This is a genomic window from Steroidobacter sp., assembly GCF_036402275.1.
Classification (GTDB): Bacteria; Pseudomonadota; Gammaproteobacteria; order Steroidobacterales; family Steroidobacteraceae; genus Steroidobacter.
On sequence record NZ_DASWTF010000009.1, the window covers coordinates 115,188 to 171,410 of the forward strand.

General features: G+C 62.5%; 52 protein-coding genes and 1 tRNA gene (2 of these 53 running past the window's edge). 20 read left to right on the top strand and 33 right to left on the bottom strand.

Features of this window, described 5'->3' with window-relative positions; genetic code table 11:
- From VGD45_RS03120 to VGD45_RS03140, 5 genes are all read right to left on the bottom strand, one after another.
- A protein-coding gene (locus VGD45_RS03120) for a TonB-dependent receptor (RefSeq protein WP_331153808.1) crosses the window boundary here: on the bottom strand, positions 1-642 show its beginning. 2,253 nt of this gene lie to the left of the window's left edge; 642 of the gene's 2,895 nt are visible here — the first part of the coding sequence; the start codon lies at positions 640-642; its stop codon lies off the left edge, out of view.
- 132 nt (positions 643-774) lie between these two features.
- Positions 775-1,527, bottom strand: coding sequence for a glucose 1-dehydrogenase (locus VGD45_RS03125; protein WP_349263201.1), 753 nt, complete (start codon positions 1,525-1,527; stop codon positions 775-777).
- 2 nt (positions 1,528-1,529) lie between these two features.
- On the bottom strand, positions 1,530-2,831 hold the full coding sequence (locus tag VGD45_RS03130; RefSeq protein ID WP_331153810.1) for an MFS transporter: 1,302 nt from the start codon (positions 2,829-2,831) through the stop codon (positions 1,530-1,532).
- Between the two features lie 11 nt (positions 2,832-2,842).
- Positions 2,843-5,011: an alginate lyase family protein gene (locus VGD45_RS03135; RefSeq protein WP_331153811.1), complete on the bottom strand. Its 2,169-nt coding sequence runs from the start codon at positions 5,009-5,011 to the stop codon at positions 2,843-2,845.
- Between the two features lie 2 nt (positions 5,012-5,013).
- On the bottom strand, positions 5,014-7,269 hold the full coding sequence (locus VGD45_RS03140) for a polysaccharide lyase 6 family protein (protein ID WP_331153812.1): 2,256 nt from the start codon (positions 7,267-7,269) through the stop codon (positions 5,014-5,016).
- 137 nt (positions 7,270-7,406) lie between these two features.
- On the opposite strand from VGD45_RS03140, the gene VGD45_RS03145 reads away from it, so the two are divergent.
- Positions 7,407-8,321 carry an alpha/beta hydrolase gene (locus tag VGD45_RS03145; protein ID WP_331153813.1) on the top strand — a complete coding sequence of 305 codons (915 nt, stop codon included), beginning with the start codon at positions 7,407-7,409 and terminating at the stop codon, positions 8,319-8,321.
- 38 nt (positions 8,322-8,359) lie between these two features.
- Positions 8,360-8,743 (top strand): VOC family protein, encoded by a 384-nt coding sequence (locus VGD45_RS03150; RefSeq protein WP_331153814.1) that lies wholly within the window; start codon positions 8,360-8,362, stop codon positions 8,741-8,743.
- On the opposite strand, the gene VGD45_RS03155 is transcribed toward VGD45_RS03150, so the two are convergent.
- The 5 genes from VGD45_RS03155 to VGD45_RS03175 are packed head-to-tail and all read right to left on the bottom strand — an operon-like array spanning position 8,738 to position 14,367.
- Positions 8,738-9,157 (bottom strand): hypothetical protein, encoded by a 420-nt coding sequence (locus VGD45_RS03155; protein ID WP_331153815.1) that lies wholly within the window; start codon positions 9,155-9,157, stop codon positions 8,738-8,740. The two genes, VGD45_RS03150 and VGD45_RS03155, sit on opposite strands and share 6 nt — an antisense overlap.
- A 57-nt stretch (positions 9,158-9,214) precedes the next feature.
- Positions 9,215-9,868: a sarcosine oxidase subunit gamma gene (locus tag VGD45_RS03160; protein ID WP_331153816.1), complete on the bottom strand. Its 654-nt coding sequence runs from the start codon at positions 9,866-9,868 to the stop codon at positions 9,215-9,217.
- A 4-nt stretch (positions 9,869-9,872) separates the two neighbouring features.
- Positions 9,873-12,860 (bottom strand): sarcosine oxidase subunit alpha family protein, encoded by a 2,988-nt coding sequence (locus tag VGD45_RS03165; protein WP_331153817.1) that lies wholly within the window; start codon positions 12,858-12,860, stop codon positions 9,873-9,875.
- The gene (locus VGD45_RS03170) at positions 12,857-13,117 is read right to left on the bottom strand and encodes a sarcosine oxidase subunit delta (RefSeq protein WP_331153818.1); all 261 of its coding nucleotides are present in this window, start codon (positions 13,115-13,117) and stop codon (positions 12,857-12,859) included. The genes VGD45_RS03165 and VGD45_RS03170 overlap by 4 nt, the downstream gene beginning before the upstream one ends.
- Complete coding sequence (locus tag VGD45_RS03175) at positions 13,117-14,367, bottom strand: sarcosine oxidase subunit beta family protein (protein WP_349263202.1); 1,251 nt, start codon at positions 14,365-14,367, stop codon at positions 13,117-13,119. Before VGD45_RS03175 ends, VGD45_RS03170 begins: the two co-directional genes overlap by 1 nt.
- A gap of 119 nt (positions 14,368-14,486) precedes the next feature.
- Here VGD45_RS03175 and VGD45_RS03180 point away from each other — a divergent pair, with 119 nt between their 5' ends.
- A complete protein-coding gene (locus VGD45_RS03180; protein ID WP_331153820.1) occupies positions 14,487-15,491 on the top strand; it encodes a GlxA family transcriptional regulator in 1,005 nt (334 codons plus the stop codon).
- Here the strand turns inward: VGD45_RS03180 and VGD45_RS03185 are convergent.
- Together VGD45_RS03185 and VGD45_RS03190 are read right to left on the bottom strand one after the other, a co-directional pair.
- The gene (locus VGD45_RS03185; protein ID WP_331153821.1) at positions 15,472-15,927 is read right to left on the bottom strand and encodes a GNAT family N-acetyltransferase; all 456 of its coding nucleotides are present in this window, start codon (positions 15,925-15,927) and stop codon (positions 15,472-15,474) included. The genes VGD45_RS03180 and VGD45_RS03185 overlap by 20 nt on opposite strands.
- Entirely contained in the window at positions 15,924-16,325 is a 402-nt protein-coding gene (locus tag VGD45_RS03190) for a rhodanese-like domain-containing protein (RefSeq protein ID WP_331153822.1), read from the bottom strand. Before VGD45_RS03190 ends, VGD45_RS03185 begins: the two co-directional genes overlap by 4 nt.
- A 94-nt stretch (positions 16,326-16,419) precedes the next feature.
- On the opposite strand from VGD45_RS03190, the gene ftrA reads away from it, so the two are divergent.
- The 3 genes from ftrA to VGD45_RS03205 are packed head-to-tail and all read left to right on the top strand — an operon-like array spanning position 16,420 to position 18,850.
- The gene (gene ftrA, locus VGD45_RS03195) at positions 16,420-17,391 is read left to right on the top strand and encodes a transcriptional regulator FtrA (RefSeq protein WP_331153823.1); all 972 of its coding nucleotides are present in this window, start codon (positions 16,420-16,422) and stop codon (positions 17,389-17,391) included.
- An 11-nt stretch (positions 17,392-17,402) separates the two neighbouring features.
- On the top strand, positions 17,403-18,575 hold the full coding sequence (locus VGD45_RS03200) for an MFS transporter (protein WP_331153824.1): 1,173 nt from the start codon (positions 17,403-17,405) through the stop codon (positions 18,573-18,575).
- Positions 18,572-18,850 carry a Dabb family protein gene (locus tag VGD45_RS03205; RefSeq protein WP_331153825.1) on the top strand — a complete coding sequence of 93 codons (279 nt, stop codon included), beginning with the start codon at positions 18,572-18,574 and terminating at the stop codon, positions 18,848-18,850. Before VGD45_RS03200 ends, VGD45_RS03205 begins: the two co-directional genes overlap by 4 nt.
- A 132-nt stretch (positions 18,851-18,982) precedes the next feature.
- On the opposite strand, the gene VGD45_RS03210 is transcribed toward VGD45_RS03205, so the two are convergent.
- The 7 genes from VGD45_RS03210 to VGD45_RS03240 form a co-directional block, all read right to left on the bottom strand.
- A complete protein-coding gene (locus VGD45_RS03210) occupies positions 18,983-19,306 on the bottom strand; it encodes a hypothetical protein (RefSeq protein WP_331153826.1) in 324 nt (107 codons plus the stop codon).
- A 240-nt stretch (positions 19,307-19,546) separates the two neighbouring features.
- On the bottom strand, positions 19,547-21,415 hold the full coding sequence (locus tag VGD45_RS03215; RefSeq protein WP_331153827.1) for a M48 family metalloprotease: 1,869 nt from the start codon (positions 21,413-21,415) through the stop codon (positions 19,547-19,549).
- A 167-nt stretch (positions 21,416-21,582) separates the two neighbouring features.
- On the bottom strand, positions 21,583-24,843 hold the full coding sequence (locus tag VGD45_RS03220; protein ID WP_331153828.1) for an amidohydrolase family protein: 3,261 nt from the start codon (positions 24,841-24,843) through the stop codon (positions 21,583-21,585).
- A gap of 130 nt (positions 24,844-24,973) precedes the next feature.
- Positions 24,974-25,900, bottom strand: coding sequence for a class I SAM-dependent methyltransferase (locus VGD45_RS03225; protein WP_331153829.1), 927 nt, complete (start codon positions 25,898-25,900; stop codon positions 24,974-24,976).
- Positions 25,897-26,307 carry a VOC family protein gene (locus VGD45_RS03230; protein WP_331153830.1) on the bottom strand — a complete coding sequence of 137 codons (411 nt, stop codon included), beginning with the start codon at positions 26,305-26,307 and terminating at the stop codon, positions 25,897-25,899. Before VGD45_RS03230 ends, VGD45_RS03225 begins: the two co-directional genes overlap by 4 nt.
- 128 nt (positions 26,308-26,435) lie before the next feature.
- Positions 26,436-27,755, bottom strand: coding sequence for a sugar MFS transporter (locus VGD45_RS03235; protein ID WP_331153831.1), 1,320 nt, complete (start codon positions 27,753-27,755; stop codon positions 26,436-26,438).
- Positions 27,756-27,863: 108 nt separating this feature from the next.
- On the bottom strand, positions 27,864-28,796 hold the full coding sequence (locus VGD45_RS03240; RefSeq protein WP_331153832.1) for a LysR substrate-binding domain-containing protein: 933 nt from the start codon (positions 28,794-28,796) through the stop codon (positions 27,864-27,866).
- A gap of 96 nt (positions 28,797-28,892) precedes the next feature.
- On the opposite strand from VGD45_RS03240, the gene VGD45_RS03245 reads away from it, so the two are divergent.
- Both VGD45_RS03245 and VGD45_RS03250 read left to right on the top strand, forming a co-directional pair.
- Complete coding sequence (locus VGD45_RS03245; protein WP_331153833.1) at positions 28,893-29,978, top strand: hypothetical protein; 1,086 nt, start codon at positions 28,893-28,895, stop codon at positions 29,976-29,978.
- Positions 29,936-30,895, top strand: coding sequence for a hypothetical protein (locus tag VGD45_RS03250; protein WP_331153834.1), 960 nt, complete (start codon positions 29,936-29,938; stop codon positions 30,893-30,895). Before VGD45_RS03245 ends, VGD45_RS03250 begins: the two co-directional genes overlap by 43 nt.
- Here VGD45_RS03250 and VGD45_RS03255 read toward each other — a convergent pair.
- On the bottom strand, positions 30,883-31,491 hold the full coding sequence (locus tag VGD45_RS03255) for a TetR/AcrR family transcriptional regulator (protein WP_331153835.1): 609 nt from the start codon (positions 31,489-31,491) through the stop codon (positions 30,883-30,885). The two genes, VGD45_RS03250 and VGD45_RS03255, sit on opposite strands and share 13 nt — an antisense overlap.
- Positions 31,492-31,615: 124 nt before the next feature.
- On the opposite strand from VGD45_RS03255, the gene VGD45_RS03260 reads away from it, so the two are divergent.
- The 4 genes from VGD45_RS03260 to VGD45_RS03275 all read left to right on the top strand — a co-directional run bounded on the left by VGD45_RS03260 (position 31,616) and on the right by VGD45_RS03275 (position 37,566).
- On the top strand, positions 31,616-32,797 hold the full coding sequence (locus tag VGD45_RS03260; RefSeq protein ID WP_331153836.1) for an efflux RND transporter periplasmic adaptor subunit: 1,182 nt from the start codon (positions 31,616-31,618) through the stop codon (positions 32,795-32,797).
- A 24-nt stretch (positions 32,798-32,821) separates the two neighbouring features.
- The gene (locus VGD45_RS03265) at positions 32,822-35,983 is read left to right on the top strand and encodes an efflux RND transporter permease subunit (protein ID WP_331153837.1); all 3,162 of its coding nucleotides are present in this window, start codon (positions 32,822-32,824) and stop codon (positions 35,981-35,983) included.
- Entirely contained in the window at positions 35,980-37,377 is a 1,398-nt protein-coding gene (gene adeC / locus VGD45_RS03270) for an AdeC/AdeK/OprM family multidrug efflux complex outer membrane factor (protein WP_331153838.1), read from the top strand. The genes VGD45_RS03265 and adeC overlap by 4 nt, the downstream gene beginning before the upstream one ends.
- 113 nt (positions 37,378-37,490) lie before the next feature.
- Positions 37,491-37,566 (top strand) — tRNA-Thr (locus VGD45_RS03275).
- A 56-nt stretch (positions 37,567-37,622) separates the two neighbouring features.
- Here the strand turns inward: VGD45_RS03275 and VGD45_RS03280 are convergent.
- The 3 genes from VGD45_RS03280 to VGD45_RS03290 all read right to left on the bottom strand — a co-directional run bounded on the left by VGD45_RS03280 (position 37,623) and on the right by VGD45_RS03290 (position 42,167).
- Positions 37,623-38,258 carry an NYN domain-containing protein gene (locus VGD45_RS03280; RefSeq protein ID WP_331153839.1) on the bottom strand — a complete coding sequence of 212 codons (636 nt, stop codon included), beginning with the start codon at positions 38,256-38,258 and terminating at the stop codon, positions 37,623-37,625.
- 541 nt (positions 38,259-38,799) lie between these two features.
- On the bottom strand, positions 38,800-39,297 hold the full coding sequence (locus VGD45_RS03285; RefSeq protein WP_331153840.1) for a nuclear transport factor 2 family protein: 498 nt from the start codon (positions 39,295-39,297) through the stop codon (positions 38,800-38,802).
- An 86-nt stretch (positions 39,298-39,383) separates the two neighbouring features.
- Complete coding sequence (locus tag VGD45_RS03290) at positions 39,384-42,167, bottom strand: S8 family serine peptidase (RefSeq protein WP_331153841.1); 2,784 nt, start codon at positions 42,165-42,167, stop codon at positions 39,384-39,386.
- Positions 42,168-42,385: 218 nt separating this feature from the next.
- Between VGD45_RS03290 and VGD45_RS03295 the strand changes: the two genes are divergently transcribed.
- A complete protein-coding gene (locus VGD45_RS03295; protein ID WP_331153842.1) occupies positions 42,386-42,802 on the top strand; it encodes a hypothetical protein in 417 nt (138 codons plus the stop codon).
- Here VGD45_RS03295 and VGD45_RS03300 read toward each other — a convergent pair.
- The 3 genes from VGD45_RS03300 to VGD45_RS03310 all read right to left on the bottom strand — a co-directional run bounded on the left by VGD45_RS03300 (position 42,757) and on the right by VGD45_RS03310 (position 46,768).
- Complete coding sequence (locus VGD45_RS03300; RefSeq protein ID WP_331153843.1) at positions 42,757-43,824, bottom strand: MBL fold metallo-hydrolase; 1,068 nt, start codon at positions 43,822-43,824, stop codon at positions 42,757-42,759. The two genes, VGD45_RS03295 and VGD45_RS03300, sit on opposite strands and share 46 nt — an antisense overlap.
- Before the next feature lie 59 nt (positions 43,825-43,883).
- Positions 43,884-46,172: a TonB-dependent siderophore receptor gene (locus tag VGD45_RS03305; RefSeq protein WP_331153844.1), complete on the bottom strand. Its 2,289-nt coding sequence runs from the start codon at positions 46,170-46,172 to the stop codon at positions 43,884-43,886.
- Positions 46,173-46,378: 206 nt separating this feature from the next.
- On the bottom strand, positions 46,379-46,768 hold the full coding sequence (locus VGD45_RS03310; RefSeq protein WP_331153845.1) for a hypothetical protein: 390 nt from the start codon (positions 46,766-46,768) through the stop codon (positions 46,379-46,381).
- Between the two features lie 193 nt (positions 46,769-46,961).
- Between VGD45_RS03310 and VGD45_RS03315 the strand changes: the two genes are divergently transcribed.
- The 3 genes from VGD45_RS03315 to VGD45_RS03325 all read left to right on the top strand — a co-directional run bounded on the left by VGD45_RS03315 (position 46,962) and on the right by VGD45_RS03325 (position 48,479).
- A complete protein-coding gene (locus VGD45_RS03315; protein ID WP_331153846.1) occupies positions 46,962-47,315 on the top strand; it encodes a hypothetical protein in 354 nt (117 codons plus the stop codon).
- A gap of 57 nt (positions 47,316-47,372) precedes the next feature.
- A complete protein-coding gene (locus VGD45_RS03320; RefSeq protein ID WP_331153847.1) occupies positions 47,373-47,837 on the top strand; it encodes an SRPBCC family protein in 465 nt (154 codons plus the stop codon).
- 129 nt (positions 47,838-47,966) lie between these two features.
- Positions 47,967-48,479, top strand: coding sequence for a DUF4142 domain-containing protein (locus VGD45_RS03325; protein ID WP_331153848.1), 513 nt, complete (start codon positions 47,967-47,969; stop codon positions 48,477-48,479).
- Positions 48,480-48,543: 64 nt separating this feature from the next.
- On the opposite strand, the gene VGD45_RS03330 is transcribed toward VGD45_RS03325, so the two are convergent.
- The 3 genes from VGD45_RS03330 to VGD45_RS03340 are packed head-to-tail and all read right to left on the bottom strand — an operon-like array spanning position 48,544 to position 50,004.
- Positions 48,544-48,786 (bottom strand): hypothetical protein, encoded by a 243-nt coding sequence (locus VGD45_RS03330; RefSeq protein WP_331153849.1) that lies wholly within the window; start codon positions 48,784-48,786, stop codon positions 48,544-48,546.
- Between the two features lie 52 nt (positions 48,787-48,838).
- Positions 48,839-49,588 (bottom strand): OBAP family protein, encoded by a 750-nt coding sequence (locus VGD45_RS03335; RefSeq protein ID WP_331153850.1) that lies wholly within the window; start codon positions 49,586-49,588, stop codon positions 48,839-48,841.
- Positions 49,585-50,004 carry a low affinity iron permease family protein gene (locus VGD45_RS03340; protein ID WP_331153851.1) on the bottom strand — a complete coding sequence of 140 codons (420 nt, stop codon included), beginning with the start codon at positions 50,002-50,004 and terminating at the stop codon, positions 49,585-49,587. Before VGD45_RS03340 ends, VGD45_RS03335 begins: the two co-directional genes overlap by 4 nt.
- Before the next feature lie 281 nt (positions 50,005-50,285).
- Between VGD45_RS03340 and VGD45_RS03345 the strand changes: the two genes are divergently transcribed.
- Positions 50,286-50,597 carry a DUF2934 domain-containing protein gene (locus VGD45_RS03345; RefSeq protein ID WP_331153852.1) on the top strand — a complete coding sequence of 104 codons (312 nt, stop codon included), beginning with the start codon at positions 50,286-50,288 and terminating at the stop codon, positions 50,595-50,597.
- A gap of 42 nt (positions 50,598-50,639) precedes the next feature.
- Here the strand turns inward: VGD45_RS03345 and VGD45_RS03350 are convergent, their stop codons facing one another.
- From VGD45_RS03350 to VGD45_RS03360, 3 genes are all read right to left on the bottom strand, one after another.
- The gene (locus tag VGD45_RS03350) at positions 50,640-51,233 is read right to left on the bottom strand and encodes a DUF4142 domain-containing protein (protein WP_331153853.1); all 594 of its coding nucleotides are present in this window, start codon (positions 51,231-51,233) and stop codon (positions 50,640-50,642) included.
- 26 nt (positions 51,234-51,259) lie between these two features.
- On the bottom strand, positions 51,260-52,717 hold the full coding sequence (locus VGD45_RS03355; RefSeq protein WP_331153854.1) for a hypothetical protein: 1,458 nt from the start codon (positions 52,715-52,717) through the stop codon (positions 51,260-51,262).
- Between the two features lie 138 nt (positions 52,718-52,855).
- Entirely contained in the window at positions 52,856-53,086 is a 231-nt protein-coding gene (locus tag VGD45_RS03360; protein WP_331153855.1) for a hypothetical protein, read from the bottom strand.
- A gap of 285 nt (positions 53,087-53,371) precedes the next feature.
- Between VGD45_RS03360 and VGD45_RS03365 the strand changes: the two genes are divergently transcribed.
- From VGD45_RS03365 to VGD45_RS03375, 3 genes are read left to right on the top strand one after another with little or no spacing between them, the layout of a single operon-like run.
- Complete coding sequence (locus tag VGD45_RS03365) at positions 53,372-54,496, top strand: sensor histidine kinase (RefSeq protein ID WP_331153856.1); 1,125 nt, start codon at positions 53,372-53,374, stop codon at positions 54,494-54,496.
- A gap of 14 nt (positions 54,497-54,510) precedes the next feature.
- The gene (locus VGD45_RS03370; protein ID WP_331153857.1) at positions 54,511-54,918 is read left to right on the top strand and encodes a response regulator; all 408 of its coding nucleotides are present in this window, start codon (positions 54,511-54,513) and stop codon (positions 54,916-54,918) included.
- Between the two features lie 14 nt (positions 54,919-54,932).
- Positions 54,933-55,706 carry a Crp/Fnr family transcriptional regulator gene (locus VGD45_RS03375; RefSeq protein WP_331153858.1) on the top strand — a complete coding sequence of 258 codons (774 nt, stop codon included), beginning with the start codon at positions 54,933-54,935 and terminating at the stop codon, positions 55,704-55,706.
- Here VGD45_RS03375 and VGD45_RS03380 read toward each other — a convergent pair.
- Positions 55,666-56,223, bottom strand: partial view of a TIGR04290 family methyltransferase gene (locus VGD45_RS03380; RefSeq protein WP_331153859.1) — the 3' portion only. 234 nt of this gene lie beyond the right edge of the window; only the last 558 of its 792 coding nucleotides appear in the window; the start codon falls outside the window, past its right edge; the stop codon is at positions 55,666-55,668. The two genes, VGD45_RS03375 and VGD45_RS03380, sit on opposite strands and share 41 nt — an antisense overlap.

Below are 56,223 nucleotides of genomic sequence, written 5' to 3' on the forward strand. Positions count from 1 at the left end.
GATGTAATTGAGCGTGCCGCGCCAGCCGAGATCGTTGCCATCTTCCAGGCGATCGTCGTAGCCCTGATAGATGCCGCGCACTTCGCCCTGCAAGCGTTGCCGTCCGAACGTCAGCGGCCGCACTGTCTGCATATCGATGATGCCGGCGACGCCGCCTTCCACGAAGTTGGCCTGCTGCGATTTATAAATTGCCACGGTGTTGATCAGCTCGGAAGGAAACATGCTGAAGTTCACCGAGCGATCGCCGCTACCGTTGGTCGCTTCGCGGCCGTTGAACGTCGTCGCGCCGAGGAATGGACCCAGGCCGCGCACGGCAATTTCAGATGCGCCGCCCTTCTCACGATGAGTCGCCGCGCCGGCGATGGTCTCGATGGCTTCGCCGATTGAGAGCGCGGGCAGATCGCCGATGTCATCGGCCGAAAGCACGTCGGAGACGACAGGTGCTTCGCGCTTGGATTCGATGGAGGACTGAATGGAAGCGCGGATGCCGGTGACGACCACTTCTTCCAGTTCGGAAGCGGACGCGGTGCTCTGATCTTCCGCGGCAAGGCCGGAGTGCGCGAGAAGCGGGCTGGCCGCCATCAGCAGCCAATAACGAACCTTCGAGCCAACGACGCGCGCGCTGCGCTGACGCTTATTCATAGCATCCCCCCGGACCTTGTTGAGTTTGTCGCCGGCGTCGTCCGCGACGCCGGCATGTCGTTATATATACCAGTCTTCAGACCACATGTTAATACCATTGTGGTCTGTTTTATCCGGTAAACTGGTATGACACTACGAGAAGAACAGGCCGCCGTTCACATCCATGTTCACGCCGGTGAGGAACGAAGCGTCGTTGGAAGCCAGGAAAGCCACAGCCGCCGCGACTTCGTCGGGATTGCCTTCGCGCCGGAGCGGGGTGTTGCCGGCCACGGCTTTGCGGCCTTCGGGCTTGGAGAAAGTGTCGTGAAACGAAGTGCCGATCAGGCCCGGGCACAAGGCATTCACTCGAATGCCCTGCGGCCCGAGCTCCTTGGCCAGCGCGCGCGTGAAAGTCATCAATGCGCCTTTAGAAGATGCATAGGCACTGGCGCCAGGACCGCCGCCGTCGCGGCCTGCCTGTGAGGAAAAGTTGATGATCGAGGCGCCGCTCGCCATGAACGGACGGGCCGCCTTGGTCACCAGGAATGCCGATTTGAAGTTCAGGTTCATGACCTGGTCGAGGAACGCCTCGTCCATGTCCTCGAGCGGCTTGCGGGCGACCATGCCGCCAGCCAGGTTCACCAGGACGTCGATGCGATCACCGAACGTCTCGCGAGCGGCGGCGATCAGGCCAGCCACAGCAGCTGAGCGCGTCACATCGGCCCGATGCAGGATCGCGGTTCCGCCCTTCGACAGAATCTCGTCCACCGTGCGTCGCGCGCTCGCCTCGTCATTGTTGTAGTTCACGACCACCTTGGCGCCTTCACTGGCCAGCCGCAGCGACACGGACCGGCCGATATCGCGACCACCGCCCGTCACGATGGCCAGCTTGTCCTTCAACCTCATACTCATGCCCTATCCTCTCCAATCACGGTGTTTGAAATGGAACGCCTGGTGTCGACGCGCTCGATCACGCCGCCGCACAGCCAGAGACAAAGAAGTGACATCGGCACTAGCGCCGTTGCCAATGCGAATATCGGTGCATAGGAATTGACGGTCATCACGGGCACCAGCCACGTGGTGACGAGCGTGCCGGCGACCGCCGCCGTGCCGCCGATTCCCGCCAGCGAACCGACGGCGCCGCCGCCGAAGAAATCGCTAGGCAATGTTTGGATGTTGTTGATCGCGACCTGGAAGCCGAACAGGATCACGGCGATTAGCAGCACCGCGTACATCGGATCCGACGCGCTCATGGTCAGCAGCAGTGGCGGCATCATGATGATCCCGCCCGCCGAGATGACGGTCTTACGCGTCGAGTTGATGGACCAGCCGCGACGGATCAGCACGCCCGCGATCCAACCGCCGATCAAGCTGCCGAGCATCGCGCCGACGAACGGCACCCACGCGAACGCGCCGATCTGTTTCACGTCGAAGCCGAAGGTCTCCGCGAGATAGATCGGCAGCCAGGAAACGAATAGCCACCAGATAGGATCGAGGAAGAACCGGCTCAGGATCACGGCCCAGCTCTGACGATGGCGCAGCAGTTCGCCCCAGCTTGGGCTGGCCGATGTCACATCGCCTCCGTGGGCGCGATCATCGCCGATGATGTGACGGCGCTCCGCTTCGGAGAGCCAGGGATGTTCTTTGGGATCGGCGCGGTAGAACCACATCCATGGCAACAACCAGAGAATGCCGAGCAGGCCAATCAGCAGGAACGTGGTGCGCCACCCGAACTGCGCATACAACATCGCTACCAGCGGCGCGGACACGATTGCACCGAGCGCCGCTCCGGAATTGAAGATTCCTTGCGCCAGCGCGCGCTCACGTGTCGGGAACCAAGTCGCGCTCGCTTTAGTTGCGCCGGGCCAGTTGCCCGCCTCGCTGATGCCGAGCGTGAATCTCAGCACCGTCAGCAAACCGCTGGAGCGCACGAACATGTGTAGGGCGATGGATGCGGACCAGACGATAATCGACACCGCGAAGCCCAGGCGCGTGCCGATCACGTCGAACACGCGACCGAACAACGATTGCCCGATGGCGTACGCAATCATGAACACGGTGACGAACAGTGCGTAGTCCGTTTTGTCCGCGCCGATGTCTTCCGACACCGCCGGCCACATCACTGCGAGCGCGTTGCGGTCGATATAGTTGATCACCGTCGCGAGCGCGATCAGACCGATGACGAACCAGCGAATGCCCGAAAGTTTCATGCTCGTCCTCGTCACAGATCGAAGCGACCGACATGACCCTGCCAGGTCAGGGCTCGGCCGGCGATGTTCACGCTGTGAGTGGCGTTGCCATCGGCCGCGTCGGCGATGGCGAGGATGACGCTCTTACCGTTCTCCAGCTCGATGTGCACGACTTCGGAGTCCGCCGTGCGCGTGTGGCGCAAAGCTCGTACGCCGCTCTGACTTCCAACCGTCATTTCATTTGCGCCATCGTGTCGGCCGTGCGGCTCGAGCAGGCTGACAAAGGTGACGTTAGTTGCATTGGCCACACGTTGAATCAGCACGGGCTCGCGGCGAAGGTTGAAGCTCGGGTCATTGGCTCCACTCTCGGCGAAGATCATCTCCGCTCCGGACGGTGGCACCGTGCGGTAGGTGTAGAAGCGACCGTCGTTCAGCCATGTGACGTAATTCTTTTCGCTGCTCGGCGCACCGACCGCATCGACCCACAGGTGCTGATATCCATGATCGCGCCCGAGTACTGGGCGCGCAGCGACGTTGGACTTGACTGTCATCGCCACGTCGATCAGGTGACCGCTGTAGTGAAGCGGCAGATCGAACTGCGCGGGCGTTTCGCTCTTCGCTCGCAGGACGTCGATGACGAGTGGGGATTCGTAGCCCGGGATCGTCAGTTGCGCGAGGGTGCGGCGGAAAGTGACGCCGGGATAGGCACGCGACATCTCGGCCGTGCTCAGCTGCGTGGCGCCCTGTCCGGCGAAGAACAATTGCTTGGGCGCGTTCTGCTCGGCCGTCTTGAGGTTGCAATCGAAGTGACTGCGCTCATTCACCACGAGCGTGTTGTGCGCGATGGTTTGCTTGGCCCAGCTTTCGTTCTCGCGCAGGTAACGGCCGCCCTCCTTGGCCTGAATGTTTAGAAATCGCGCCGAGCCATAGTCGGTGACGATGGCGTTGCCGCTGTCATAAAGAAGCCAGTTGAGCTTGTCGAAGTGACCATGGCCCATTCCTTGGGCCGTGTTCTTCATCACCAGCGTTTGGGACGGCGCGCGCAGGATGGCCAGCGCGCCCTGATCGCCCTGCGGCCCGTCGCGCAACAGTTGTGACGCGAACGCGAATGGCTTGGCCTTGCCGGCCGCAATGTCTCGCGCGACTGCGAATCCTTCCGGAGCCAACACCACGCGGCCCTGCCATTGCGCAATGGAGAGCAGTGCTGGGTCGCCGGTCACTTGATACGCGGTGGCGACAGCTTGATAGAGCTCGTCGGTCTTCAGGCTCTTGTCCGGCATCGCGTCGTTGAGCGGAAAGAAATAGCCGTCGTAGGTCAGCTGGACGGTCGTTCTGATTGCCTTGAGCACGATGCCGTCGCGGTACTCGAAGATCTTGCGCTCGGGCTGATTGTTTTGAATGGCTTGCGCGAAGATCACGAACGGCAACAAGGCGTAGCGCTGGTAGTACGGGCCTTCGGTGTAGTAGCCGTCGGGAGAAAACAGCAGATCGAGCTGTTTCAAGAAACCGGCTTTGCCGCTCCTGTCGAGACCGAGCAGCGCTTTGTCGACCAGCTCGCGTTCGCGCAGCACGTAACCGGTCATGCCGACGGCGGCGTTTGCCCAGGTCGCGTGGTTGTGAATGCGGTTGAATACTTCCGGCGAGTCGTCGGACAGGAACTTCGCCATGACTCTGAAGACCTTCTCGTCGATGACCTGGCGATCCTGGGCAGACACTACGTCGCGAACGGCGTCGTAACCTTGAGCTGCGTGCACGAGCCACACGCTGTCGTTGAGGCTTTGCCAGAACAGGCGGCCGGCAGTTTGGTTGGCGGCTGCTGGATGTGGACCGAGCTTGGGACAGAGGTCCACATACGCGAGCAGCAGGCGCCGCACGAAGTCGGCGTACTTTTGTTCGCCGGTGATGCGGTAGAGCAGGCCGGCTTGGTAGATCGACTTGTAGTTGCGCTTGTGTTGTTCGTGCGTGTAGCCGCCGCCTGGATCTTTCGGCGTCGGCACGTCGATGCCAGCCTGGATCGCGGCTTCCACTTCGTTGCGCGCTCGCTCCAGCTCCTGTTGGAACAAGGGATACTGCTGAGATTGCGCGCCGATCTGCGATGCGCTCGATGCGGAGATTAGTACTGGGCCAGTGGCGCGCTCCGCGCCTTGTGCGTTGGCGAGGGTGAGCGAGATCAGCGTGCCGAGGATGATTCTTGAACGCACGTTCACTTCGCTGCTCCCATCACGTTTCCTTCTAATGCGACGCGCGGCGGACCTTTAGCGTACAACTCGCGTACGACTGGGGCGGCGGTATTGTCGAAGGTGTTGTCGACGATGGCGGTCTGCGGAAAGCCCACGCCATGAGTGACTTCGATGCCGCCACTGTCGCTGAATCGATTTCCGTCAATGCGCGTGAACAATACGCCCGAGAGGCGTAGCGACATGGCGGAGTCCTTGCCACTGTTCATCACGGTGGAGTTCGTCATCGTGAAGCGTGGCCCGAAGGTGCTTTCGTCGCGCCCGCCGCGGAATACGTCGGCGACACGGCCGACGTTGTTGAAGCTGGCGCCAGAGATTTCTATGGTTTCCAGCGCATAGAGCGGCTCGCTTTCCTCGCGCCCCTTCACGGCGAGGACTGCGCCGGAGACATTAGTAAACGTGCTGTCTCTTATCTCCAGCCGCTGCCCGAACGACCGCGCGCTCACGGCCACCACATCGAAAGCCGCCGCGCGATTCAGAGCGACGAACTCGCTGTTGAGGATTTCAATCGCGTAATGCGCCGGCACGCTCTCCGCATCCAAGTTGATGACCACATTGCCATCCTGCGCCGGCGCCGCCGCGCCCGAGACCTTGAGCCCCTGCAGGCGCAGCGCCCCTCCTCGCTTCAAAACAAATAAGGACGGCGACTTGAGCCGGATGGTCGCAGCTTCAGCTGACAGCTCGCCGCCTGCGCCAGCAATGGTCAGCGCGCGGTCGATAATCAGCGGCGCGTCCACTGCATACTCGCCGGCGGCGAGCTGAATCGTGTCGCCACTCTTTGCGGCTGCGACCGCGCTGGTGAAGGCGGCGCTGGATGTCACGCGATGCGTTTGCCCGCCGCTGAAATCGACGCCGCCCTTGGTCGGCTTCGCGTACCAGGTGACGCCAGTCTCTTCTTTGCGAACCGGCATGAGTGAGCGCGGCGCGCCGATGCTCGCGAGCGCGGGATCGGTTGGATATAGCAGGCCGTTGCTGCCGCGAGCTAGCTCAATGGATTGCCGCGCGATCCCAGCCGGCAACACAGGCTTGGCGACTTTGCTCTGCGCGTTGCCAGAGAACGCGATCCCAGAGAGATCGGTCTCCACCAGGAATGGATCCTGGTCGGTCCCACCGACAATCAGGTTCCGCTCAAAGCGACTGTCGACCGGCGACGCCGAACGCTCTGCATCCGCGCCCGCGCCCAACGTGATGCGCGCGGCATCGATGATCGTATTGTTCTCGATCCTCGCCCCGGACACCTGGTGATAACGATTGATCACCGAATTCGGCACACCATTCATCACTGCCAGCGCACTCGCGAACCCCGTACCAGACACGCCTTCCATGTAATTGCCGCGAACCGTCTGCCGCGCATTGATCACGCGAATGCCGCCGGTATGCGGCCGGCCGTTGCCGAAGAAAACATTGCCTTCGACCAGATTGTCGTTGCCGTGCCGAAGCACCAGCGAGCCCTGCGACTCGAAGAAAGTGTTGCCTCGGAAGGTATTGCCGCCGGACTTATTGGAAACGATCTCCACTTCGCCGTCGCAATGTTCGAAGTAGTTGCGCTCGACGACGCTGTGCGACGCGCTCAGCGACTGCTCGCTGGTCCCGATGCGAATAGTCTCGCCACCGTTCGACCCGAGCGGCGGTCGAAAACCGAAGTAGTTGTGATCGATCCGATGCCGATCTGCGACCGGCGCGTCGCGAATCACCGCGAGCGTGACGCCCGCGTTGGTCTTGCCGACGAACTGCGAGTGATCGACTCGATTGGATTGCCCATACATCGACACCCACAGGTCCTGCCGGCTCCGCTCCGGCGGATTGAAAGCGTCGATAACGACTTCGGTGACGCGCGAATGGCTGGCCGGCCGTTTCGAATCGCGCCGAAAAGAAATCACATCGCCGGTGGGCGTATGCCCGTCGCGAAACACCAGCCCGGACACAACCAGATACTCACCCGCAAGCCGCAGGTTCGACTTGCCGGTAATGAGCACGCGTCCCTTGGTCTGCGCGGTGAGCGTGATGGGCCGGTCAGCCGTGCCCCGCCCTTCGAACAGGATTTGGAAGTCGCGCCACTCGCCGTCGGCGAGCGCAATAACGTCGCCCGGCTGCGCCTGCTTCACCGCCGTCGCGTAAGCCGCCTGGTCCCCGACCCGGATCTCTTTGGCGGCCACTGCCCCGCAGCCGATGACGCCGGCGATGAACAGCAGTCCCAACCTGCACTCTCGAAAGCCTGTCACCGATCCCCCGGAAACCTAGTTATGCGGCCGTCACCGGCGCTGGACTGACACTGTAGTAGTCCTGTCTAAAGAAAACAAGTATACCTCTTGGCCGGCCTCTGGTATGAACCTGGCTCACGACCGACGGAGACATGCACATGCTGGATGACTCGAACCGAGCCGGCCTGATAGCCCGGCTCGCCTTGCTGATGGGCGCGGTCCTGACCACCACGCCCGGCGCTGCTTCCGACGCCCCGCCCTCCGTCGCCGAACATCGCGACCTCACCTATATGTCCCCGGGCGGTCACGACCTGCACCTCGACGTCTACACACCCGCGCCGAGCCATGGCCCAACGCCAGTGTGGATTCATGTCCACGGCGGCGCGTGGTGGAAAGGCGCCCGCCCCGAAGGCTGGAAAGGTTTCTCGGCCTATCTCGACGCCGGTTTCTCCGTCGTGACCGTGCAATATCGATTGGCCGGCATCGCCACCGCCCCGGCAGCGGTGCAAGACGTACGCTGTGTGATTTCCTGGGTTGGCAAGCACGCGGATCGCTTCGGCTTCGACACCAAGCGCATCGTAGTCACCGGCTCGTCGGCCGGCGGTCACCTCGCGCTCATGGCCGGCATGCTCACGAATGACAACGACATCGATTTACCCGAGTGCCGCGAGCCACCACCTGTCGCCGCCATCGTCGATTTCTACGGCCCCACCGACCTCGACACCTGGCCCGCGCCGAACCCAAGCGGCGGTTTCATTCAAGCGCCGCACTCTTCCATCGCCCGTTGGATCGGCGAACGCGCCGACGCCCCGGCGATGCGCAAGAGAATGTCACCTGTTTCGTATGTGCGTGCGAGCTTGCCGCCGATCTTTATCGTTCACGGCGATGCGGATCCGGTCGTGCCGCTGCAAGAGTCGCTCAACTTGAAACAAAAGCTCGACGCCGCCGGCGCGCGCAGCGCCTTGCACGTGGTGCCTGGCGGAGCGCACGGCAAATTCAACGACCAGCAAGAACGCGCCATTGAGCAGGACGTGCTCAATTTTCTGCGACATCAGGGCGTGCTCGGGGAATGACATAGAATGTCCAGCACCCAGCACGGACGGAGCAGTTCATGGCCATTCAGCTCAATCACACCATCGTGCCGGCCCGCGACGCGCGGGCGTCAGCAATTTTCCTTACCGACATTCTGGGGCTGCGCGAGCCCGTGCGCTTCGGCCCGTTCTGGACCGTCACGCTCGACAATGGCGTGACGCTCGACTACCAGGACTCGAACGAAGCCATGCCCATCGAGCACTACGCGTTCCTGGTGAGCGAGAGCGAGTTCGACAGCATTTTCGCGCGCATCAAGCAGCGCTCGCTGGAATATTGGGCCGACCCGATGCACTCGCGGCCCAAACAGATCAATCGCAACGACGGCGGCCGCGGCCTGTATTGGAACGACCCGAACGGGCACTACCTGGAAATCATCACACGCCCGTACGGCAGCGGGTCATGACACCGGTCGGCTCATGCGCAGCTTGGCGATGTGACCGCCGATCAGCGCGGCGGGCAGCGTCAACACCAGACCGACGAGCTTGAACCAGGTCGGCACGTCGCCCGCGCCGATCGCGCTGATCAGCAGGCCGAGCACGCCGAACGCCAGCGCATTGTAGTAAGGCACGCTGCGAGCCAGCCGCGCGGCAAGATAGCCGCCGAGCACGGTCGAAGCGGTGCCCAGGATCAGCCCGAAGGAAAGATAGCGCACGTCCTGAAGCAGCACTTGGTATGCGCGCCGGATCTCATCCTCCGACAGTCCCGAACCGAAGCCGGGGCCACCGAACATCTGCGTGAGCAACAGGCTGGAGACAATGTCCACGCCGAGAACCGCGAGACTGGCGAGAATGACTGCTCTGATGCTGATGCCGGGCATAGAGCAAGAGTAGGAGCAAGCGGGCGCTTTGACCAGCGCCCGTGCTCACCTCTTCTATTAAGGGCGACCGTTCACTTTGAAGCCGAACTCCGCGGCGCTCTCCGACAATGCGGTCCACAAGCTGTCCGCCAGACTGCGATAAACCGCAATCTCGAACACCGCGTTGCCGTGCGCGTCATCGTCGAGGCGCCACACCGTGGCCCCGATATGGGCGGCGACGGTCACGGCGACATCGCCGATCCTGAATGCTCGCGCGTGCAGGTCGATGGGCACCAGTTTGCATAGCGCTTCGCGAACCTTGGGACCGGACACACGCAATACCGCCTGACCGTCGCTCTGATCGGAAATCGCAGCGCATTCCCCAATGGCTTCCGCCAGCGAGGCGGCGAACACATTCGCCGCGCCTTCACTGGTCGCGAACCACGAGCCCGGCCCGGTCGCGATGAATGCAATATCGCCGGCGCATGCACGGCGCGACCCCGCCGTAAGCTCGATGCCGAACTGCTGCTTCACCTGGCGGGCGAATGCATCGGACTGACCTCGCCTCACCAGAACTGACGCAATCCCCAGTCCGTCGCGATCATGCACGACGACGCCGCGCCCCACCGAAGGAATGAGCGGCAGGTCGATGAACGGCGCGAGCGGCATCAACTCGGAGGACTCGAATTCCCGGTCCAGCAGCGGCGCCCTTTCTGTTTGTAACTTTGTCATGCGCTCAGCCCTTCAACCTTGACCCTTCGGGATCGAAGAACACCGGCGAGACGACTTCGACTTCCGTTTCGCCCCCGCGCAGCGGATCGTAAGCGCGCACGCGCTCGCCGATCCGTTGCTGACCACGCGCCAGCAGACCCAAACCGATCCAGTGACCCAGCATCGGCGAGAATGCGACCGACGTGACATAGCCTTGATCGTTGCTCAACGCCACCTTGGCGCCGAGGGAAAGGAAATGCGCGCCAGCGCACAGCCGACGGGTTCGATCGATTGGCTTCACGCCGACCAGCGTGGGCCGGTTCGGATCCACCAGGCCGGGGCGCCCCGCGAGCACGCGACCGATGAAATCTTTTTTGGTCGACATCATGCGGCCCATGCCGAGGTCCGCGGCGGTCGTCATGCCGTTGAGCTCATTGCCGGCCACGTGACCTTTTTCGATGCGCATCACGCCGAGCGCTTCTGTGCCATAGGCAACGATGTCCCATTCCTTACCGGCGTTCATGAGTGCGCGAATGACGGCCTCGCCGTAACGCGCCGGCACGGCGAGCTCGTAGGCCAGCTCGCCCGAGAAGGAAACTCGGAACAATCGAACCGGTAGGCCGCGCCAGGAAAACTCCGCGCAGGCCAGATAAGGAAACGCTTCGTTGGAAATATCGAGCGCGCCCTCCAGCAACTTCTCGAGTACGCGACGCGAGTTGGGACCGGCCACGGCGTATTGCGACCATTGCTCGGTCACCGACACGATCTGCACATCCAGGTCCGGCCAGATCACCTGCCGCGCATGCTCCAGGTGCTGCATCACCTTGCCGGCGTTCGCCGTCGTGGTCGACATGACGTAGTGACCCGGCGCGATGTGAGCGGTGGTGCCGTCGTCCATGACGAAGCCGTCTTCGCGCAACATGATCCCGTAGCGAGTCTTGCCGACCGGCAACGTCGAGAACAGATTGATATACACGCGATCCAGAAACGTGGCGGCATCCCGGCCTTGGATGTCGATCTTGCCCAGTGTCGAGACATCGCACATACCGACGCTCGATCGCACTGACTTCACTTCGCGAACGACGGTTTGCAGCCAGTCCGTCTCATCACGCTTCGCAAACCACTGCGCCCGCAGCCATTGGCCTGCCTCCACAAAGGTAGCCCCCGCGTCGGCGGCCCAGTAGTAACTGGAAGTCAGCCGAGTGGGCCTGAACTCGGCGGCGCGGTGATGCCCGACCAACGCGCCGAACGAGACCGGCGTGTACGGCGGGCGAAACACCGTCGTGCCCACTTCAGGAATCGAGCGGCCAGTGACCGATGCGAGGATGGCGAGGCCATTGATGTTGGAAGTGCGGCCTTGATCGGTGCCCATGCCCAACGTCGTGTAGCGCTTCAAGTGCTCCACGGAGCTGAACCCTTCGCGGGCCGCGAGCGCAACGTCATCACGAGTGACATCGTTTTGAAAATCGATGAAGGCCTTGCCCTTGGACGCCGCGACGTACCAGCAAGGCGTGACGCCCGTGGGCTCGTCGTCGACCTCCGGCAGCAACCAGGGCGATGTTTGAAAGCCCGTTGCCTGCACAGCTTCGGCGCCAGCCGCCGCGCCTTCCCGGAGCGCCGCGGCGAGAGAAAACGATCCACCTGCGGCGCCAGCCGCGATCGCACCTTTCAACTCGCCCGGCAGAAATAGTGACAGTCCGTCGTTCCAGCGCGGCCGACTGCCCAGGTGGGTGGATAAAGCGATGTTCGGGTTCCACCCGCCGGACATGCAAAGCACATCCGCTTTGATACGTTCGAACCCGCCGTCGTGTCTTTGAACATTCACTCCAGTCAATTCGTTGCCGCCGCGCGTGCCGATGATCTGCGCGCCAAGCAGCGTGTTGATGCCTGCTTTCTTTGCCGTCGTCAGTATCGAGGCTGGCACATGACTTCGTGTATCGACGACTGCTTGCACGGCCGCGCCAGCTTCAGCCAGGTCGAACGCGGTGCTCCAGCCGTCGTCGGAAGCAGTGAACACCACGGGCCGGCGTCCCACCAACACACCATAACGATTCAGATATGTGCGCGCGGCGGAAGCCATCATCACGCCCGGTCGATCGTTGCCACCGAAAACAATGGGCCGCTCGATCGCGCCAGTCGCGAGCACCACGCGCTTGGCGACGATCTTCCACAACCGCTGGCGCGGCTGATGCGGCTGCGGCACTCGCAAATGATCCGACACTCGCTCTACCGCGCCAAAGGTGTTGCCGTCGTAGACGCCGAACACCGTGGTCCGACGCATCACTCGCACCTCTGAAAAAGACTCCAGCTCGGCCACGGTTCGCCGCACCCATTCGACACCGCTGCCGCCGTCGATCTCGCGGCGATCGCCATTCAGACGGCCGCCCAACATGAAGTCCTCATCGCACAGGATCACGCGCGCGCCCGACCGTCCGGCCGACAATGCGGCAGCCAGTCCAGCTGCGCCACCACCGACGATCAGGACGTCACAAAAGGCATGCGCCTTCTCGTATGAATCGGGATCTTCTGCTTCGCTCGCGCGGCCCAATCCCGCTGCGCGGCGAATCAACGGCTCGTACAGCTTTTCCCAGAATGCCGCCGGCCACATGAACGTCTTGTAGTAAAAGCCGGCGACCAGGATGGGCGAAAACAACGAATTGATGGCGCCCACATCGAATGTCAGCGACGGCCAGCGATTCTGACTGCGCGCCCGCAAGCCATCGAATAATTCCGCCACCGTGGCGCGCGTGTTGGGTTCGCGCCGCGCGCCAGTGCGCAACTCGACGAGTGCATTTGGCTCGTCTGAGCCCGCGGTGAGAATGCCGCGAGGCCGGTGATATTTGAAAGATCGCCCGACCAGCTTCACGCCGTTGGCCAACAAGGCCGACGCGAGAGTATCGCCACCGTAGCCCGTGTATTTCACGCCGTCGAAGTCGAACGACAATGTCCGCTGACGGTCGATGAGACCACCGTGACTGAGCCGAGGCGATTGACTGGAGACAACTGCGCTCATGCGCTGACTGCCTCCATGCACATCTCTACGCTCGATATCTCATGCGTGCGTGTGTCGCGCGTAACACGCAACCAACTGCGACAGCCGAATCCGTGATACCACAGCTCCGTATGGCGGCCCGCTGGGTTGTCCCGCAGATACACGGCTTCGAAGAATTGCTCCGGTGCGTTCGGGTCCGGACGGCGCGAGCTCGCATCCCCGAGATAGGTGAACTCGCTCGACTCGCGCTCTCCGCAAAACGGACATTGAATACGCATCAGTGCAAATTGGGCTGCGCGCCCTGACCTTTTTCGTCGATGAGATGGCCGGTGACGAAGCGATCGAGGCGATAGTCCCGCGCCGTTTCATGCGTCTCATCGCGCGCCAGCAGATGAGCGAAGCACCAGCCCGATGCCGGCGTCGCCTTGAAGCCGCCGTAGCACCAGCCAGTGTTCAAATAAAGTCCGGGCCGCGAAGTGACATCGATGATGGGCGAGCCATCCATCGACATATCCATGACGCCGCCCCAGGAGCGCAGTACGCGCACGCGCCCCAGCGAGGGCATGATCGCCATGCCGCCTTCGCAGACATCTTCCATGACGGGCAGATTGCCGCGCTGAGCATACGAGTTGTAACCGTCGATATCGCCGCCGAAAACCAGTCCGCCCTTGTCCGACTGGCTCACGTAGAAATGACCGGCGCCGAACGTGATCACTCCGGGAATGCGAGGCTTGATGGACTCGGAAACGAACGCCTGCAGAACGTGACTTTCGATGGGCAGACGCAGGCCCGCCGCGCCGGCCAGCCTGGAGGTGTTGCCCGCGACCGCGAGGCCGACCTTCTCTGCTTTGATTTCACCCCGCGTCGTCGTCACGCCGGTGACGCGGCCTGCCTGTTGAACGAAGCCCGTCACTTCGCAGTTCTGAATGATATCGACGCCACGCTCACTCGCCGCCCGCGCGTATCCCCATACGACAGCGTCATGCCGCGCCGTGCCGCCGCGCTTTTGTAACAACCCGCCTCGAATGGGAAAGCGTCCGTTCTCGAAATCGAGAAAGGGCGCCATGCGCCGGACCGCGTTCATATCCAGCAGCTCGGCGTCGATACCGTGCATGCGCATCGCGTTGCCTCGCCGGGCGTAAGCGTCGCGCTGTGCGTCGGAATGGTAGAGATTCAGCACACCGCGCTGGCTCACCATCGCGTTGTAGTTCAGATCCTGCTCCAGCCGTTCCCACAGCTGCATGGACAACTCGTAAAACGGCAGATTGCCCGGCAACAGATAGTTGGAGCGGATGATGGTGGTGTTACGACCGGCGTTGCCCGAGCCGATCCAGCCTTTCTCGAGCACGGCGACCTTGGTGATTCCGTGCACCTTGGCCAGGTAATGCGCGGTGGCCAGTCCGTGGCCACCGCCACCCACGACGATCACGTCATAAGCGGGTTTCGGAGCTGCATCGCGCCATGCAGGGGTCCACTGGCAATGACCCTGCAGCGCCTGGCGCATCAGACTGAAGATGGAATAACGCATACAGCTCGACGACGCACCGCCCGCGATCGGTCTCATCTTAGGCGCCGGCCCCGCCGCCAATTGATCATTTGCGACATGCTCTATACAGTTAACGCCATCATGGTTTGCCCGAGCGCCGCATGCCCAGGCCCAAGGAATTGCCCGGTATCGGGCCGCCGGTGGAGTCGGTCGGCTTCCTGCTCATCCCGGGTTTCTCGCTGATCAGCTACGCCGCCGCAGTGGAGCCGTTGCGGGCCGCCAATCAGCTGGCCGGCAAAACTCTGTACCGATGGTGGAATGCCGCGCCGGCCGACAAGCCCGCGCTCGCTTCCAATGGCGCGGCGGTGCTGCCGGATTTCAAGTTCGGCGCCGAGGTCGGCTCGCTCGATTTGCTTCTCGTGTGCGCCGGCGGCAATCCGGCGACGTTCAACGATCGGCGCACCTTCGCGTGGTTGAAGAAACTCGCGAGTCGCGGTGTCACGATAGGAGGCATCTCCGGCGGGCCTGTGATCCTCGCCAAAGCCGGCCTGCTCTCCGGCCGCCGCTGCACGGTGCATTGGGAACATTTGCCGGCGCTGCACGAAGCGTATCCCGAGGTGCAGCTGACGCGTTCATTGTTTGAATTCGACGGCGACCGCGTCACCTGTTCCGGCGGCGTCGCGGGGCTCGACATGATGGCGGCGCTCATCACGCGCGATCATGGCCATGAACTAGCCGCCGCCGTCAGCGATTGGTTCCTGCACACTCACGTCCGCGAAGGCGCGCGACCGCAACGGATGGATCTGCGCTTCCGGCTCGGTGTGAGCGACTCCAAGCTGCTCAAGGCGCTCAAGGCGATGGAGGCGCATATTGAAGCGCCGCTCGATCGCGAACGGCTCGCGCATCTCGCGGGCGTGTCACTCAGGCAGCTGGAGCGCTCTTTTCATAGTGAGTTGGGTCGCGGCGTTCACGAACACTACCTGGCCGTGAGGCTCGGCCGCTCACGGCAGCTGTTGCGCGAAACGTCCTTGTCGATCCTGGAAGTGGCGTTGGCCACTGGATTCGCATCAGCGAGTCAGTTCTCTCGCGCTTTCAAGCGCAGCTTCGGTTCGACGCCCCGCGAGGCGCGTCTGCGAGACAGACGCATCATCGATCAAGATCGATGAACCAATCTTCCCAATCGGCGTCCACGTTGCCGTTGTGCTGTCGATAGAAATTTTTGGCTGCGGCGTTGTCCGGCAGCACCTGCCAGCGGATCAAGCGCGCATTCAGTGAGCGCGCGTGCTCGATCACAGCGTTCATCAGGCCGTGGCCGAAGTTGCGTCCACGAGCAGCTTCGTCGATGAACAGTTCTTTCAAGACCACGGTCGGGCGCAGATCGAACGTATAGGGAATCACGTAGATCACTGCATAACCCACCAGCGCTCCGTCGAGCTCGGCGACCCATGCAGTGAACTCCGGCGGGCGGTTCGCCGAGAAGCCGCGCTCGATCAGCGCCTCGACTGTCACGGCGAACCGGTCGTCATAGCCTTCGAAGCGCGCCAGCCCTCGCATCAGCGTCAACAGTTGCGGCGCGTCCGAAGCCAATGCAGGACGAATCATTGTTTGCCCGTCTCCAAAGTGAAGCCTTCATCCAGCCAGCCGGTGACTCCCCCGATCATCAACTTCACCGGCCGGCCGAGCCGCGCCAGTCGGATCGCGCCACGATGCGCACCGTTGCAATGGGGGCCGGCACAGTACACCACGAATATCGTCTGCGCCGGATAGTCCCGCAGCGTGCCTTCGATGATCTTCCCATGCGGCAGGCTCACAGCGCCCGGCACATGGCCCTTTTCATAGAGCGCGTGACTGCGCACGTCAAGCAGCACGAAATCCGCTTTGCCGTTGGACATAGCGTCGTGAACGTCCCAGCAATCCGTCTCGAACTCCAGCGCCGATTCGAAATGCTTCAGAGCGCGTTCGCTGGCAGCGGGAGCGACGGCGGTTACAGCGGTTGTCATGAGTGCCTCCAGGGCGCGGTTGGTGGAGCCATTGTGCGCAAACGCCCCTCACGCCCCCACTGGCGTCGACGCCATAGATCGGTAACATCGCGCCATGAACAAAAAACCTCGCTCCAGGCGTCATCTGGTCGTCGCCGTCGCCTATGACGGGCTGTGCACGTTCGAGTTCGGCTGTGTCGTCGAGCTGTTCGCATTGGACCGACCGGAACTCGGCGTCGAGTGGTACGAATTCGCGGTGTGCTCCGCCGAGCGCGGTCCGCTACGCGCCGCCGGGGGCATCGAGGTGCGGGTGCCCAACTCGCTGGCCCTGCTCGACGAGGCGGACACGATTGTGATTCCGGGTTGGCGGAATGCAGACGAGATTCCTCCACCTGCGCTGCTGAAAAAGATTCGCGCAGCGTATGAGCGGGGCGCTCGTCTTTGCACGATTTGCTCGGGCGTGTTCGTGCTCGCCGCGGCCGGAGTGCTCGAAGGCCGCACGGTCACGACGCATTGGAGGTACGCGGAACGTCTCAGCAAACGTTATCCTGGCGTGACCGTGGAACCCAACTCGCTTTACATCGATTCCGGCCAGGTGCTCACCTCGGCCGGCTCCGCTGCTGGATTGGACATGCTGCTACACCTCGTGCGAAGGGATTACGGCGCCAGGATCGCGAACCAGGTGGCGCAACGGCTGGTGATTCCGCCCCATCGTGAAGGCGGCCAGGCGCAATACCTGCCGCGCCCCATGCCTCAGGACGAGCGCAACCGGCTGTCCAAGCTGATCGACTGGGTCCGCTCGCATCCGGCGCAGGCTCACACGTTGAGAACATTGGCTCGGCGCGCCTCGATGAGCCCTCGAACGCTGCAACGACAATTTCAGGACACGGTGGGCTTCGGGCCCTACGAATGGCTCATTCGTGAGCGCGTGGCGCTGGCGAAGGATCTGCTGCAAGCGGGCCGTCATTCTCTGCCGCACGTGGCCGAAGCGGTTGGCTTCAAGTCGCAGGAAACGTTTCGACGCCACTTCCGCCGCGTCGCCGGAACCAGCCCGGCCACGTATCGCCGTCAGTTCGCGACCCGCTGATTCCTCGCCGCATGTCACGACCCAGCACGCTGCTGCTCGTACTGAGCTTCGTCGGTTTCATCGCGCTCGGCTTACCCGATGCCGTCATCGGCGTCGCGTGGCCGGCGATTCGCGATCATTTCCAACTGTCTCAGGACGCGCTGGGTCCGTTGTTCATCACCGTGACGGTCGGTTCGGTGATGGCGAGCACCGCGACCGGTGTGATCTTGCGACGGCTGAGCATCGGCGACCTGCTCGCGCTCTCGTGCGCGATCACCGCGATCAGTTTGTTCGGTTATACGATGGCGCCCTCCTGGATCGTGCTGGTGACGCTAGGTCTGCTGACCGGCTTCGGCGCGGGTTCCATCGATGCGGCGATCAATACGCACGCGGCCACGCGCTATTCAGCGCGTCTGGTGAATGTGCTCCATGCGTTCTATGGAGTTGGCGCAGCGGCCGGGCCCGCTTTGATGACGGCCGTGCTCACGACGGGTCGCGACTGGCAGCTCGGCTATCGAATCATCGTGGGCGTCGAGATCGTGCTGGCCGTCGCCTTCGTGTTGTCGCGCAGGTATTGGCCACCGCCGGTGCCCGCACATGAGGAGCATCATCGCCCCGCGCGCTTGTTGGAAACATTGCGGCTCGGCAAGGTGCAGCTGTCGCTGCTGGTGTTCTTGTTCTATACGGGATGCGAAGCGGCCACCGGCGCGTGGGTTTTCTCGCTGTTGTACGAGGCTCGGGACATCGCCACCGCTTCTGCGGGAACCGCCGTCACGCTGTACTGGGGCGGCCTGTTCGCCAGTCGCCTCGGTTATGCATTCCTGCCAGCGGATATCAGTCCGGATGCCATCATCAAGCTCTGCATCGTCACCGCGCTGGTCGGCATGCTGGCGCTCGCATCGAACATCCACCCGATCGTCGATACGGCGGCCATCGCATTGGTGGGCTTCGCGTCCGGTCCCATCTTCCCGTCGCTGATCGCAACGACGCCGGCGCGCGTCGGTCCTCAACACACCGCCAATGCCGTGGGCTTTCAGATCTCAATCGCGGCGGTCGGACTCGCCGCCTTGCCGGCGCTGTGCGGACTGATCGCGCAGAACTGGGGCTTGGAGCGGATCCCCGTCGTGCTCACGGTCTGCTGGTCCGTGTTGTTACTATTGGGCTTCCGATTGGTGACCGATGCGAAGAGTGGAGCGAGAGCATGATCAAGCACATCGTCCTGTGGCGGCTCAAGAACAAGGCCGATGCTGCCCGGGTCAAGCAGGAGCTGGAGAGCATGCGCGGCAAGATTCCCGGCCTGTTGAGCCTGGAAGTCGGTCTCAACTTCGCCGAAGGCTCGCCCGTGGACCTGGGTCTGTATAGCGAGTTCAAGGACCGCGCGGCTTTGAATGAGTACGCCGATCATCCGGTGCACGTGCCCGTGAAGCAGTTCGTCGGCGCGCGCGTGTCCGATCGATGGGTGCTCGACTACGAAGTCTGAGCGCAAAAAAGAAAGCCAGCCGATTACTCGGCTGGCTTGGGTCTGGCTCAAAAAAGACTGACTCGCCATCGAGATGGGGCCGTCGCTTGTGCCTTTGCCAGCGGCCCCATCAGGACGGCGAGCTTCAACCCCTCAGCGGTTACGGTCCCGGTCTCCCGGCTGACGGATGTCCTGCTTCTCTTCCGTGCGGCTGCCGCCACCTTGCTGCGGCGAACGCATCTGACCTTGGCCGGATTGCTGGCCGGGCTGATGACGCTGCCCGCTCTGCTGGCTTTGCTGGCCGGAGCGCGAGCCGCCGCCCTGCTGATCCTGGCGAACCTGCTGATCCTGACGCGATGGGTTCTGGCCCTGCTGCCGGCCACCCGGTGAGTTCTGTTGCTGCTGATTACGGTTGGCGTCGTCGCCCAATTGCTGATTGCGTTCCTTGTCCTGCGGATTATTACGCTCGTTCGGCATGTGTTGTCTCCTCGAGTGGCGCCGTTGACTGATCTATGAGGTCCTTCGCGAGAATCACGAGAGGAAATCTCCCTCATCGATGCCGCGCCTCACATCGCGGAGTTAAACGCCGCGACGCGGCGCGGAGTTGCATGCGTTTCTGCCGAATTACGTGAGAAGCAGTGCAAGTAAACGTAGGTTATAAACCGTAGTGCGATGCCCGGCGCCGGTGCTGACTATCCACGATTGAGATAGGAGTTGTTACGACTGCAACTCGAGCTCGGCGTCGGCGACCGCGCGAAACTTCTTCCGAAAGGCTTTGTTGTCGCCATCCAGAGAGATGATCAGGGTCTCGCCGGGATAAGCGACCTCCTGACTCAGCCGATGCGTGATCGCCTGGAGAGCGCCGCTGGATTCGAACTTCCACCAACGCGCGCGTCGCTCGAACGCCAGGATATAGAGCGGATGCTCCTGATAATGGATCGTTTGCTTGCGAGCGAGATAGACCCGCCGCAACTCGCCGAATGGTTGTAACTGACGAACCAGCGCCTCGACCTGCTGCGCGTCCAGACCATGCGGCGAGAGCTTGTCGGTGACGCGAAGCTCGCCACGTTCCTTGCGAGCCGCGTGATCTCGCTCGCCTGCGTTACGCAGATGATCGATGTGCTGGCGCGCTTCCTCGTTGCGCCCGTGCCGCTGCAAATATTCGACGATGAGCATGCACGCCGACTGCTCGGCGCCTGTATCCAGTCGCATCGCCGTTCTCAGCAGCTCGATACCGGACTCGTCGTCGTTCGCCAGCCGTATGCGCCCGAGGGCGAACTGAGTGGGCGCATGATCGGGCGCGCGCTTCGCCAATGTTTCCAATTGCTCGCGCGCCGAAGCCTCGTCGCCCAGCTCTTCCGTAAGCTCGGCGCGGCTGAATGCATCGTCGACGGATAGCTCGCTCTCCGCGCTTGCCAGCGCTGCAAGCTTGGTGCGCGACGCATTGGCGTATTGATGCCGTCCCTGCCACCAAGCCGTCACGCTCTGCCGCCATTGCGTGTCGAATTCGAAAGCGAGCGCCTCGGCCAGCGGCCCCAACAATGCATCGGCCGCGCTCGTCTTGATCGGCGCCGGCAGTTTCGGCTGAGCCTGCAGCGCGCGCAATCGATCGCTCAACGACGGATGCGTATCGTCACATCCGGTGCGGCGCTTCAATGCTGTTTCCAATGTGACTTTTGCGCGTTCGTCGAGACGATGCTCCGCGAATGCGGTACGCAGCATGGCGAACGGACGCGCATCGGGTTCGGCCTTGGTGTCCGCCTCCTGGAGGATGCGTCGCCAGTAGTGACGATTCAGGAAGCTGCCCTGCAAATGGACGCGAATCAGCGCGTCCGCTGCCGTCTTCTCGCCGGATACCGCGGCGGCCATCCGATCGGCTTCGTATTCCTGCCGCCGCGCCTGCACGAAGGACAGCGCGGCGAACGCGGGCGCGTACCATTTGAAGAACGGCACGAACAGCACCTTGCCCCAATGATCGTCCTGCTCCAACGCCTGGGTCAGTCGCGCCCAGCCCGTGCGCAGCCGATAGATCCACGCGCCGAACTTACCGTGCGCGCCGGACAGATGACCGAACTCGTGAGCCAGCACGGAGCGGAATTCATGCAGATCGAGCGCCTGCATGAGCGGCAATCCAACGATCAGATAATTGCGCGGCCAACCGAAGATGCCGAGCCGCGGATGCTGAACGACGGCTGCGTTGAAATCGTCGGTGATGAGGACTTTGTGAGCGAACGGAGCGCCGGCCTGCTTGCGCACCTCCTCGATACACGCAAACAACTCTGGCGCCACTTCCCGCCGCAACTCCATGCCTGACGGCGGTTCCAGCCTCACCGCCATTGCCCGCACGACGGCCCAGATCAGCGGCACGAGCACGATGCCCAGCTTGACCGCGATGACTGCGCCGGAGCGCCGTGTGAGCATCAGGATCAGCAACGCGAGCACTGCGAGCAGCAGGACGAGCATGCCGGCGATGTAGCCATAGCCGAGTAGCGCCATGGCGCCGAGCTTGGCGCGGTACCACTCCGGCCGCTGCTCGGATTCTTGTTCCAGCCGTTCGACCAGCGCTTCGAATTGTTCCTGGTTCACACGCCGCTACCCTTCCCGTGTGAACAGAACATAGCGTGAACGCGTAGTGCGAACAGCGACGGCTTTCATAGAAAGGGCGCGCGCACGACATATTTCCGAGCGCGGATTGCCCGATTGCCAGATTCCGTAAAACGCCGCGCCCGCCGTTCAGGCGCGGCTCGAATGTCTCAGTGGCGGTGACCGCTCCAGGCGGGACTCCAGTCGACGCCGTGGTGATCGCCGAGCTCCCAATAGAACCGCGTGCGCGGCCGGTTGTAATTGCCGATCTCGTTCATGCTCTCGGCGTCGTACAGCCGGCCGTTCACCATGGTGTAGCGGACGCTGTTGGTGTTGCGAATGTCGGCGAGCGGATCGCGATCCAGCACGATCAGATCGGCGAGCTTGCCCGGCTCGATGGAGCCGAGCTGATGATCCAATCCGTACGTATGCGCGCCGTTGATGGTCGCCGCGCGCAGTATCCGCATCGGCGACATGCCGCCTTCGGCGAGCAACTGCATTTCCCAGTGAATGGCGATGCCGGACGCCTGGCCGTGCGAACCGACGTTGATGGTGACGCCCGCATCGTCGAGCCGCTTGATCGAGCGGCCCACCGAACGGAAACCAATGTCGTACAACTCATCCGCGTAGTGGATTGATTGCATGCCACGCACGTATAGCGGTGCGTCGCCCGCTCCCTTGATGGGGTTGTACGCGTTATTGACGCCCGGGATATACGTGCGGACCTTGCTCTCCTTCCACGGCTCCTGGTTTTGATAGATGTAGTTCTCGCCGAACAACTCGCCGAACGTGACTATGAGCGTCGGCGTGCTCGACATGGCCGAGTTCTTGAAGAGCTGCAGCAGGTCGTCGTAATACGTCGCCACCGGCAGGTTGTGCTCGAGGTTGGTGTGCCCGTCGAGGATCATGCTGACGTTGTCGTAGAAATGTCCGGCGCCCTCGGCATCGACCATCAGGCCGCCTTCGGCCGCAGCCTGCAATAGCCACTGCTTCTGCTCGCGCGTGGTCAGCTTGTAGCTCTTCAGGATGTTGCCGCCGATCGCTTTCTTTCGGCGCACGATGTTGCGTGCATCCTCCAGGCTGGCGATAGGGTCGTACACGCGATCCGGCTTGCCGGAGCGGCCGTAGATCACATACCCCGTGCTCAACCAGCGCGGCCCCACCAGCTCGCCTGCGAGAGTCATCTCGGTGGCTTCGTAGCTCGTCAGCTCGCTCGAGTACGGATCGAAGTTGGTCGTTACGCCATAAGCCAACGCGGCGTAGTGCGTCGGGCGCTTCACTGGCGTAACGCCCGTCATGTAGCAACAGTCGATGTGACCGTGCGCGTCGAACATTCCTGGCATGAGCGTCTTGCCGCCGAGATCGATCACCTTCGCGCCGCGAGGCACGGCGACGCTGTCCATCGGACCGACGGCTTTGATTCGATTGCGCTCGACGATCACGGCGCCGCGCTCGATGACGGTCTCATCGGTCATCGGGATGATGCGAGCGTTGACGAATGCGATCGTGCCTTCAGGAACATCCGTCTCCGCCGTCAACGTCAGCGCACGCTGGGGCTTTTCGACCACTCCTTTATCGCGCGGCGCTGTCACGAACAGATCGCGGCCCAGCGTCCAAAGCAGCTTGGAGGAGTCGGGCGTCCACGCCATCTCGAAACCACCCGCGGTGGTCAGGCGTCGAGCGGTGTTGTTTGCTACGGCGGTGACGAGGAGCGGCTCGCCGCTCTCTTTGTACGGCATGACATAGAGCTGATTGAACTCTTTGAATGCCAGCCATTGCCCATCGGGGCTCAGCGTGAAGTCGCCCGTGTCCGCCGTCTCGGCATAGGCGTGATCGCGAGCATCCTTGCCATCGACGCCGATACTGCGTAACTGCACGACTTTGCGACCGGCGTAGTCCGGCGAACCGAAGAAATAAATTCGCTGGTCGTCGGGTGAGAACTGTGCGAGCCCAGTTCCCTCGGTTAGAAACCTCTCTTCGCTACCATCGGCGTTCACGATGTAGATGCCGACACGGTCGGCCGCGCCGCCCATCGCGCCATCGGGCTCCATGATGCGATAAGCAATGCGCTTACCATCACGCGAGAACAGCGGCTGGCGAATGACGCCGCGGCTGGTCGCGACGGTTCTCTCCTTGGCGCCGCTGGCAGCACGCACCTTGAGAGACGAGCCCTTCTCGTCATCCCACTCGATGAACGCAAGCTGTCTGCCATCGGGCGACCAGGCGGGATCGTTCTCCGATTGCGCGGACCGAGTCAGTCGCTGTGGCGCACGTTGGCCGGCCAGATCCTGCCGCCACAACTTCCCGAGCGCACGAAACACCAACTCGCCGCCGGGCGACACGGTGAGCTGCCTGAAAATGCGAACGTCGACCTCGCTCGGAGCGGCATCGAGCTTGGTGCGCAACGCCTTGTGAATGCGATGGCTCGCGGGCGCCTGAAATGGAATCTGCGTCGCGCTGCCGGACTGCGTGTCGATCTTGAGCAATTGGCCTTTGCCCCAGATGGCGATGTGCCGATTGTCTGGAAACCAGCCGAACGCGGGATAGTAATGTTCCTGCGGGATATAGTCGGCTTGCAGATCGCGATCCAGCTCTTGATAGATCGGATGCTGAGTGCCCGCGGCGACGTCGTAACGGAACAGCACCGTCTTCGCGCCGACGCGACGAATGAAGGCCACGCTCTTACCATCCGGCGATACTTCCGGCGTGGTCGCGCTGCCGAACCCGCCGATGAGATCGACGCTCTCGCCCGTCTGCAGATCGTGACGACGAATCACGAAATTGCTCAAGCCCGTGTTCAAGTACACGTAATGATCGCCAACGTCCGTGCGCTGGGTGTAGTACGCGTAGCGACCATCGGGCGACAGACGCGGCTCCTGCACATCCTTGCCGCTCTCTGGCTTCGGCACCACGACCTGTTCCGGCGCGCCATCCAGGAAAAAGCGGCGCAGCTCCGACATCTTCATCTCATAGGTGCTGGCGTTGGTCTTGGTGGCCACGATGGAGCGACCGTCGTGCGCCCACGCCGGACCGGTGATCATCGCCAATGTTTCCTTGCTGAGCTGGCGCGCGTTCGAGCCGTCGAGCGCCGAGATCCAGATGTTGTCGGCGCCGGTCTGGTCGCTGAGATACACCAGCGATTTGCCGTCCGGGCTGAACTGTGGACTGCGCTGCGTGGCGGGGCCGGAGTGAATCGCGGTGGCAGGGCCGCCCGCCGCGGGCATCACATAAATGTCGTTGAGCAGATCGAACGCGATGGTCTTGCCGTCGGGACTCACGTCCAGGCTCATCCACGTGCCTTCGGTCGCGGTGAAGGTGATATCCCGATAGGCGGCCGAATTATCCGCCGCCGAGGCTGACTGAGCGGTGAGGACCGCACCCAACACCGCCCAGACCACGGGCGTGGGTCGCCCGTTGCATCGTCCACTCATCGATGATCCCCACTGTTGTAGTAGCGGGCGATCTTATCCAACCCGGTTTCGGCCGGGCCGGCGCGTTCTCGGAGCGGCTCGGTGACCGACGGTCACCAGCCGCCCCGAGCCCGGGATCCGGTCGTCGCCGTCAAGTCGTCGAAGACTGGGGCTTGCGGAACTTGAGCGTCATGCGATCCGATTCGCCGATCGCGTCGTACTTGCTGCGATCGAAGTTCGGATCGTGCGCATCCGCGCCTTCGCTATAGGGCCGGGTGCGCTTGGTGGGCGGCAGCGTCCAGACACCGAACGGGTGATCCTTGGTGTCCTTGGGATTCGCATTGATCTCCGAGCGCTCCACCAGCTCGAAGCCGGCCTTCTGCGCCTGCTCGATCACGTAGGCCTCGGTGACATAACCGCTCGCGGCTTTCGGATCCTGCTCGCCCGGATTGGCGCGATGCTGCTCGATGGCGAGAATGCCGCCCGGCTTGAGCGCACCGTACAAGTCCTTCAGGACTTTGTCGGTGAGGCCATTGCCCATCCAACCATGGAACGAGCGTGCGCTCAGCGCGAAGTCGAACGTGTTCTCCGGCAGCGGAGCCGACTTGGGACCGAAGTTCACGAACTGCACCGTGCCATACACATCGGGCTTCGCCGCGAAGCGAGCTTCGAAATCCTTGCGTCCCTGACGCGCGGCCTCGGACAGCTCCGGATTGTTCAGATCGGCCGCGGTCGCGTAGTACTGACCGCCGGTCGCTTTTGCATACGGCGCGAGGATGTCGCTCCACCAGCCGCCGCCCGGCTGCACTTCGAGAATCGTCATTCCCGGCGCGAGCCCCCAGAACTCCAGCGCTTCCTTCGGATGACGGTATACATCACGGCTCTTGTCGTCCGCGCTGCGCCACTCGCCTTCGACGCTGGCGACCAACGGATCCGCGGCCGCGGGCTGAGTCGTCTCGGCAACGGGCGGCGTCTGCGTCGCCGGCTCTTGCTTCGAGCAAGCTGACAGCGCGGTAAGCATCGCCAGCGCAGAGATCTGCACCGCGCGACGCGAGGACCAAAGCAATGAATGCCTCATTTGTTTTCTCCTGCATTAGAGGACACGGAACTATGACACACGGCTTCGAGGTTCACACCGTTGATGTCGATGACGAACGCGCCGTAGTAGTTGGGATGATAGTGAGCGCGAATGCCGGGCGGTCCATTGTCACGCGCGCCTGCGGCGATGGCTGCTTTATAAAACGCATCCACCTCGGCGCGAGTCTTCGCGGTGAAACATAAGTGCATGCCTTGCGGCGCGACGCCTTGCCCGATCCAGAAGAAGGGCTTGTTGTCGGCACCGAAACCCGTGAAATCGCTCGGCCGCCCGCTGCGCTCCTTGGGCACGTTCATGACCACGCCAATGCCCAGCGGCGCCAGCGCCTTGAGATAAAAATCCTTGGAAGCCGTGTAATCCGGCACGGAAATGCCAAGATGGTCGATCATTGGCTGCTTGCCCCCTGTAAACCCTGGGCGCGAAGCATGGCATCGGCCCGCTGGCCGGTTCAATCCGGTCTAATCGATCGGCAGCGCGGCCGCAGCGTCCGTGCTTGCGGCAATGAGGAGCTGACGGATCAGCGCTCCGCTGGCGCAGTCAGATGCTGCTCCGGTTCGGCTGATGTGACTTTGCAGCCCCACAGCGCATAGAACAGCACATACAGCTCGCACACCGCCGTGAGCAGGAACGACGCCTGCAAGCCGAACATATCGGCCAAGCGCCCCTGCACGACTACGAGCGCGCCACCGGCGATCGCCATGATCAGCAAGCCCGAGCCTTCTTCGGTCAGCGGCCCCAGGCCGCGAATGCCGAGCGTGAAAATGGTCGGAAACATGATCGAGTGGAACAGGCCCACCGAGATCAAACTCCACATCGCCAGCTTGCCGCTCGCGAGCACCGTGATCATCATCACCACGAATGCGCCGACGCTGGCCCAGGCCAGCACGTTCTCGGCCGCGAACGAGCGCATGAGCTGGCTGCCGACGAAGCGGCCCACCATCATGCCGCCCCAGAGCAGGAACAGATAGTTCGACGCCTGCGCATGCGACATGTTGCCGATGTCGGGCGAGGACACGAAGTTGATGAACAGATTGCTGACGCCGATCTCGGCGATCAGATAAATAAAGATCGCGGGAATTCCCAGCAGCAGATTGCGATGCTTCCACAACGAATGATTCTTGCGCTCCTCCGCGTCGAGTCGGCGCGTGGCGGCATCGAGGTCCGGCAGTTTGTAACGGGCGATGACGATCGCCAGCACCACCAGGACCATGGCGACGATGAAATAAGGCAGCTGCACCGATTGCGCATCGGCTAGGCGCTGCTCCATCGTCAACGCGGCCGCGCCACCTTCTACGTTACCGGAAGCGCTGCGGCTCAGAATCAAATATCCGCCGAACAGTGGCGCGAGCGTCGTGCCCATGGAGTTGAACGCCTGCACGAGGTTCAGTCGCGACGACGCACTTTGCGGCGGACCGATGACGGCGACGTAAGGATTCGCCGCCACCTGCAGCAGAGTGATGCCGGCGGCGATGATGAAGAGCGCCGTGAGCACCACGCCATAAGAAGGAATGCGCGCGGCGGGAATCATGAGCAGCGCGCCGACCGCCATGATCAGCAGGCCCACCACCATCGAGTACTTGTACCCGATGCGTTCGATGAGCTTGGCCGCCGGAATGGACGCCACGAAGTACGCGATGAACCACACCGATTCGATCCAGGTGGTCTGCGTGTAAGTCAGATCGAACACGGAGCGCAGATGAGGCAGCAACGTGTTGTTGATGACGGTGATGAAGCCCCACATGAAGAACAGGCTGGCGAGCAGCGTGAGCGCGGACTTCTGGGTTTCGGTGATGCCGGTCACGTGGCTGGCCGGAAGAGAGGACACGGGTGACGCCATCTACTGCTCCGAGGGAGGCACAATTGTCTGAGTATAGCCCAGGTCACCGGCCGGCCAGCAACAGGCGGGGGGTCCCGTCAGAAGTCCGCGGGCAGCTCGTTTATGGAGCTAAGTGACGCGCGCCCTGCGAATGAATTCCGCGGCGGACTCGCGGGCCGCGGCCGCCTCGTCGCCGATCCAGTCGCGAAACTGGATGATCTTGCGACTGCCCTGCCGGACCACTGGCACCGTGAACCAGAACGCTCTGCCATCGGTCGCGACCAGTTCGTGCGCGGGCACCAGCCTGCCGGCGTCGATTTCATTCTTGAACAGGATGGGCGAGCCGATCGCCACTCCGTGGCCGGCGAGCGCTTGGGTGATGTCGAGATATTCGGCGACTAGAGTGGTGCGGATGCTGGCCAGCGCGGGTACTTCCTCGAAACCCAACGCTCGGTACCACAACAACCACCAATCGGCGCGACCGAGCAACGGCACCTCCATCGCGCGACGCGGATCGGCCAGCTTCGCGGCAACCGACTTCATGGCGGGCGTACACAGCGGCATGAAGATGCTTGGAAAAAGCCTCGTGGCTCGCAGCCCCGGCCAGCGACCGTGACCGTTGCGAATGGCAGCATCGAAGCGCCCCGCGGTCAGGTCCTGCGCTTCGGCCGATAAATCCAGCTCGAATTGAATGTCCGGATGCCTGGCCCGAAAGCGCCCGAGCCGTGGCGTGAGCCAACTCGTGCCAATGGTCGGCAACGTCGTGATGGACAGACGCGATTGATCGAGATCGGCCGCTTTGATGAAGCTGGCGCGGAGGGCCGCGAACGCATTCATCGCCTCGTTCGCGATCAACACGCCGGGCTCGGTGAGCTCCACCTTGTGCGGGTGACGCAGGAACAGACTCACGCCGATCTGTTTCTCCAGCTGACGCACGTGATAGCTGACGGACGCCGCGGTCGTGTCGAGCTCCTGCGCGGCCTTGGCGAAACTGCCATGACGTGCCGCCGCCTCGAAGGCGCGAATCGAAGCAAGCGAGGGAAAGCGATGATCCGCGACCATAAGTTTGACTTAGGGTATAGGCCCCATCTTCGCGTGGTCAACAGCGCTCGCGTCTTGCCAACATCCTCGCACTGACAACACGAGGATGTCCCGATCATGACCAGCAAGCGACCTTCGACATGGAATGCACCCACTCGACGCGAAGTCATGATCGGCATGGCCATGGCGGGCGTCGGAGTTGCCTGCGGGCCGGCGTTTGCGAGCACTCGCGACCTGGCCAGTCACGCTCATGACTGGGACTGGCTGATCGGCGATTGGGATGTCTGGCACCGCCGCCTCAAAGATCGGCTGGCCGGCAGCAACGAGTGGCAGGAATTCAACGGCAAGAGCGCGCTGTGGCTCACGCTGAATGGCCTCGGCACGCTGGACGACAACATCGTCGAACTGCCTGACGGTATTTATCGTGGGCTCACGCTGCGCGCGTTCGATCCAGCGACCCGACAATGGGCGATCTGGTGGCTCGATGGCCGCAATCCTTCGCGCATCGATCCGCCCGTGTATGGCAGTTTCGCTGGCGACGTCGGTACCTTCATCGGTAAGGACGTGTTCAAGGGCCAGCCCATCACGGTGCGCTTCCGTTGGCAGGACATTCACAGCAAGCGACCCCATTGGGAACAATCCTTTTCCACGGATGGCGGCAAGACCTGGGAGGTCAACTGGCGCAACTACTTCACGCGCACGAATTCCAAAGCTTCGCCCTTGGCTCGCATCGACTCGGCGCCGCGCGACTTCGATTCCCTCGTTGGCACATGGCAGGTGCGCAATCGTCGTCTCAAACAACGTCTGGTCGGCAGCACGCAGTGGGAAGAATTCGACAACACCCTGGTCAACCGGGCTGTGCTCGGCGGATTCGGCAATGTCGGCGACAACGTATTTCATGCGCCCGGCGGCACGTACTGCGGCCTGAGCCTTCGCGCCTACGACAGCAACACACGCGAGTGGTTGAGCTGGTGGCTCGACGGCCGCAGTCCCACACGGATTGGCTCGCCGATGCGTGGCAGCTTCAAAGACGGCATCGGAACGCTCCTCGGCGACGATGTTTACAACGGCAAGCCGATCAAGATTCGCTCGCAGTGGTCCAAGCTGACGGCTGGCTCGGCGCATTGGGAACAAGCATCGTCGGCCGACGGTGGCCGCACGTGGGAAACGAACTGGGTCAGCGAGCTGACAAGGAAAGTCTGATCTTCATGGACAGCGTTTTCACCGAGCTCGCGACTCGCTGCATGCTCTCGCTACCCGTCCTGTGCTCGACGGACGCCGTGCCTGCCGACATGGAAGTCGTCGGCGCTGCCGAACTGTTTGCGCCCGGCATCGTTTCGACCGAAGCGTCCGATGTGAGATTGACGCTGAGCCCGGACGGCCAGACCGCCGTCTGGTTCGCCCGCAACCGCGCCGGCGGGCCGGGCGAATATGACATCTGGATCTCGAAGCGAACCGCGACCGGCTGGGACGCTCCGCTTCCGGCGCCATTCAATTCGCCACAGCGGGACTTCGATCCCGCGTTCTCCGCCGATGGCCGCTTCATTTATTTTTGCTCGAATCGTCCCGGTGGGTTGGGAGGCGACGATCTTTATCGGGTGCCCGTTCTCTCGCAAGGGTTCGGCGCCGTCGAGCACCTGAACGTCAACAGCTCCGGTAATGAGTGGGCTCCGATGCTCTCGCCCGATGGCAACGCCCTGCTCTTTTCCACCAACGGCCACGGCGCTCAACGCTTCAATCTGTTCGTCGCTCGTCGGCTCGAAGACAACTCCTTCGCGCCAGCCGTGCCGCTACCCGGCTCCATCAACACCGCCGCGGACGAATTCGACGCAACGTTTCTCGCCGACAACGTCACCGTCGTCTTCGCTCGCGCACCGAATCTCGAGACCGATAGGATCACTCTCGCCTACGCCTCTGTGCGCGACGGCGCTTACGACGCCGGCACCGTGCTGCCCGCTAGCGTCAATGCGGCGAACCAGAATACATACGGCCCTATGCTGGACTGGTCGGATCCCTCTCGCCTCTTGATCTCCAGCCAACGCCCGGAGGCGCGGGTGGGCAGCACGGATGTGTACGCCTTCCGCTATCGCCTGACGCCGTCGCGCGCTCAGGATTTGTAACCATTCAGGAACACATCCAACGCGCGTTCCACAATGCGCTTGATCTGAGCGCGGGTGGGACTGGGCGCCTTGCGCAGAAAATATTGATGCCATGGCTCGCCATGCGCCAGCAGCGCCAGCAGGTGTTGAGCGGCGATGGCTGGATCGGCGCGACGCAGATGTTTGCGATCCATCGCGCCCTCGAGATATCGAGCCACCGACTCCACCGTGCGCTTCGGCCCCGATTCATAAAACGACTCGCCAATATCCGAGTGCGCCGCCTCGCTGACGACAACTCGATACGCGGCCACGGCTTCTGCATCGGATATGAACGTCAGAAACTGCTCGCCGAAGCGCTGTAGCGCCACGCGCGGATCCTCATCCAGGCTCTGCTCCAACCGTTCGGTGGCCGGCAGCACGTACTGCTCGGCCAACCGATTGACGATCGCGAGGAACAACGCGTCCTTGGATGGAAAGTAGCCGTACAAGGTCGCCTTCGAGCCACCCACGCGGGTCGAGATCTCGGCCATCGAGGCGCGCTCATAGCCCAACTCCAGAAACACCCCGCGGGCGATTTCCAGGATCTCGTCGCGCTTGGCGTCGGTGCGGACTTTCATCGCAATCCCGTCACAAAACTGTACCCATGTGTTCATTTTTACTTGACTCGCGCCGGCTGTCAATTCTAAACTGAACCGTACAGTACGCTTTTGATCGCGATTTAAAAGAACCCGGGAGCCCACCATGAACCGCCCTTTCCGCGTCCCTCTCGCCGCAACGACCCTCGGCCTCACGTGCATCGCTGTGTTGACTGCTTGCGGCAAGCCGCCGATGGGCCCACCCCCCGGTGCTCAAGGAACACCCAAGGTGAGCACGATGGTCGTGCAGCCGCAGCCCGTCGTTCTGACGACGGAATTGCCGGGCCGCACGAGCGCGGTGCTCGTTGCAGATGTCCGGCCGCAGGTCACGGGGATTTTGCAAGCGCGTAAGTTCGTGGAAGGCAGCTCCGTGAAAGCGGGCGATCTGCTGTACCAGATCGATCCAGCCACGTATCAAGCTGCAGTGGACAGCGCCGAAGCAGCGCTCGCCAAAGCTCAGGCCAATCAGCACACCACGCGCCTGAAGGCCGAGCGTTATCGCGAGCTGATCGCCATCAACGCAGTCAGCCGGCAGGATGCGGATGATGCGGAGGCCGCGCTGTTACAAGCTGACTCGGAAGTTGCGTCCGCTCGCGCGGCTCTCACGAGCGCTCGCATCGATCTCGCATACACGCGCGTTACATCGCCCATCTCCGGCCGCATCGGCAAATCTTCCGTGACCGCGGGCGCGCTGGTGACAGCCAATCAAAGCGCCGCCCTCGCCACCGTTCAACAACTCGATCCGATGTATGTGGACGTGTCGCAGTCGAGTAACACAGTACTGCGATTGCAGCGCGCGATCGCGCAAGGCCAACTCGGCAACGCGACGGCAAAAGTAAAGCTGGTATTCGACGACGGCGCCAGCTATCCCTTGGAAGGAAAGCTGCAGTTCTCGGATGTCACGGTGGATCCAAACACTGGCTCGGTGACATTGCGCGCCGAGTTCCCAAACCCCAAGGGCGAGCTGCTGCCCAATCTGTACGTCAGGGCCATCATCGAAGAAGCCACGATCCCGCAGGCGCTGCTCGTGCCTCAACAAGCGGTCGGCCGCGATGCTTCCGGCAAGCCCTTCGCATATGTGGTGGGCAGCGACGGCAAACTGCAGCAGCGCGAGCTGCTCACCGATCGGACCATCGGCAACCAGTGGCTGGTCACGAGCGGCTTGCAGCCGGGCGACGTATTGGTCGTGTCAGGCCAGCAAAAGGCCCGGCCCGGCGCGCTGGTCGAAGCCATTCCTCACCAGTCCGCCGCGGGGGGCGAGCAGCTCGCCTCTTCCGTCGCGATGTAACCCGGCCCTCCATCGAGAATCGTCATGGCCCGCTTTTTTATCGACCGTCCCGTGTTCGCATGGGTGATCGCGATCGTCGTGATGCTCGCCGGCACGCTGGCGGTCACCACGCTTCCCATCGCGCAGTATCCAAACATCGCGCCGCCCGCGATCTCCATCACCGCCAATTATCCTGGGGCCTCGGCCAAGACCCTGGAAGACACGGTCACGCAGGTGATCGAGCAGAAGATGAAAGGCCTGGATCGCCTGGCGTACATGTCCTCGACCAGCGAATCGTCGGGCCTCGTGACCCTCACCTTGACGTTCGAGAACGGCGCCGATCCGGACACGGCACAGGTGCAGGTACAGAACAAGCTGTCGCTCGCGACAGCTTCGCTGCCCGAGGAAGTGCAACGCCAGGGCCTCACTGTCGCCAAGGCGGTGACGAACTTCGTGAGCGTGCTGGCGTTCGTTTCCAAGGACGGCAGCATGAGCGCGGCCGATCTGAACGACTACGTCGCCGCCAACATGCAGGAAGCGCTCAGCCGCGTCGAAGGCGTGGGCGACACGCAGCTGTTCGGCGCCCAATATTCCATGCGCATCTGGCTCGACCCGAGCAAGCTCAACAACTATCGCCTCACCGCGCTGGATGTGAGAAACGCCATTCAAGCGCAGAACGCGCAGGTTTCCGCCGGGCAGTTGGGCGGCCTGCCCGCCGTGACCGGTCAGCAGCTCAACGCCACGATCACGGCACAGACACGTTTGCGCACGGCCGAGCAGTTCGAGGACATCCTGCTTCGAACTCAGACCGACGGGTCGCAGGTTCGACTGCGCGATGTTGCTCGCATCGAGCTGGGCAGCGAAGCCTATGACAGCCAGGGCCGTTACAACGGCAAACCGACCGCGGCCCTCGCCATCAAGCTCGCGACGGGCGCCAACGCGCTCGACACCATCGAAGCCATCGACGCCGAGCTCGAGCAGCTGAAGCCGTTCTTCCCGCCGGGCCTGGAAGTCGTGAAACCGTACGACACCACGCCGTTCGTCCGCATTTCCATCGAGGAAGTGGTCAAGACCCTGGTCGAAGCCATCGTGCTGGTGTTCCTGGTGATGTACCTGTTCCTGCAGAACTTCCGCGCCACGCTGATTCCGACCATCGCGGTGCCGGTGGTGCTGCTGGGTACGTTCGGCGTGCTGGCCGCGTTCGGCTATTCCATCAATACACTGACGATGCTCGCGATGGTGCTCGCCATCGGCCTGCTGGTGGACGATGCCATCGTAGTCGTGGAAAACGTCGAACGCGTGATGGCGGAGGAACATCTGTCGCCACGCGAGGCGACGCGCAAATCCATGAGCCAGATCACCGGCGCTCTGATCGGCGTCGCGCTGGTGCTCGCCGCCGTGTTCGTGCCGATGGCGTTCTTCAGCGGCTCGACCGGCGTCATCTATCGTCAGTTCTCGATCACCATCGTCGCAGCGATGACGCTGTCGGTGCTGGTGGCGATCGTGCTGACGCCGGCGCTGTGCGCCACCCTGCTCCAGCCGGTGGATCCTTCGCACGCGCGCGCCACCACTGGTTTCTTCGGCGCGTTCAATCGCTGGCTGGATCGCGGCACCAGCCGTTATGAAGGCGCCGTGCACGGCATGCTCGGCCGCCGCCGCCGTTACCTGATCGCGTACGCCGTTCTCGTCGGCTTCGTGGCTCTCGCCTTCACGAAAATTCCCACCGGTTTCCTGCCCGAAGAAGATCAGGGCACCGTGTTCGCCATCGTCCAGCTGCCGCCCGGCGCGACTCAGGACCGCACGCTGGAGGTAATCAAACAAGTCGAGCGGCACGTGCTGGAGGATCAAAAGGACGCGGTGGAATCCGTGCTGACGGTCGCAGGCTTCAGCTTCGCCGGCGGTGGCCAGAATGCCGGCATGGCCTTCATCAAACTGCGGCCGTGGGACGAGCGCACGCGTGACGATCAGCAGATCGGCGCGGTTATCGCCAAGGCCTCGCAGTTTTTCGCGACCATTCAGGACGCCTCGGTGTTCGCATTCGCGCCGCCGGCCGTCGCCGAGCTGGGCAACGCAAGCGGGTTCGATCTGATGCTGCAGGATCGCGCCAACCTCGGGCACGACGCGCTCATGCAGGCTCGCAATCAACTGCTCGGAGCGCTCAGTCAGGAGCCGAAGCTCGTCGGCGTGCGCCCCAACGGACAGGAAGATACACCCGAGCTGCGCCTCGTCATCGACACGCACAAGGCTGGCGCGATGGGCGTGTCGCTCGCCGATATCAACGACACCTTCTCCAGCGCGTGGGGCAGCGTGTACGTGAACGACTTCATCGATCGCGGCCGCGTGAAGAAGGTTTTCATGCAGGCCGACGCGCCGTATCGCATGTTGCCCGAGGACATCGATCGTTGGTACGTGCGCAATGCGACCGGCGACATGGCGCCGTTCAGTGCGTTCTCGAGCACCGAGTGGACCTCCGGCTCGCCGCGACTGGAACGATACAACGGCGTTCCCTCGATGGAGATCCTCGGCATGGCGCTGCCGGGCGCCGCCTCGAGCGGCGAAGCCATGGACATCGTGGAAAAACATGCGAAGCAACTGCCTCCGGGCATTGGCTTCGAATGGACTGGCGTGTCGCTGCAGGAACGCGAAGCCGGCTCGCAGACGCTGCTGCTCTATACGCTCTCCATCGCGGTCGTCTTCCTGTGCCTGGCGGCGCTGTATGAGAGCTGGGCCATTCCGTTGGCGGTGATTCTCGTAGTGCCGCTCGGCGTGCTTGGCGCGCTCATCGCGGCCATGCTGATGTGGAAGATGAACGATGTTTATTTCCAGGTCGGCCTGCTCACGACCATCGGACTTGCGTCCAAGAACGCCATTCTGATCGTCGAGTTCGCGAAGGACCTGTATGCGCGCGGCACTGACCTCATGATTGCGGCGGTCATGGCGGCCCGCATGCGTTTGCGCCCCATTCTCATGACCTCGCTCGCCGTCGTGCTCGGGGCTCTGCCGCTAATGCTCAGCACCGGCGCCGGCGCCGGCGCACGCAGCGCCCTTGGCGCGGCGGTGATCGGCGGCATGATCTCCGGCACGGTGCTCGCGATCTTCTTCGTGCCCTTGCTGTTCGTGGTCGTGATGAAACTGTTTGCACGGCAGCCGGCATCGCCGACCGATGCGAACCTGGCCCTCGCCTCGCCCGCGGAGACATTGAAATGAGCTACGCAAAATTTTTGATCGGCACGGTGGCTGCGACCTGGCTGGCCGGCTGCACGATGGCGCCTCGTTATGAGCAGCCGGCGGCGCCAGTAGCTGCCGAGTATCCGGATGCAGGCAGCGCCTCTACTTCGACGATCGCGGATATCGATTGGCGCGAGTTCTATGCCGATCCAAAGTTGCGCGAGCTGATGGAGCTGGCGCTGACCAACAATCGTGACCTGCGCGTCGCAATTCTCAACATCGACCAGGCTCGCGCGCAGTATCGCATTCAGCGGTCGGAGAGTTTTCCGCAGCTCGATGCGGTGGGCAGCGCGAATGCGAATCGCGTACCCGCAGGCGTGTCACAAACCGGCGAGACCACGACTACGCACCAGTACAGCGCCAACATCGGAGGGACCGCCTACGAGCTGGATCTGTTCGGGCGGGTACGCAGCCTGAACGGAGAGGCGCTCGAGCAGTTCCTTGCGACCAGCGAAGCGCGCAAAGCGACGCAGATCAGTCTCATCGCCGCCGTCGCGAATGCTTATCTCACCTGGGGCGCGGATCTGGAACAGCTCGCACTCGCGCGACAGACGCTCCAAAGCCAGACTCAAAGTTACGAGCTGACCAAACGTCGCTTCGAGCTTGGCAGCGCCTCCGAGCTCACGCTGCGCCAGATTCAGACCAGCGTCGACACGGCGCGGGTCGATGTGGCGACTTACACGAGGTTGATCGCACAGGATCGCAATGCTCTCGTGTTATTGCTCGGCGCTGCCGTGCCCGAGCATCTGACGCCGACTGTGCTGAGCGATACAGTGAGCGCAGTCGCCGAGTTGCCCGCGGGATTGCCTTCCGATCTGCTGAGCCGTCGACCCGACATTCTGCAAGCAGAACACGAGCTCAAAGCCGCCAACTTCAACATCGGGGCAGCGCGCGCCGCGTTCTATCCACGCATCACGCTCACGGGCTCGGCCGGCAGCAGTAGCAGCGATCTCGAAGGCTTGTTCGAGGACGGCTCCGGGGCGTGGAGCTTCGTCCCGCAGGTCAGCGTGCCCCTCTTCGCTGGCGGCGCGAATCGCGCCAACCTCGATGCAGCTCACGTCGGTCGTCAAATCGAGATTGCTCAATATGAGCAGGCGATTCAGACGGCGTTCCGCGAAGTCGCCGACGCACTCGCCGAACGCAACACTCTCGGCGACCAGCTCGCCGCGCGCGAATCGCTGGTCGAAGCGACCGCCACCAGCTTTCGGCTGTCGCAAGCCCGCTTCGAGCGCGGCGTCGACAGCTATCTGGACGTCCTCGACTCCCAGCGCTCGCTCTACAGCGCTCAGCAGGGCCTGATCGACGCGCGCCTGCAAAAGCTCACCAATACCGTCACACTGTACAAAGCGCTCGGCGGCGGCTGGGCCGAGTAAGTTCCCCCGCGGAGCCGGCCATTCCCGCCGGCCCGTGCCTGCCGCAAAACCCGACCCGATCCGAGGTTCCCGCCGGCCCGGATCTGGCTTACAATGCCCGCCCTCTCTTCGGGGCCGGCTTAGCTCAGCTGGTAGAGCAACGGTTTTGTAAACCGTGGGTCGCGGGTTCGACTCCTGCAGCCGGCACCAACTTCCCTTCCGCGGACTTCGTCTAAAGTCTGCCTTGCAGCCAGATGGCAGCATCTTCATTGTGGACGCTTACTTGGCAGATAGCTGACCGGGCATCGGGCCACGACTCGACCCGACTCATCGGTCACGTTTCGTGGCAATAAGCAGGTCGCTAACCTGCCCTCGGAAATCTCGGAACGATGCGAGGCTGCGTTGCATAGGTCGCGAGCCTCGCGCATTCGACCCGGCGGGGCGGCGATGTGGACGGCAAGAGTTGGGAAACAGTCAACCAGTTGCCGAACCAGCGGAATTTGATCGCTATCGGCTGTGACTAAGATCGCTCGGTCCATGAGCCCAAGATGCGCGTCGGTCAGAACGCGCACGGCAAAGGCAACGTCCGTTTGCTTCTCCTCATAAAAGTCACAATATCGAGAGAATCCGTTGCAGTACTTCTTACGCTTGAGGAATCGAGATTCCACCACGGCGACTCGCTGCGCAATGAGGGCGGCGATGTACGCGCGATGACGCTGATATTTGTCCGCGTTCCACACCATTGGCGCCGTGAAGTAAGTCACGTCGACCAGTGTGTCATGTTTTTCGAGAAACGATGCGGCAAGCACTCGTAGATTGAGCCACTTCAGCTCTGGACGCTGTAACTTGCTGATGGCGTGGTACAAATTGAAGCCATCGACATAGAACGAAACTTTGGCCATGGTCTGGTAATTTCGGTTTCGACCCTTATAATCGTCGCATCTCCCCGCCGGGCTGCGGACGGCGGAAAAAGGGGCTAAACCTTCGGGTTGGCCCCTTTCTCTTTTCTGGGGTTCTGCTATTGCGATGTCGAGCGGTCTCGATCACATGCATCGGAGCCCGCCCCGACATTGACCGCCTTCAGTGCGGCCCCTCACCCTCAATCTTTGCTTTTCCATTCTTGATGAGACACGCATCGATACGTGCGATTTCGCGCGAATCCGTCTGACGTCTTCCGTGGCCATCATTTGGCATCGCCTTGCGCGGCACAGAACGCGGTAAGAGTCTCGATAACCTCATCGACGAGAGTGCGACGGATGTGAGCGCGGTACATCACGCGCGTTACGCGCGCGGAACGTTTTCTTGCGCGAGGAGCGCGCGGAAAACTGGCGCGCCGTTCGTATTTGTGCAGCAAGTTGCTGCACAATTGCCCACCCATCATGGCCGCGCGCTCCGCCGGTTTCCCCTCGATGGATGTGATTTGCGCTCCCCCGCAAACGGAATTCAGTTCGTCGGCTTGTCGAGCACCGGCTCCGACGGCGAGGGGCGCAGAGTTTGTTCCAGAATGTTCGATGACATTTGACGGTGGAGCCTCCAGCCGGCGGGGGTGCGTTTCCAGATTTCGAGGGACTGGCCTTTGTGCAACTCGGCGCCGGAACGTTTGTAAGCGACGGTGGCGACGCGCCAGGCGGTGTCGCCGGAAACAACGATTTCTTTGCTGGCGGTTTTGATGCCGCCTTGAGTGAGGGCTGACGCGCGAAGCCAGGCTTGAGTTGCTTGCGACGGGCCGCTGCCAGTATCGAGCACCAGGACATCATCCGTCGACACAGCCGCGAGAGCGGCGGCGTCGCGTGAGTTGAAAGCATGGGTCCATTGTTGAGCGGCGGACTCGATGGCCTGGCGATCAGCGGCATCGTCCGCGAGAACCGGCGACGCGGCGAGCGCAAGAAACAAAGAGAGCGTCACAACCGAACGAGCGTGAGTGCGTCGATGAGTATGCATGTCGCATCCCTCTGCGATCTGCAATAAAAAAAGGCCCGCAGCGTGCAGCCGCGGGCCCCATGATTACAACAGCGTGCGAGCTCTCGCTACTTTTTCTTCTGCACGGCCTTGACCGCCGCTTCGGCATTGATGAAGCCGTAGCCGTCGAGGCGGCTGTAGCCCCTGCCGATCAGGTTGAAGAATTCGCCACGGAAGCCACCGCCGCCTTCGTAGGTGCCGAAGAAATCCGCGCCGCCACGAGCGATCTCACCGGAGGGGATGAGCACGCCATCGCCCAGCAAGTCGGCGGAATTGCCGCCGGCCGCCCCGTTGGGGCCAGCGACATCCGCTTCGTCACGATCGACACCGAAGGACAGCAGATCGCCGCTTCGGAACGATCCCGCGCCAAAGGCGAGATCGAGCTGCTTCCACTGTCCCGGAACGACTCCCGGCGGATCAGCGGGCAACGAGAACGTGGCCGTGACATCGGATGCACTCAAGCCCACCGTGCGACCGACCACGAACGGTTGACCCGGTGCAGGCAACGGCGCGCCGCGCTCATCGAACACGATGCCTTTGGGCGTCTGTGTCGTATTGGCGTTGCTGCCGTTGATAGACAAGCTCGCCAACTTTCTCAGGCCCAGCTGCGTGATGGTGAACACGTTGGGATCGAACTGGCTGATCGAGTTCTGATCCGCCGACGCGTTGATCGCCACCAGGCTGCCTCCCGTCAGCGCGAAGCCCGACGAGAAGAAGGGATCGAGGTCGTGACGGAACGCGCTCTCCTGCAGGATCTTGCGCATGCGATCCGGTTTCACTTTCCCAGGTCCGCCCGCCGCATCGAGCACCAACGCCGCGATTGCGGCCGCATGTGGCGCTGCTGCGCTGGTGCCGAAGAAGTTCGGGAACGTATCCGCATCGACGGCCGAGTCCGAATTGAAGAACGTAGTGTTCGCGCCATCCATCGCCGCCATGTCGGGCTTCTGCCGGATCTCCGGCGTGCGATAGCGCTTGTTGTTCTTGTCGAAATAGATGGTCGACGGGCCGGGCGAAGTGAATGCCTCCGGCACGAACGGTGCGTAGAACGCATACGCCGCGACGCCCATCGCGCCTCGCGCCGAGTTGTGACCGTACGTCACCGGCCCCAGATAGCTGAAGTACTCCTGCGGATTCACGCCGCTGAAACCGACGTAGCGAATGCGGTCCGCGACGTTGCGATTCTTCTTGTCAGGAGTGTTGGCCCGCGCGATCACCATTTGCAGCGTGGCGCCCGGCAGCTGGCCGATTTCCACCGGACGGTTGGTATAGCGGTTTTGCTCCGCGAAGGAGCCGGCGAACGTACCGTCCGGCAGGAAGAACAGTAAGTTGTAATCGGACAGCACCTGCTCGACCACCGCCACTTCCTGAACGCGATACAGATAGTCGCCGAACTGGGCCGCCGCGAAGCTGTCCACCACCACCGTGTACGTGCCGGCGATCGGCAACTCGATAATCAACGATTCAGGATTGGTGGCACTGTCGACGAACTGGACTTCGGCACCGTTCGGATCGAGCAGTGTGAACACCAGATCGGGATTCGGCGTGCCCGTGGTCGTGTCGTCGGCATCGACGAAGATTTCGACCAACTGCCCGACCGCTCCAGTGAACGTGAACGACGACGTTCCGCCCGCCGGCACGGTGCTCACACCTGACACGATCGGCGCGCCCACCGGCGTGGGCGGTACCGGGTCATACGGCTCGTTCCATTGAAACACGATCCTGCTGCCGTTCGTGAACGCAATGGTCTGCGCGATATCGACGCTGCTGCCCTCATCGAAATCGTGAAAGCCTCCGGCATAGAGCGCCGGATCCACGCCGGTGAAGTTCAGATTCGTCCCTTCCCACGAAGAGGCGGTTCCGGGAACCAGCCGCGGTTTGGAATCGTAGGCCTGCGTCGCGGGCCGATTACCGGCGGACGAGAAATACGAAACACCTGTAGCCGCCACTTCGTCGACCGCCTGCGCCACGATGCCGTCCTGGAAGAACGGCTCGGCCAGATAAATGATGTCGTCGACGATCACGTCCGCCTTGAACCCGGGCACCGCGTTCGGCGCGTCAGCGAATCCGGCCAGCGCGCGAATGTTGTTGGCGAAGTTCACTTCGCCGCCGTTGGCGGTCGCGAAGCCGAGGCGGGCCTTGGGCGCCATGTCATGCACGATCTGTAACATCGCGCGGCCTTCGTCCGTGGCATTCGGCCAATCCTGCAGGACGACCACGGGCTCCGTGTTGCCGGCGGGATTGCCCGAGCCGGGCAGATCGCCACTCGCGACATCCGCACCGGCGCTGTTCGGCGCGGCGTTGGTATCGTAGCTATCCGACATCACGCCGACGGTGATGCCCGCGCCATCGATGCCGGGAATCTTGTCGACACGATGTTGAACGATGCCCTGGCTGTCGGTGAGGCCGACGTTGGTCACCATCGGGCTGGAAGGCACCACCGCGAGCACACCTTTTTTCCCGGCGATGCTCAATAGCGAAGCAGTGGGAACATAGGCTTCGACCACGCCCGCGCGATAATTCAAGTCGGTGGCCATCACTTCCACGCCGGCAGTGCTTCGAAGGCTTTGTAACACCGATTCGGCCGGCACCTTGCCGTCGAGCGAGATGCGGACCAGCGCGCGACCGGCGTCATCCATCTGCACCGGATGAGCTAACTGCACTTCGGACGCCACAGTCCGACGCGCCGCCGCGACCGGCTGCGCAAGCTGTTCAAGACCGCCGCCGAGATTCGCTGCGGTGGGCTTGGCTTCGATGGGTAAAGGTGACAATGCCAGTGCTGTGAGAACCAATCCAGGCGCGGCCAGGCGCGTTGCGCCGGATCGCAGCCAGCGCAATCCCTCATGCCTCTTCATGAAACGTACTCCGTGTTTGTTTCCAATGGTGCGATCGCTTTGTTGTTATCGGGGCGGCGGTGCGCCCGAAACACATCGGATCTTCCTTACGTGAGAGAACTCACGTTGCGCCCGACGCTACGCCGACGGCCGATCCGATTCAAGCCGCATCGCTGCCTATACGAGCACGCAAACGTTGTTACATACTCGCGCTCCCAAGACGCCGCCGGCGGAAATCCATGCATCGCTCCACCCACCGACTGTTGTTTGTTCTGACCGGCCTGTACGCCGTCGCCAGTCTCATTCATTTTGTACACAACGCGGAGTTTCTCGACGCCTATCCCGGACTGCCGGCTTCGTGGTCGCGCGGCGCGGTGTACCTTGCCTGGCTGGGCATGACTGCAGTCGGAGGCGCAGGCGCGTGGTTGGTATACCGAGGCCGCGAGCTGCCAGGACTAGCGCTGCTCGCCGTTTACGCCGTGCTGGGGCTGGACAGCCTCGGGCACTACGTGGTCGCGCCATTGTCGGCGCATACGGCGATGATGAACACCACCATCCTGCTCGAAGTCGGTGCGGCGGGTTTGGTTTTAGTCGAGGTGGCGCGCCAGCTCTATCGAAAAGTCCAGGCGTTGGTGACGGCCGGCCCGGCCACATAGGCATCGAACAAAGCACCGTTGACGTCGCTATCGCCGGCGAACTGCCGCCGCAAATCGGTCAGGTCGATGCGACCGCGAGCCGCGTCCAGCGAGTCGCTGCCGGCGCGTGCGTCATCGACCCTTCGAGCGATGGTGGACATCAGAGTGACGATGCGGTCGACCTGAGAGTAATCGCGCATCACGGGCCCATGCCCTGGAATCACCACCTCCGCCTTGAGTTCGCGCACGCGAGTCAACGTACCGCTCCATTCGCGCACTCGTGACTGGTCCGGGCCGACCAACGGCACCGGCCAGCCAACCATGTCACCCACGAAAACGATGCCTTGCTTGGGCAAATGAACCACCAGGTCGCCGGTCGTGTGCGCGTTGCCCAACGCCAGCACGTCGATGGCGCAAGCCGCGTCGCGAATCGAGTATCTATCCTTGACTGCGATGTCCGGCAGAAGCGCCACGAAATCATCCGGCACCGTCGCATAGCCTTCGCCTAGCCGGATGTCACTTTCCAAGCTGCGCCGCTGCTCCTCGCTCAAGGGCTTCCCGGAGCTGGTCTTACCCGTCTCCAACAGCTTGCGAAAACTCGCCAGGACGTCGGGAATGGCGCGATGAAACTGATCGCGATTCTTCTTCCCCTGGCCGGGCAAATACTCGAGCGACGCGGCGTGCCCGACGAGCTTCATCGATGGAAAAGCGTCGCGATAGACGCGATTGCCGACGATGTGATCGTCGTGCCAGTGGGTGTTGATCAGGTAACGCACCGGCTTGTCGGTGCGCAGTCGGATTTCACTCAGGACGTTCTTCGTGGTCGCATCGTTCGACTGCGCGTCGATCACGACGACGTGATCGGCGCACTCGATGAAACCCGAGTTCGACTCGACCGCGAAGCCGGGCGGGTCGGTACGCAAGACTGCGAAAACATTATCTCGCAGTCGCGTGACCGAGAACCCGTTCGCCGCATCGGCCGCGACCGCGAGCAACAGCAGCGCGAGCGAGGCAAGGCTTCGATGGACGAGCGTGCGGGCCATGTCATCTCCGTGCCAGAGACAGCGACGGCCCCCATCATAAGCACTTCACTTCGCGTGCGTCACCACTCGTAGCGCAGCGTCCCGAGCACCGTCCGCGACGCACCGAAGTAACAGCTGTTGTTGAACGAGCAAGCGGTCACGTGGCGCTTGTCGAACAGGTTGGCGACGTTCAGCGCAATCTCCGCACCGTCGAGCGCCGAGGACAGCCGGCCGAGATCGTAGCTGGCCAATGCATCGACCAGGACGAAGCTGTCGGTGGTGAACGCGGTGAACTGGGTGACGCCGTTGACGACGGCGTACGTCGTCGTGCCATCCGAACCGCCGACGTAACGCACACCGCCTCCAACTGTCAGACCACCCAATCGTCCTTCCGCGCGCAGCGGGGCGAAGTCATAGGTGAGGAACGTCGAGGCCATCCAAACGGGCGTGCCCAGCGGCCGCGTGCCCGTAGTCGTGGGCATCACGCCGCTCGCCGGCGAACCCTGCGTGATCTCAGCATCGGTGTAGCTGCCCGTGAACACGATCTCGAAGCCCGGCAGGACTTCGCCGCGCCCTTCCAACTCGGCGCCCTGCACTTTGGTTTCACCGATCTGGATCTGCGCGTTCGAAGGAATACCGTTGGTGCCGGCTTCCGGATGTCCCACCACGACCTTCTGCCGTCGCAAGTCGTAGGCTGCGAACGTAAACAGCGCGTTGAGATTAGCGGGCTGATACTTCAATCCCACTTCATATTGACGGCCGGTCACCGGATCGAACGCTTCACCTTGATACGTGTTGCCCGTCTGCGGCTCAAACGATTCGGAATAGCTCGCGAAGGGCGCGAAGCCCATCGGCAGCTCATACAGCGCGCCCAGCCGCATCGTGAAAGCATGTTGTGACAGCGGCGTGGTGACGCCGTTGCGCTTATTGAGCGAGTCCTGTTCGTAGGTGTCGTAGCGACCGCTGGCGATGAGTTGCAGCCGGTCGATCTCGATCTGGTCCTGCGCGTAAATGCCGATCTGTTCGCGCTCGGTCTCGGTGTTGATGTACGCCGGAGAAAGGCGAGTCAGATCTCGCGTCGGCATCACGCCGCCATACGTCGGCGCGAACAGGCTCAAATTCGGAATACTCGTCAGCGGATCGTTGCTGACGCCGTCGTTGAACCGCTGGACGTTCTCACCGTCGATATTCTGATAGTCGACGCCGATCAAAACATTGTGCGCGAGCGGGCCGGTGCTGAACCCGATGGACAGGCTCGTGTCGGCCGTGAGCGTATCGAAGTCCTCGTCGGCGCCACCGCCGCCGCGAGTGATGGTCGAGAAGTCGGTGTTGCGAGTGGCCGTCGCACCCGTCGTTGCAAAGCCATTGACGTACAGCTGTCGGTAGCTCAGGTCAGTGTTTTGAAAGCGAGCGTTGGTCCGCAGCGAAACACTTTCGTTGAACTCGTGCCGGAACTGCGCGGCAATCGAGCGCTGATAACGATCGAACACTTCGTAGTCGGGATCGCCGGTGTTGATGTCCTCCGGCAGCTGGCCGAACGGATTGGGCAACACCGAGCCGAACGCGGGCACACCCGAATAGCCGCCGCCTTTCGGATCGTGCTGATACGCGGCGATCAACGTCAGGCTGGTCTGCGCCGAAGGCGCAAACGTGAGCATCGGGCTGAAGTGCGTCCGCTCGCTCTCGGTCATCGAGGTGAAGCCATCGAAGCGCTGCGCGCCGCTCGCCAGCCGAAACAGCCAGCGCCCGTCATCGTCCAGCGGACGATTGATGTCGATGTTGCCGAGCTGCGAATCGTAGTTGCCGACCGACAGCTCCACGCGTTGGAAGGCATTCGGCTCGGGTACTTTGCTGGTGAGATTCACCAGGCCGCCGGGCGTCGAGTTGCCGTACAGCACCGATGCAGGGCCTTTGACGATGTCGACGTGATCGACGCGGTTGAAGTCGATCTGCGGCGTCGAATACGGTCCGGCGATGAGTCGCATGCCGTCGAGAAAAAAGCCAGGCGCGAATCCGCGCAGATACATCTGGTCGTAGCGAGTGACCATGCCGCCGCGCTGATTGGGGGAAACGCCGGCAACGTACGTGAGGGCCTGGTTGATGGAGCGAGCATTGCGACGCGCGAGCTCGTCGGCATCGATCACCGTGACGGTCTGCGGCGTTTTCATCAGCGGCGTGTCGGTCTTCGTGCCTGCGCCAGTGCCCTTGTCGCGCACGCCGGTCACGACGATGGTGTTGCGTTCGGAAACATCGCTGGCGGTCTCGGCGACCGCCGCGTTGGCGACAATGAGGGCCGTGCCGCCCAGCAAGGCGCATCTCACGCCAATAGATAAGTGAGCGCGCGACGACTCGAACGAACGGCCAGCCATAGAGATCCCTGAGCGCGGCGCCCCATGGTCCTCATGGGCTCGCGTGCTTATTGATGGAGAACTGGCTGGCTGCAGGATCGAGAAGAGGCTCGACCGTTGGCGGGCTACTGACCGCGGCGCCCCTGAAACCGTGCGGGATCAGGGGGCCGCGGCGGCGGAATGATAGTGGCTCGCATTCGCGGAAGCAAAGTCCGCGCCTCGCCTGCTCAGCGGTTCAGCACGACCACCGAAATCGCGCCATCGACCTCGACTGCGTGAGCGGCGTTCCTAAGCTCCAACGGGCGGCCCAGAACGCCTTGATAAGTGTGGCTGAACAAGGGTTGCGCCGTCGGCTGCTTGGCCGGCTTCACCGTCACCTGCAACTCATAGATTTCTCCCGCCAGGCGGCGGACCTGCATGGCGACCACGTTCGGCGGCAAGTCCAGCGTAAATGGCTCGCCCTGCCGCGTCTCGAACGTCGAGCGCACCTTGTTGTCGGTGCCCTGGGTGGCGACGCTGATTTCGTAATGGGCTCGAAATATTTCCGCGGCCTGCGCTGCCCCGGCCGCCAGGCCCGCCGCTGCCACGAGCAGCGCCAGTCTGCTAGCTCTCGTCATTTGGATCTCCCTCTCGAGTCTTCCCGCTCGTGTATTCGCTATCTCATCAAAAGTGGAGCCGCACCGGCCCTTTCCGATGGTAGTGGCCGACGGCAACTGGCGACACTGCATTCCGGAGCCGGCGCACTCCCTATTGAACTGGCCGAAACACCTGTATATAACAACAGTACTCCAACGTTCCGCGCCCACTCCCATGGATTACCGCGATCCCATCATCGTCATCGACGAGACCATCGACAATCTGATGTATCTCGTTGAATCGTGGCTGGAAGATCTGGACGTCGCGATGGCGGTGGACAGCAACCTGCTGAGATGGGACGACGCCAAGTCGCTGGCGGCCCTGCGCGCGGCGCGCGCGTTGCTGCCACGACTGCGCATCGTGCGTTCGAATTATGAGAGCAGCCCATCATTGCCGGACGCGGCGGGCTACGTGCGCGATCGTGCCCTGGTCGACTACGTCGAACGCGAGCAAGTGAACTTCCGCAGGATTTTACGAGTCCCGCGGAAGCCAGAGCGGAAGTCCAACGGCAAAGAGGACCCGGACTAGGAACTGCACCTCGGTGCATGGCGTTCGCTGCTTACCAGCAAGCAACCGGAGAACGTCATGGAACAGGTGGAAAAAACAGTCGAAGTGAATTGCCCGATCCGCACGGTTTACAACCAGTGGACTCAGTTCGAGGAATTCCCGCGCTTCATGGCCGGCGTGAAAGAAGTGCGCCAGCTCGACGATACGCACGTGCACTGGCATGCGGAGATCTGGGGCAAGGACAAAGAGTGGGATGCGGAAATCACCGAGCAGGAGCCTGACAAACGCATCTCCTGGAAAAGCATTTCCGGCGCGCCAAATGCCGGCACGGTGCGTTTCGAGCCACTGGGCGCCGATCGCACGCGCGTGCGGCTGGTGATGGCGTACGAGCCCGAGGGCGCGATAGAAAACATGGGCGACGCCGTGGGCATCGTCAGCTCGCGAGTCGAGAACACCGTGCAGGATTTCAAGAAGTTCATCGAATCGCGCGGCCGCGAGACGGGCGCATGGCGCGGCGAAGTGGACGACAGCCGGCCCGTTTGAAACATCCCTTGAGCCTGCCCGCGCCGGGCGCCGATTGGAACAGACGCGCGCTCGGCGCGTTCGCTTCATGCCGAAGCGACGAATGGATGAAATATTTCTTATCGGGAAAATTTCTAAGCGAGGTAGGCTATGAAGATCACGACTATGCTGCTGATCGCGGCACTGAGCACCGCCAGCACGGCGGCGCTGGGTGCGGATGCGATTTCAGCGGCGGATTTCGCCAAGAAGGCCGGCGCCGCGGGCGCGGCCGAGGTGGAGATGGGCAAGCTTGGGGCGCAGAAGGCCACCGACGCCCAAGTGAAAGCATTCGCGCAAAAGATGGTGACCGACCACACCAAGGCCAATAAGGAACTGATGGCCGCGGCCAAGAGCAAGGGCCTGGAAGTGCCCACGGAGCCGGGGCTGATGCACAAGGGCATGAAGGAGAAGTTCGAGGCGCAGGAGGCCGACCGGGACTTCAATCATGACTTCATGCAACAGATGGTGCGGGATCACGAAGCCACGGTCGAGTTGTTCCAGACGGCGGCCAACGACTCGACGCTGGATCCGGATCTGCGCGCGCTGGCGAAGAAGACGTTGCCGACGCTGGAGCAGCACCTGGCGGATGCGCAAAAGCTGGAAGCGAAATTCGCGAAGAAATAACGCGCGGTCACACCTCACGTGGAAGCTAACCTGCGAGGGCTAGCTTCCACTTTAGGGAAATACATCAATCGCCTTTGTCGCCCTGCCCGCGCGGCGCCTTGCGTTTAGCCGGCTTGCGACGATCCGTCGATAACGACTGACTCACGTCATCGCTCTCTTTGAACCGCCCGCGCTTGCTCCGGCGCACGTAGCGCTTGTCGCCTTTGGGGGCAATCAGCGTTCGCTTCGCCGCCTTGCGCGTGGACTTCTTCTTGCTCGACTTGCTCTTGCTCGACTGTTTCTTCTTGGCTCGTTTGCGGGTTGCCATCTGGCCTCCTGTGGTGAGTCCCCTGTCATGTGACAAGACTTCAACCCCGGGGTCAGCGCGGAGTTCCCTCCGACACCCGTTCCATGCGCAACTGCATGACGATACCCTTGCGCCAGGCGTCGGCGTCCGGATCGACACTGGCATACGGAATATCCGCGCGCCGCTGCCGCTCCTCGGCGCCGGAAACATTCAGCCGTCGATCGCGATCCGCAATCATCCGCGGATTGGCCTGACCGTCGGCCGTGAAGCCCATCATGAGCAGCGGCGATCCCATCGGCAGCGGCTGCTCGCGATCGGTGTGCCAGGTGTGCCACGTCTTGCCGTAAGTGCCGGCGATCTTGGTCATGAGCTCGCGCTCGGCCACTTCGGGAATACCTGGCGCGACCAGTGCCCCGGATCGCACCTCGTGCACATGGCTGTGCCACAGATGTTTCTCCTCCGGCGGCAAGGACGAGAACAGCTTGCTCGTGACGATGTACTCGATGCCCATGATCTTCGCGTCTTCGTCGTTGCCGTCGAAGATCACGCATTGAATCAGGTCTTCATTGACATGCCCGCAGTAATGGTGCGCCTCCATCTGCCCTTGCATGTTGCCGTTGTAAAAATGGAAGCCGTCGAGATACGCATTCAGCTGCCCCAACGGAGCCTTGTCCTGCAGCAGGTTGGCGCCGGACTCCAGCAACTTGGTCTTGCCCTTTGGCTCCTCGCCCGGCGAAGTGACGTTCGAACTGGTGTTTTCTCCGCCGCAGCCGGCGGCGAGCGCGAAACAGCTCAGCAGCAACGCTGGCGCCGTCCTGGTCATTTCGTTTCTCCGCCGTTGGCGAGCGTCGGGGTCCGAGAGCGTGCGGCGAATCGGGCCAGGCGCTCGAACACCATTTCCATGCGGCGCAGATCTTCGTCGGACAGATCGTTGAGGTTGGCCATTTCGGTCCTGGCCCCCTGCACCGACCGTAACAGCTCGTCGAGCTTCAGATGCATGGCGCGGGCGTCACGGTTCTGCGTGTACTGAATCAGGAACACCATCAGGAACGTGACGATGGTGGTGCCCGTGTTGATCCACAGCTGCCAGGTATCGGAGTAGTCGAACAGCGGGCCGGTAATCGCCCACACCGCGATCACGAACAGCGACGCGAAGAACGCGCCGGCCGAGCCCACCTTGTCAGCCACGCCGATGGCAAACCGGGAGAACACAAATAGCGGATGATCTTTGGCATTCATGGTCGATCGCTCGGCTTGCGGAGGTTGGCGCCGTGATGCGAGTCCAATGCCGACATACCTGCAAAGTTCCGCCATGCAACGAGCCAGCGGCCATCGCGCGGCCGCCATGGCGCGCACCGAAATAATTCGATCGAGTGGATCCGGCGCACCTCTGCGGCGTTTCCATACAACGGAGGTCGAACACGAGCGGCGGGTCATCCCGCTGGCCTGATGACAAGAATAGCGAGAGAGTTGCTGGTATTTTGTGTCGAGTCCACGCACCGTTTTTCGGGGGCAGCGCCATGCGAGCGGCAAGAAAACCCACCTCGGAACACATCGTCAAAATCGATCCGATCATGAACCGGCCCGCGAACGCGGACGAGAGCGTGCCGGAAGCTTTAGTACCGGATGTCGTCCACGCGGACGCGCATCCCATGGAGCCGGAAGCCCCGCAGACTCGTTGGACGCGTATAGCGCGCCGCGCGTATGAGTTGGCGCAGCAGCGTGGCTTCGCGCCAGGAGCCGAATTGAGCGACTGGCTGCAAGCCGAGCAAGAAATCGACGCGGCCGAGCAGCAGCGCCAGGCGGCGCCTGAGAATCAACTCTCAGGCTAGCTCTCTCCATCGGGAGAGAGCCAGGCAGGACACTGGCCAGGGTCACCGGGCGGAGCCGGCGCCCTGGGTCAGCATTGCGAACGTTTGCTGGGCGTGCTCGAGGTGTTGCATGACCTCGGGCAAGGTCTGGATGGAATATTTTTTCAGCGCCTCGTTCTGGCCATTGCTGATATGCCACTGCAGCAGATTGGCGGTGCGCTGATGATCCTGGATCTGCGCCGAGATATACGCGATGTCGAAGCTTTGACCCGACGCCTTCTGCAGCTCGTTGCGCACACTCTGATGCTCGGGATCGAGGTCCTTGGGCAGATCCGGATTCAAGCCTCGTCCCGTACGCAGCAACTGCTGGTTGGATTTCGAATGCACCTCCACCATGCGATCGGCGAACTCGCGCACTGACGCGTTGCTCGCCTTCTTCTGCGCGATCTTGCCGAGCTCCACTTCCGCCCGGCCGCCGAGCGCGGCCTGTCGCACGAACAGCTTGTCTTGAGTGTTCGATCCTTCAGTGGCGGGCTGCGCCGCTTCTTTGCCGGGAGTGTCGGGCGACATGCCGCCCGGATTGGCGCCCTCCTGCGCGAAGCTGGTGGTGGCCAGCAGCGCGCAGCTGCTGGCGACAAAGAATTTGGATAGTGGCATCGATGTCTCCATGAAAAATGCGTAGCTCAAAGCGCCAGCATGTACGCGACCAGCGAATCCTTCTCTTCCTGAGTGAGCTTCAGCGCCAGCACCAGGTTGAAGAACTCCACCGTGTCGGCCAGCGTCATGAGACGGCCATCGTGCAGGTACGGCGGCGAGTCCTTGATACCGCGCAGAGTGAACGTCTTGATCGGCCCGTCCGGCATCGCCGCCTGATCGTTGAACACCTGGCCGACCTTGTAGAAACGCTCCGTTTTCAGGTCGTGCATCATGTGATCGAGGAACGACGATTGCGGGATGTGACATCCGGCGCATTGGCCCTTGCCCATGAAGACTTGTTCGCCCGCCAGCTCCTTGGCGCTGGCCTTGGTGGGATCGAGCTTGCCGGTCGGCGTGAGTTTCGGCGCCGGTGGGAAGTCGATCATGTTCTGCATCTGCGCCATCATGGCGACCTGATTCGGCCGGTCGGGCAGGTTCACGCCTTTGCGCGTGGCGCTCACATGATCGCCGTTGAAGTACGCCGTGCGTTGTTCGAACTCGGTGAAGTCTTCGACCGAGCGCAACGAGCGCTTCGAGCCATGGATCTGCTGGTTGAACATGCCGCGCAGACTGGTCGTGTCGAGCCGGAAGCGCGCCGTCTGCGGCCGCACGTCCGGCGTCAAATGGAATGCGCCGTTGGTGTGAAAGTTGGCATGACAGTCGAGACAGGCGACCCCGTCGCTCTGCTCGGCCACTTTGCGATCCTCGGTCTGGTTGAACTCCTCCTGCGGAAACGGCGTCAGCAGCAGGCGCAGCCCTTCGATCTGCACTGGCGTCAATATGCCCACGGTCATCGCGTAGAAATTCCGGATGGTCAGCAGTTTGCCGCCGCTGATATCGCCCAGATCCGGGCGATTGGTCAGGAAGATCGGCGCGGGAAATTCCGGCGTCAGATGATCCGGCAGATCGAAGTCGACGTCGAAGCGCTTGAGGTTGCGATCTTCGGCGTCGCCGATGGCGTCGATCTGATTTTGCGGAAACACCTGGCCGCCGGTCAGATGCTTAACGTGCGGCAGAGGCATGAAGCCTGCCGGAAACAATCCTTTTGCCTTGATGTCCTCCGGCGACATGTTGGCCAGCGACTCCCAGCTGCTGCCGGGGCGCAATTTCACGCGCACACCTTCTTGCACGCCTTTTCGTCCGCCGGACATCTTCAAGCCTTGCATCGGACGATCAGCGAGATCGTAGCGTTCGTTCAGAAGATTCTGCTGCCGGCGCTGGACCGCGGGTTTGGCGCCTTCGTCATTTCGCCGGACCACGTCGAGCGGCAATGTGGGCAAGGGACGATAGGTCGCATCCGGCGGCAGTGAATCGGCGAGCGTTCCGCCGCCGACAGCGATACCCAGCAGAGCCAGACTCAGGAGAAATTTTCCTTTGCAATTTTTTCGATTGTGCTCGAACGCGAATATTTCTTTCAAACAGGCGCTGCCAGCGGTGCTCTTCATGATGCGTCTCGCGTCCGTTGTAGTGGCGAGAACGCAAGTGAGATCGATACCACAAAGTTCCTCGACCACGGTTCGCCGAAGGCGCGCAGCCGACTCACGACTGAATTGACTTACGTCACTCCGCCGTGCGGGACGCGATCACTGCTGCGATGGTTGGGGCGGTGGCGCAGTCGCGCTGTCCACGTTGGCATTGGGAGCTTCGCTCGAGTCGGTGGCTGGCCGACCATCGTTCGCCGGCGCAGTCGGCGGGTCCGCTCTGCCGGCGGTACCGTCGGCATTGCCGGGGCCGTTGCCGTCTGAATTTGTTTGCTCTCTGGCGCAGGCAGCCGCGAGCAGCGAGATCATGACGATGCTAACGATGGATTTCATAGCTGCGTTCGCCTGTATGCGTTACAGAGTTGGCAGACTCGTCAACGCAGGCTCGCAGGAGGTGTTCCGCCGGTCGGCTGGCGCTGGCTCCGAATCGCTGGTCGCGCGCGAGCTGTCGCGCTCGGGACGCAGTCGCAAAATTAACATAGGTTAATGTCGCTCCTGAACTTTGCGCCTCGGCGGGACCAACTTGCAGGCTGAGCAGTTTAGTAGCGGAACGGGCCTACTGAGGCTTATCGTAACCGAGGAGTCACGGCAGACGCCCACCCAGCATGAGTCCTCATCATGACGTCAGCGGATCGCGCGGACCTCGAATTTTCCGGCCGGTTGAATCGCGGGCTGAAACGCATCGCGTCCGCGAAAGGCATCGACGCGATTTTGCTCGCGACCACGAACGCCGCGCGGGAGTTGGCCAACTCGGCAGGACTCTGCGCCGTGCCCAACGATCAAACTCATTGTGTGATCGCGACGGCGGGAGACGGCGTGACCACGCTGAATGGCGACTCTTCCCTGCAACGCCTGGTGGCTTCGGCTGCGAGCGGCGGCGAAGCCGTCGTCCAGCATCGGCCGAATATGGAGCTGGAGCTACCTGTGGGCCGGCGCCTGCTCGCCGAAACGTTGTTGACCGTTCCGCTCGGCGAAGACTCGGGCTTCGTGGGGCTGGCCTTTTTCTGGGGCGACGGCACGAGCCCCAGCACGCAACAGCTGGCTGTATTACCCGCGCTCGCGTGGACCAGCTGTCTCGCGCTGCGAACTCAGCAGCATGAAGGGGAGCTGCGAGAGTGTCGCGCCGAGCATCGTTCGCATATCCTGGAGCTGCAGCACCGCGCGCGTAACGTGCTTGCCGTGGTCCGATCGATCATTCGCCGATCCGGCATCACGGCCGAGTCTCAGGAAGAGTTCACATCACATCTCGAAGCGCGCATCAGCGCTCTCGCTCGAACTCAAGGCGCGCTCACCGTCGATCAGCGGACCGGACCGGAGCTCGAAGATCTGGTGCGCGCGGAGCTCACTGCCAACGCCGTTCGCGACAATCAATTCAACATCGCCGGTCCTTCGGTGCGGCTGGCGTCGCGCGCCGCCGAGATGATGGCGCTGACGTTTCACGAGCTCACCACCAATGCCCTCAAGTTTGGCGCTCTCACGACTCCGGACGGACGGATCGCGGTGAGCTGGAGTGTCGAAGCCACGCAGCCGCCGGCGCTGCGTTGGCGCTGGACCGAATCCAACATTCATGTCGCGCAGACCTCGCCTGTCCGACGCGGCTTCGGCCGGGAACTGATCGAACGCGTATTGCCTTACGAGTTTGGCGCTGTCACCAGCTTCACGGTCGGCGCCGACGGCGCGTGCTGCGAGATCGAGCTGCCGATCAACGAACGTACTACTGCTCCTCCCATGGAATTCGCCTGACCGCGGAGACCGCCATGACAACTCAGCGAACAATGGATGACAAAGTGACGCTCGGTGGAATGCGAGTGCTGGTGGTGGAGGACGACTACTTCATTGCCGCCGAGATCTGCAACACGCTGCGCGCTCACGGCGCCGAAGTGGTCGGCCCCTCACCTGACGTGGAGCACGGCTTGCGCCTCGCCAAAAGCGAGCGAATCGATTGCGCCGTGCTGGACATCAATCTGCAGGGCACGCTGGCGTTCAACCTGGCCAACGAGCTACGCGAGCGAGGCACGCCTGCCATCTTCGCCACTGGCTACGACGGCTCGGTGCTGCCCGGAGAGTTCAGCGGCAGCGTGCGGCTGGAAAAACCGGTGAATCTGAATGCACTGCTGCGCGCCGTGCAGACCTTCCGGACTCGAAAGTCGGAGCAGGCAAGTTGAGAGCAACCCTGTCCATGTCCGATTCCAGCCTCATTCAACTGCTGATCCGCAAGCTCGAAAACTTCGCGGAGCTGACGGATGAAGAGAAGCACGCCCTGCACGAGGCGGCCGGGCCGGTGCGAACCTATGGCTCGCACGAGGACTTGATTCGCGAAGGCGAACAGGCCGGCGGCGTGGCCGTGGTTCTTTCCGGCTTCGCGTGCCGGCACAAGATGCTTCCTGACGGCCGGCGCCAGATCATCGGTTATTTCCTGCCGGGCGATATGTGCGACGCCCGCGTCTTCATCCTGAAAAAGATGGACCACACCATCAGCACGCTTGCGCCGTCCTCGGTCACGACGTTATCGCGCGAGGCCATTCTCGAAATCACGTCCAGATACCCGCGGCTGACGCGCGCCTTCTGGTGGAACACGCTGGTCGAAGAGGCGATCGGCCGTCAGTGGCTGGTGAGCATCGGCCAACGCACCGCGCTGGAGCGCGTGGCGCATTTGTTCTGCGAGATCTACGTGCGCCTGCAGTCGGTGGGACTGGCGACGCCGGAAAGCTGCGAGTTCCCGGTCACGCAATCCGAGCTGGCCGATACGGTTGCGCTATCCACCGTGCATGTGAACCGCACGCTGAAAGAACTGCGGCGCGTGGGCTTGGTATCCATGAGCAGCAAGTCACTCGTCATCCATGACTTCACCGGCCTGCGCGCACTGGCGATGTTCGATCCCGGCTATCTGCATCTGGAAGGCGAAGGTCTGCTCAAGGACCGCTATAGCCACGTCCTGTTGAAGACGCTATAGCCGCCCGCACTCGCGCCAGATCGTGGCGGGACTCCCCGGGCACCTCGACGGGCTTGCAGATATAAAACTCGTGCTCGGGCCGCGACAGCACCTCGAAACCCGCCGAGCGCAACAACGCTTCCACGCAGCTCGCGTTCGGCACCCACCAATTGCTGCCGTCGTCGGCGACCCGATGCTCGACGAACGCCATCTTTGGCCAGGCTTCATCCAACAGCAGATCCCGACGATGCAACGGCACGTCGGGCGGCACGACGTCGCGCGGTTCGCCCGGCATGGTCATGCTCTGAAACGCCATGAGTCGATCGGTCACCCGTCGCACGAGGTCGAGCGCCAGCGTCGGATAGCGCAGGTGATAAAACACGCCCGTGAACCACACCAAGTCATAGTGCTGGCGGGCGTTGATCAGACTGTAGACATCCCCTTCGATGAAATCGACGCTATCTTGCAGGCCGAGTTTGCGTGCGGCCCAGCGCGCCTGGCGCACGTACATCGGTTCGACATCGACTCCCACCACCTG

Excerpts from the sequence above, each read along its gene's own strand:
- VGD45_RS03230 (WP_331153830.1), bottom strand. The coding sequence starts at position 26,307 with ATGATCGACCATCTTGGCATTTCCGTGCCGGATTACACGGCTTCCAAG.
- VGD45_RS03320 (WP_331153847.1), top strand. The coding sequence starts at position 47,373 with ATGGAACAGGTGGAAAAAACAGTCGAAGTGAATTGCCCGATCCGCACG.
- adeC (WP_331153838.1), top strand. The coding sequence starts at position 35,980 with ATGAGCTACGCAAAATTTTTGATCGGCACGGTGGCTGCGACCTGGCTG.
- VGD45_RS03375 (WP_331153858.1), top strand. The coding sequence starts at position 54,933 with ATGTCCGATTCCAGCCTCATTCAACTGCTGATCCGCAAGCTCGAAAAC.
- VGD45_RS03300 (WP_331153843.1), bottom strand. The coding sequence starts at position 43,824 with ATGGCCCGCACGCTCGTCCATCGAAGCCTTGCCTCGCTCGCGCTGCTG.
- VGD45_RS03220 (WP_331153828.1), bottom strand. The coding sequence starts at position 24,843 with ATGAGTGGACGATGCAACGGGCGACCCACGCCCGTGGTCTGGGCGGTG.
- VGD45_RS03175 (WP_349263202.1), bottom strand. The coding sequence starts at position 14,367 with ATGCGTTATTCCATCTTCAGTCTGATGCGCCAGGCGCTGCAGGGTCAT.
- VGD45_RS03340 (WP_331153851.1), bottom strand. The coding sequence starts at position 50,004 with ATGAATGCCAAAGATCATCCGCTATTTGTGTTCTCCCGGTTTGCCATC.
- VGD45_RS03350 (WP_331153853.1), bottom strand. The coding sequence starts at position 51,233 with ATGCCACTATCCAAATTCTTTGTCGCCAGCAGCTGCGCGCTGCTGGCC.
- VGD45_RS03200 (WP_331153824.1), top strand. The coding sequence starts at position 17,403 with ATGTCACGACCCAGCACGCTGCTGCTCGTACTGAGCTTCGTCGGTTTC.
- VGD45_RS03190 (WP_331153822.1), bottom strand. The coding sequence starts at position 16,325 with ATGACAACCGCTGTAACCGCCGTCGCTCCCGCTGCCAGCGAACGCGCT.
- VGD45_RS03305 (WP_331153844.1), bottom strand. The coding sequence starts at position 46,172 with ATGGCTGGCCGTTCGTTCGAGTCGTCGCGCGCTCACTTATCTATTGGC.
- VGD45_RS03290 (WP_331153841.1), bottom strand. The coding sequence starts at position 42,167 with ATGAAGAGGCATGAGGGATTGCGCTGGCTGCGATCCGGCGCAACGCGC.
- VGD45_RS03325 (WP_331153848.1), top strand. The coding sequence starts at position 47,967 with ATGAAGATCACGACTATGCTGCTGATCGCGGCACTGAGCACCGCCAGC.
- VGD45_RS03165 (WP_331153817.1), bottom strand. The coding sequence starts at position 12,860 with ATGAGCGCAGTTGTCTCCAGTCAATCGCCTCGGCTCAGTCACGGTGGT.
- VGD45_RS03280 (WP_331153839.1), bottom strand. The coding sequence starts at position 38,258 with ATGGCCAAAGTTTCGTTCTATGTCGATGGCTTCAATTTGTACCACGCC.
- VGD45_RS03345 (WP_331153852.1), top strand. The coding sequence starts at position 50,286 with ATGCGAGCGGCAAGAAAACCCACCTCGGAACACATCGTCAAAATCGAT.
- VGD45_RS03180 (WP_331153820.1), top strand. The coding sequence starts at position 14,487 with ATGCCCAGGCCCAAGGAATTGCCCGGTATCGGGCCGCCGGTGGAGTCG.
- VGD45_RS03150 (WP_331153814.1), top strand. The coding sequence starts at position 8,360 with ATGGCCATTCAGCTCAATCACACCATCGTGCCGGCCCGCGACGCGCGG.
- VGD45_RS03295 (WP_331153842.1), top strand. The coding sequence starts at position 42,386 with ATGCATCGCTCCACCCACCGACTGTTGTTTGTTCTGACCGGCCTGTAC.
- VGD45_RS03225 (WP_331153829.1), bottom strand. The coding sequence starts at position 25,900 with ATGAGGCATTCATTGCTTTGGTCCTCGCGTCGCGCGGTGCAGATCTCT.
- VGD45_RS03255 (WP_331153835.1), bottom strand. The coding sequence starts at position 31,491 with ATGAAAGTCCGCACCGACGCCAAGCGCGACGAGATCCTGGAAATCGCC.
- VGD45_RS03310 (WP_331153845.1), bottom strand. The coding sequence starts at position 46,768 with ATGACGAGAGCTAGCAGACTGGCGCTGCTCGTGGCAGCGGCGGGCCTG.
- VGD45_RS03210 (WP_331153826.1), bottom strand. The coding sequence starts at position 19,306 with ATGCCGAACGAGCGTAATAATCCGCAGGACAAGGAACGCAATCAGCAA.
- VGD45_RS03370 (WP_331153857.1), top strand. The coding sequence starts at position 54,511 with ATGACAACTCAGCGAACAATGGATGACAAAGTGACGCTCGGTGGAATG.
- VGD45_RS03235 (WP_331153831.1), bottom strand. The coding sequence starts at position 27,755 with ATGGCGTCACCCGTGTCCTCTCTTCCGGCCAGCCACGTGACCGGCATC.
- VGD45_RS03185 (WP_331153821.1), bottom strand. The coding sequence starts at position 15,927 with ATGATTCGTCCTGCATTGGCTTCGGACGCGCCGCAACTGTTGACGCTG.
- VGD45_RS03240 (WP_331153832.1), bottom strand. The coding sequence starts at position 28,796 with ATGGTCGCGGATCATCGCTTTCCCTCGCTTGCTTCGATTCGCGCCTTC.
- VGD45_RS03285 (WP_331153840.1), bottom strand. The coding sequence starts at position 39,297 with ATGCATACTCATCGACGCACTCACGCTCGTTCGGTTGTGACGCTCTCT.
- VGD45_RS03130 (WP_331153810.1), bottom strand. The coding sequence starts at position 2,831 with ATGAAACTTTCGGGCATTCGCTGGTTCGTCATCGGTCTGATCGCGCTC.
- VGD45_RS03330 (WP_331153849.1), bottom strand. The coding sequence starts at position 48,786 with ATGGCAACCCGCAAACGAGCCAAGAAGAAACAGTCGAGCAAGAGCAAG.
- VGD45_RS03335 (WP_331153850.1), bottom strand. The coding sequence starts at position 49,588 with ATGACCAGGACGGCGCCAGCGTTGCTGCTGAGCTGTTTCGCGCTCGCC.
- VGD45_RS03145 (WP_331153813.1), top strand. The coding sequence starts at position 7,407 with ATGCTGGATGACTCGAACCGAGCCGGCCTGATAGCCCGGCTCGCCTTG.
- VGD45_RS03260 (WP_331153836.1), top strand. The coding sequence starts at position 31,616 with ATGAACCGCCCTTTCCGCGTCCCTCTCGCCGCAACGACCCTCGGCCTC.
- VGD45_RS03170 (WP_331153818.1), bottom strand. The coding sequence starts at position 13,117 with ATGCGTATTCAATGTCCGTTTTGCGGAGAGCGCGAGTCGAGCGAGTTC.
- VGD45_RS03205 (WP_331153825.1), top strand. The coding sequence starts at position 18,572 with ATGATCAAGCACATCGTCCTGTGGCGGCTCAAGAACAAGGCCGATGCT.
- ftrA (WP_331153823.1), top strand. The coding sequence starts at position 16,420 with ATGAACAAAAAACCTCGCTCCAGGCGTCATCTGGTCGTCGCCGTCGCC.
- VGD45_RS03365 (WP_331153856.1), top strand. The coding sequence starts at position 53,372 with ATGACGTCAGCGGATCGCGCGGACCTCGAATTTTCCGGCCGGTTGAAT.
- VGD45_RS03265 (WP_331153837.1), top strand. The coding sequence starts at position 32,822 with ATGGCCCGCTTTTTTATCGACCGTCCCGTGTTCGCATGGGTGATCGCG.
- VGD45_RS03315 (WP_331153846.1), top strand. The coding sequence starts at position 46,962 with ATGGATTACCGCGATCCCATCATCGTCATCGACGAGACCATCGACAAT.
- VGD45_RS03245 (WP_331153833.1), top strand. The coding sequence starts at position 28,893 with ATGACCAGCAAGCGACCTTCGACATGGAATGCACCCACTCGACGCGAA.
- VGD45_RS03360 (WP_331153855.1), bottom strand. The coding sequence starts at position 53,086 with ATGAAATCCATCGTTAGCATCGTCATGATCTCGCTGCTCGCGGCTGCC.
- VGD45_RS03160 (WP_331153816.1), bottom strand. The coding sequence starts at position 9,868 with ATGACAAAGTTACAAACAGAAAGGGCGCCGCTGCTGGACCGGGAATTC.
- VGD45_RS03155 (WP_331153815.1), bottom strand. The coding sequence starts at position 9,157 with ATGCCCGGCATCAGCATCAGAGCAGTCATTCTCGCCAGTCTCGCGGTT.
- VGD45_RS03355 (WP_331153854.1), bottom strand. The coding sequence starts at position 52,717 with ATGAAGAGCACCGCTGGCAGCGCCTGTTTGAAAGAAATATTCGCGTTC.
- VGD45_RS03125 (WP_349263201.1), bottom strand. The coding sequence starts at position 1,527 with ATGAGGTTGAAGGACAAGCTGGCCATCGTGACGGGCGGTGGTCGCGAT.